At 59.0% G+C, this 51,380-nt stretch carries 43 protein-coding genes and 3 pseudogenes; 30 read left to right on the top strand and 16 right to left on the bottom strand.

Annotation, left to right across the window (positions count from 1 at the left end; genetic code table 11):
* The 8 genes from EXR36_03040 to EXR36_03075 form a co-directional block, all read left to right on the top strand.
* Window positions 1–1,125 (top strand): PAS domain-containing protein (locus tag EXR36_03040; protein MSQ58632.1); only part of this gene is annotated, 1,125 nt, incomplete at its 5' end.
* Complete coding sequence (locus tag EXR36_03045) at window positions 1,122–2,507, top strand: sigma-54-dependent Fis family transcriptional regulator (protein MSQ58633.1); 1,386 nt, start codon at window positions 1,122–1,124, stop codon at window positions 2,505–2,507. The genes EXR36_03040 and EXR36_03045, both read left to right, overlap by 4 nt.
* A gap of 24 nt (window positions 2,508–2,531) precedes the next feature.
* Window positions 2,532–3,104 (top strand): 1,6-anhydro-N-acetylmuramyl-L-alanine amidase AmpD, encoded by a 573-nt coding sequence (gene ampD / locus EXR36_03050; GenBank protein MSQ58634.1) that lies wholly within the window; start codon window positions 2,532–2,534, stop codon window positions 3,102–3,104.
* Window positions 3,105–3,323: 219 nt separating this feature from the next.
* Window positions 3,324–6,194 carry a ribonucleoside-diphosphate reductase subunit alpha gene (locus tag EXR36_03055; GenBank protein ID MSQ58635.1) on the top strand — a complete coding sequence of 957 codons (2,871 nt, stop codon included), beginning with the start codon at window positions 3,324–3,326 and terminating at the stop codon, window positions 6,192–6,194.
* A gap of 213 nt (window positions 6,195–6,407) precedes the next feature.
* A complete protein-coding gene (locus EXR36_03060; GenBank protein MSQ58636.1) occupies window positions 6,408–7,550 on the top strand; it encodes a ribonucleotide-diphosphate reductase subunit beta in 1,143 nt (380 codons plus the stop codon).
* Between the two features lie 143 nt (window positions 7,551–7,693).
* Entirely contained in the window at window positions 7,694–8,134 is a 441-nt protein-coding gene (locus EXR36_03065) for a histone (protein ID MSQ58637.1), read from the top strand.
* Window positions 8,135–8,393: 259 nt separating this feature from the next.
* The gene (locus EXR36_03070) at window positions 8,394–8,615 is read left to right on the top strand and encodes a KTSC domain-containing protein (protein MSQ58638.1); all 222 of its coding nucleotides are present in this window, start codon (window positions 8,394–8,396) and stop codon (window positions 8,613–8,615) included.
* Window positions 8,616–8,740: 125 nt separating this feature from the next.
* On the top strand, window positions 8,741–11,284 hold the full coding sequence (locus tag EXR36_03075) for a hypothetical protein (protein MSQ58639.1): 2,544 nt from the start codon (window positions 8,741–8,743) through the stop codon (window positions 11,282–11,284).
* Between the two features lie 187 nt (window positions 11,285–11,471).
* Here the strand turns inward: EXR36_03075 and EXR36_03080 are convergent, their stop codons facing one another.
* A complete protein-coding gene (locus EXR36_03080; GenBank protein ID MSQ58640.1) occupies window positions 11,472–12,074 on the bottom strand; it encodes a DUF2946 family protein in 603 nt (200 codons plus the stop codon).
* Between the two features lie 66 nt (window positions 12,075–12,140).
* On the opposite strand from EXR36_03080, the gene EXR36_03085 reads away from it, so the two are divergent.
* From EXR36_03085 to EXR36_03095, 3 genes and pseudogenes are all read left to right on the top strand, one after another.
* Window positions 12,141–12,785 (top strand): glutathione S-transferase family protein, encoded by a 645-nt coding sequence (locus EXR36_03085; GenBank protein MSQ58641.1) that lies wholly within the window; start codon window positions 12,141–12,143, stop codon window positions 12,783–12,785.
* A 53-nt stretch (window positions 12,786–12,838) separates the two neighbouring features.
* The gene (locus EXR36_03090) at window positions 12,839–14,104 is read left to right on the top strand and encodes a four-carbon acid sugar kinase family protein (GenBank protein ID MSQ58642.1); all 1,266 of its coding nucleotides are present in this window, start codon (window positions 12,839–12,841) and stop codon (window positions 14,102–14,104) included.
* Window positions 14,101–14,733: pseudogene (locus EXR36_03095) on the top strand (aldolase). Before EXR36_03090 ends, EXR36_03095 begins: the two are co-directional and overlap by 4 nt.
* 11 nt (window positions 14,734–14,744) lie before the next feature.
* On the opposite strand, the gene EXR36_03100 reads toward EXR36_03095, so the two are convergent.
* The 4 genes from EXR36_03100 to trxA form a co-directional block, all read right to left on the bottom strand.
* Window positions 14,745–15,029 carry a hypothetical protein gene (locus EXR36_03100; GenBank protein MSQ58643.1) on the bottom strand — a complete coding sequence of 95 codons (285 nt, stop codon included), beginning with the start codon at window positions 15,027–15,029 and terminating at the stop codon, window positions 14,745–14,747.
* A 198-nt stretch (window positions 15,030–15,227) separates the two neighbouring features.
* Window positions 15,228–15,614, bottom strand: a complete 387-nt coding sequence (locus EXR36_03105; protein MSQ58644.1) for a GFA family protein — start codon at window positions 15,612–15,614, stop codon at window positions 15,228–15,230.
* Between the two features lie 10 nt (window positions 15,615–15,624).
* Window positions 15,625–16,884 carry a transcription termination factor Rho gene (locus EXR36_03110; GenBank protein MSQ58645.1) on the bottom strand — a complete coding sequence of 420 codons (1,260 nt, stop codon included), beginning with the start codon at window positions 16,882–16,884 and terminating at the stop codon, window positions 15,625–15,627.
* Window positions 16,885–17,081: 197 nt separating this feature from the next.
* Window positions 17,082–17,408: a thioredoxin TrxA gene (trxA, locus tag EXR36_03115; protein MSQ58646.1), complete on the bottom strand. Its 327-nt coding sequence runs from the start codon at window positions 17,406–17,408 to the stop codon at window positions 17,082–17,084.
* 296 nt (window positions 17,409–17,704) lie between these two features.
* Here trxA and EXR36_03120 point away from each other — a divergent pair, with 296 nt between their 5' ends.
* The 3 genes from EXR36_03120 to EXR36_03130 all read left to right on the top strand — a co-directional run bounded on the left by EXR36_03120 (window position 17,705) and on the right by EXR36_03130 (window position 24,148).
* Window positions 17,705–18,028: a ferredoxin family protein gene (locus EXR36_03120; GenBank protein ID MSQ58647.1), complete on the top strand. Its 324-nt coding sequence runs from the start codon at window positions 17,705–17,707 to the stop codon at window positions 18,026–18,028.
* A 68-nt stretch (window positions 18,029–18,096) separates the two neighbouring features.
* Window positions 18,097–20,769, top strand: a complete 2,673-nt coding sequence (locus EXR36_03125; GenBank protein ID MSQ58648.1) for a hypothetical protein — start codon at window positions 18,097–18,099, stop codon at window positions 20,767–20,769.
* On the top strand, window positions 20,648–24,148 hold the full coding sequence (locus EXR36_03130; GenBank protein MSQ58649.1) for a DNA helicase UvrD: 3,501 nt from the start codon (window positions 20,648–20,650) through the stop codon (window positions 24,146–24,148). The genes EXR36_03125 and EXR36_03130 overlap by 122 nt, the downstream gene beginning before the upstream one ends.
* Window positions 24,149–24,153: 5 nt before the next feature.
* On the opposite strand, the pseudogene EXR36_03135 reads toward EXR36_03130, so the two are convergent.
* The 7 genes and pseudogenes from EXR36_03135 to EXR36_03165 form a co-directional block, all read right to left on the bottom strand.
* Window positions 24,154–24,558 (bottom strand): annotated as a pseudogene (locus EXR36_03135) (hypothetical protein).
* A gap of 1,042 nt (window positions 24,559–25,600) precedes the next feature.
* Window positions 25,601–26,530: an SLC13 family permease gene (locus EXR36_03140; protein MSQ58650.1), complete on the bottom strand. Its 930-nt coding sequence runs from the start codon at window positions 26,528–26,530 to the stop codon at window positions 25,601–25,603.
* The gene (locus tag EXR36_03145) at window positions 26,512–26,892 is read right to left on the bottom strand and encodes a hypothetical protein (GenBank protein ID MSQ58651.1); all 381 of its coding nucleotides are present in this window, start codon (window positions 26,890–26,892) and stop codon (window positions 26,512–26,514) included. The genes EXR36_03140 and EXR36_03145 overlap by 19 nt, the downstream gene beginning before the upstream one ends.
* A 2-nt stretch (window positions 26,893–26,894) precedes the next feature.
* Window positions 26,895–27,860: a threonine dehydratase gene (locus EXR36_03150; protein MSQ58652.1), complete on the bottom strand. Its 966-nt coding sequence runs from the start codon at window positions 27,858–27,860 to the stop codon at window positions 26,895–26,897.
* Window positions 27,857–28,513, bottom strand: a complete 657-nt coding sequence (locus EXR36_03155) for an MBL fold metallo-hydrolase (protein ID MSQ58653.1) — start codon at window positions 28,511–28,513, stop codon at window positions 27,857–27,859. The genes EXR36_03150 and EXR36_03155 overlap by 4 nt, the downstream gene beginning before the upstream one ends.
* Window positions 28,514–28,515: 2 nt before the next feature.
* A complete protein-coding gene (locus tag EXR36_03160) occupies window positions 28,516–29,532 on the bottom strand; it encodes an AI-2E family transporter (GenBank protein MSQ58654.1) in 1,017 nt (338 codons plus the stop codon).
* 2 nt (window positions 29,533–29,534) lie between these two features.
* A complete protein-coding gene (locus tag EXR36_03165; GenBank protein MSQ58655.1) occupies window positions 29,535–30,737 on the bottom strand; it encodes a pyridoxal phosphate-dependent aminotransferase in 1,203 nt (400 codons plus the stop codon).
* A 106-nt stretch (window positions 30,738–30,843) separates the two neighbouring features.
* Between EXR36_03165 and EXR36_03170 the strand changes: the two genes are divergently transcribed.
* The 11 genes and pseudogenes from EXR36_03170 to EXR36_03220 all read left to right on the top strand — a co-directional run bounded on the left by EXR36_03170 (window position 30,844) and on the right by EXR36_03220 (window position 41,850).
* Window positions 30,844–32,286, top strand: a complete 1,443-nt coding sequence (locus tag EXR36_03170; GenBank protein MSQ58656.1) for an aldehyde dehydrogenase family protein — start codon at window positions 30,844–30,846, stop codon at window positions 32,284–32,286.
* A gap of 58 nt (window positions 32,287–32,344) precedes the next feature.
* On the top strand, window positions 32,345–32,986 hold the full coding sequence (locus tag EXR36_03175; GenBank protein MSQ58657.1) for a glycine zipper 2TM domain-containing protein: 642 nt from the start codon (window positions 32,345–32,347) through the stop codon (window positions 32,984–32,986).
* A gap of 27 nt (window positions 32,987–33,013) precedes the next feature.
* Window positions 33,014–34,099 (top strand): NADH:flavin oxidoreductase/NADH oxidase, encoded by a 1,086-nt coding sequence (locus EXR36_03180; protein ID MSQ58658.1) that lies wholly within the window; start codon window positions 33,014–33,016, stop codon window positions 34,097–34,099.
* A 7-nt stretch (window positions 34,100–34,106) separates the two neighbouring features.
* Window positions 34,107–35,516: a M20/M25/M40 family metallo-hydrolase gene (locus EXR36_03185; GenBank protein MSQ58659.1), complete on the top strand. Its 1,410-nt coding sequence runs from the start codon at window positions 34,107–34,109 to the stop codon at window positions 35,514–35,516.
* A gap of 83 nt (window positions 35,517–35,599) precedes the next feature.
* Complete coding sequence (locus EXR36_03190) at window positions 35,600–36,472, top strand: lipo-like protein (GenBank protein ID MSQ58660.1); 873 nt, start codon at window positions 35,600–35,602, stop codon at window positions 36,470–36,472.
* A pseudogene (locus EXR36_03195) lies at window positions 36,318–37,427 on the top strand (trypsin-like serine protease). Before EXR36_03190 ends, EXR36_03195 begins: the two are co-directional and overlap by 155 nt.
* A gap of 162 nt (window positions 37,428–37,589) precedes the next feature.
* Entirely contained in the window at window positions 37,590–38,012 is a 423-nt protein-coding gene (locus EXR36_03200) for a rubrerythrin (GenBank protein MSQ58661.1), read from the top strand.
* Window positions 38,013–38,100: 88 nt separating this feature from the next.
* Complete coding sequence (locus tag EXR36_03205) at window positions 38,101–39,429, top strand: Fe-S oxidoreductase (protein MSQ58662.1); 1,329 nt, start codon at window positions 38,101–38,103, stop codon at window positions 39,427–39,429.
* Between the two features lie 12 nt (window positions 39,430–39,441).
* Complete coding sequence (locus tag EXR36_03210) at window positions 39,442–40,029, top strand: DUF3501 family protein (GenBank protein ID MSQ58663.1); 588 nt, start codon at window positions 39,442–39,444, stop codon at window positions 40,027–40,029.
* A gap of 166 nt (window positions 40,030–40,195) precedes the next feature.
* Complete coding sequence (locus EXR36_03215) at window positions 40,196–41,314, top strand: methyltransferase domain-containing protein (protein ID MSQ58664.1); 1,119 nt, start codon at window positions 40,196–40,198, stop codon at window positions 41,312–41,314.
* Entirely contained in the window at window positions 41,311–41,850 is a 540-nt protein-coding gene (locus EXR36_03220; protein ID MSQ58665.1) for a hypothetical protein, read from the top strand. The genes EXR36_03215 and EXR36_03220 overlap by 4 nt, the downstream gene beginning before the upstream one ends.
* A 2-nt stretch (window positions 41,851–41,852) precedes the next feature.
* Here the strand turns inward: EXR36_03220 and EXR36_03225 are convergent, their stop codons facing one another.
* Window positions 41,853–42,272, bottom strand: a complete 420-nt coding sequence (locus EXR36_03225; GenBank protein ID MSQ58666.1) for a biopolymer transporter ExbD — start codon at window positions 42,270–42,272, stop codon at window positions 41,853–41,855.
* Window positions 42,273–42,881: a MotA/TolQ/ExbB proton channel family protein gene (locus tag EXR36_03230; GenBank protein ID MSQ58667.1), complete on the bottom strand. Its 609-nt coding sequence runs from the start codon at window positions 42,879–42,881 to the stop codon at window positions 42,273–42,275.
* A 474-nt stretch (window positions 42,882–43,355) separates the two neighbouring features.
* Here EXR36_03230 and EXR36_03235 point away from each other — a divergent pair, with 474 nt between their 5' ends.
* Both EXR36_03235 and EXR36_03240 read left to right on the top strand, forming a co-directional pair.
* Window positions 43,356–44,702, top strand: a complete 1,347-nt coding sequence (locus EXR36_03235; GenBank protein ID MSQ58668.1) for an exodeoxyribonuclease VII large subunit — start codon at window positions 43,356–43,358, stop codon at window positions 44,700–44,702.
* Between the two features lie 79 nt (window positions 44,703–44,781).
* On the top strand, window positions 44,782–45,270 hold the full coding sequence (locus EXR36_03240) for a heme-binding protein (protein MSQ58669.1): 489 nt from the start codon (window positions 44,782–44,784) through the stop codon (window positions 45,268–45,270).
* Between the two features lie 33 nt (window positions 45,271–45,303).
* On the opposite strand, the gene miaA is transcribed toward EXR36_03240, so the two are convergent.
* Both miaA and mutL read right to left on the bottom strand, forming a co-directional pair.
* Window positions 45,304–46,245, bottom strand: a complete 942-nt coding sequence (gene miaA / locus EXR36_03245) for a tRNA (adenosine(37)-N6)-dimethylallyltransferase MiaA (protein MSQ58670.1) — start codon at window positions 46,243–46,245, stop codon at window positions 45,304–45,306.
* A gap of 20 nt (window positions 46,246–46,265) precedes the next feature.
* Window positions 46,266–48,026, bottom strand: coding sequence for a DNA mismatch repair endonuclease MutL (mutL, locus tag EXR36_03250; GenBank protein MSQ58671.1), 1,761 nt, complete (start codon window positions 48,024–48,026; stop codon window positions 46,266–46,268).
* A 169-nt stretch (window positions 48,027–48,195) separates the two neighbouring features.
* Between mutL and EXR36_03255 the strand changes: the two genes are divergently transcribed.
* The 3 genes from EXR36_03255 to EXR36_03265 are packed head-to-tail and all read left to right on the top strand — an operon-like array spanning window position 48,196 to window position 51,082.
* A complete protein-coding gene (locus tag EXR36_03255) occupies window positions 48,196–49,326 on the top strand; it encodes a Re/Si-specific NAD(P)(+) transhydrogenase subunit alpha (GenBank protein ID MSQ58672.1) in 1,131 nt (376 codons plus the stop codon).
* Between the two features lie 32 nt (window positions 49,327–49,358).
* Complete coding sequence (locus EXR36_03260) at window positions 49,359–49,664, top strand: NAD(P) transhydrogenase subunit alpha (GenBank protein ID MSQ58673.1); 306 nt, start codon at window positions 49,359–49,361, stop codon at window positions 49,662–49,664.
* Between the two features lie 38 nt (window positions 49,665–49,702).
* Complete coding sequence (locus EXR36_03265) at window positions 49,703–51,082, top strand: NAD(P)(+) transhydrogenase (Re/Si-specific) subunit beta (GenBank protein ID MSQ58674.1); 1,380 nt, start codon at window positions 49,703–49,705, stop codon at window positions 51,080–51,082.
* Window positions 51,083–51,380: the final 298 nt, after the last annotated feature.

Raw genomic sequence — 51,380 nt, forward strand, 5'->3', positions numbered from 1 at the left:
ATTCAATCCGCCTTGCTGAGCATTGGCTACTTCGCCACTGCCTGGCTGGCTCACACGCTGGCGTGCTACACGGTGGCGAGCGAACGGCTTGCCGCCCAGCGTGAGGTGGACTTGGCGAACTTGGCGCAGGTCAATCAGTTGGTGATACAGGACATGCAAGACGGTGTTCTCGTGGTCGATGAGCAAGGTGTGGTGCGCCAGATAAACCGCCGGGCCATCGAGATCTTGGGGCCCGTGCCCCCAGGCGGGCGGGAACTGCGGTTGGATCAATACGCGCTCACATTGTCCGAGCGTTTGGGAAAATGGCGGGAAGACCCGGACGGCAATGCGGAGCCCCTAAGAACAGTCATCGCCCATAAGCTGACTGGCGCGCGCTTCGTGCCCGTAGCCCGGGACCGAAAAGTGGGAGTGGTGATTTTTCTGGAAGACTTGACTCGTGTCCAGGCCCAGGCCCAGCAGATGAAGCTCGCGGCCATGGGTAGGCTCACGGCCAACATCGCCCACGAAATCCGCAATCCGCTTTCGGCCATCAACCACGCCACGGAGTTGTTGTTGGAGGAGCCCGATATTCCGGAGACTCAGGCACGCCTCCTCCAGATCGTGCACGAGAACGCCCAGCGCCTCGACCGCATGGTGCAAGATGTTCTTAAGCTTAGCCGCCGCGACCGCGCCCACCGCGAGACTTTTCTGCTGAGCGAGTTTCTGGGCACCTTCGTCGGACAGTTCTGCCAAATAGAGAAGATCGACCCCGGGATCATCTCCTTGGTGGTGGAGAAGGATTTGTCCATCGTGTTCGACCGCAGCCACTTGAACCAGGTGATGTGGAATCTTTGCCGCAACGCGCTGCGCTATTGCCAGCGTAAACCGCGTAGCATAGCCATCCGAACGCGGGCGGGAACGGGCGCCGGGACAGTAGAATTATCGGTGAGAGATGACGGGCCGGGCGTGCCGGAAGCGATTCGGCCCCATCTCTTCGAACCCTTCTTCACCACGGCCGCGAGCGGTACCGGGCTCGGCCTGTACATCGCCCGCGAGATCTGCGAGGGTAACGGGGCTTCGCTGGACTTCGTGGATTTGCCCGCCGGGGCCCAGTTCATTGTCATCTTCAAGGGAATCAAGAGTTGAAACGAAAAGAGCAGAACGGACCCGCCGCGCGCCTGCCTGGACAGGAGCGCTGTGTATTGGTGGTCGATGACGAAGTCGATATTCTCGAATTGATCGAACTGACGCTGCTACGCATGGGCCTGGACGTGGAGCGGGCCATGAGCGTCAAGGAGGCCACTACCAAGCTGCAGCAGCGGCACTTCGATTTGTGCCTCACGGACATGCGGCTGCCCGACGGAAGCGGCGTCGAGATCGTGGAATTCGTGACCAAGAACAACATGGATTTGCCAGCGGCCATCATCACGGCCCACGGCAATACCGAGAACGCCGTGGCGGCCCTCAAGGCGGGTGCCTTCGACTACTTGGCCAAGCCCGTGGGCTTGGACCAGTTGCGCACCTTGGTGAAATCGGCCTTGAATTTACCCAAATCCGAGGCCAAGGGCGCCGACGGTAATCTGGGCGAGCGCTCCTTGCTGGGGAGCTCTCCGGCCATCATTCAAGTACAGCAATTGATCGAAAAGCTGGCGCGAAGCGAGGCGCCAGTACACATTAGCGGCGAGTCTGGGAGCGGGAAGGAATTGGCGGCGCGCCTCATCCACCAGAAGAGCGCCAGGAGGGAGAAACCCTTCGTGCCGGTGAACTGCGGCGCAATTCCAGAGAATCTCATGGAGAGCGAATTCTTCGGTTACAAGAAGGGCGCCTTCACGGGAGCGGATTCCGAGCGGGATGGTTTTTTCCAGGCGGCCAATGGCGGCACGCTGTTTCTCGACGAGGTAGCCGATCTACCCTTGCCCATGCAAGTGAAGTTACTGCGCGCCATTCAAGAGAAAAAGGCGCGCAAAGTCGGATCGACCCAGGAAGACTCCGTGGACGTTCGCATCATCAGCGCTACCCATCAAAATTTGTCCCAGTGCGTGGAAGCTGGAAAGTTCCGCCATGATTTGTATTACCGGCTCAACGTCATCGAGCTTCGCATGCCGGCCCTGCGAGATATGCGCGAGGATGTACCGGACATCGCGGCGGCCATTCTGGACCGGCTGGCGGTACAAGCCCGCGTGTCCAAGCCTTTGCTCGAACACGATGCGGTCGAGGCACTTGCCCAGTACGATTTTCCCGGCAATGTGCGAGAACTGGAAAATGTGCTGGAACGCGCCATCGCCTTGTGTGACGGATTGAAGGTCACGAAGGAAGACCTGCAGTTGACTCCGCCAGAAGTGACCGAGGTGCCACGAGACTCCACCGACGGCAAATGGCCTCTTCAAGAATATCTGGACCGCGTGGAGCGCGAGGCAATTCTCGAAGCATTGGAGAAGACGCGCTTCAACCGCACGGCGGCGGCCAAATTACTGGGGATCACCTTTCGCGCCATGCGCTATCGCATGGAGCGCTTGGGGATCAATTAAGTAAGCCCGCATCACGCCGGCTCGATGTCCGAACCGAACGCATCCAGCGGCGGCGCTTTTTCGAACGACGGCGTCTGGTCTGGCGCGCTTTTCATTCCGTCTCCTAATTGCGACGACCGGCCAGCAGGCGAGCCGGTGACCTTGCTGGTGGTCCACAACATTAGCCTGCCTCCAGGTGAGTTCGGCGGCAGTGGCGTGGTGGATCTCTTCCTCAACCGCCTGGAGCCCCAATCGCATCCCTACTTTGCCCAAATTACCGGGCTGCAAGTGTCTTCTCATTTTTTCATTAGGCGAACGGGCGAAGTCATCCAGTTCGTCGCCGCCAACCGGCGCGCCTGGCATGCGGGCCAATCCCGCTGGCGCGGCCGCGAACGTTGCAACGACTTCTCCATCGGCGTGGAGTTGGAGGGCACCGATCACGAAGCATTCGCCGATGCGCAGTACGAAGCGCTTGCAAGGCTCACCCGCGCGCTGCGCGAGCGTTATCCCATCGCGGATGCCGCTGGACATTGCGACATTTCTCCCGGCCGAAAAACCGATCCCGGTCCCCACTTCGACTGGCACCGCTATCGTCATTCCATTGGCGGGTTTGTTTAGCCGCTAGGCGCGCGGGAGTTTCCCGGTTTTGTATTTTTTTCGCACCGTGACATCCGCGCGAAGCTTGACAGTGGCATACGGAACACTAGAATTGGTGTCCGTGCGCGGATTGGAACACAATATCTAGTGGTTTCTCGGTTCGCTGGCTAAAGCTCATTCAAGCTTTGCAAGACAAAATGCGTCGTCCGGATGCGACGGCGAAAAACAGGAGGCAGTTCAATGCAGGTTGTATCGGAGGCAGCGGGATCTTTCGCGGTTCCCCAGGATCTGGCTATCGCGCCCGCCGCGGTGGCGGACCCTCGGTACGGGCAATACAGGGTCATTCGCCGAAATGGCTCGGTGGTCGGATTCGAGCCTGTCAAAATTTCCGTGGCCATGACGAAAGCATTCTTGGCCGTCAACGGAGGCCAAGGCGCGGCTTCCGCGCGAGCGCGAGAAATGGTGGCCAGCTTGGCGGAAATGGCGGTGAGCGCCCTGATGCGGCGCCAGCCACAGGGCGGTACGTTTCATATCGAGGACATTCAAGACCAGGTTGAATTGGCGCTCATGCGATCCGGAGAGCACGATGTGGCGCGTGCCTACGTGCTGTATCGCGAGGAGCGCTCCCGCGTGCGCGCGAAGCAGAAGGAAGCTCAGCGCGCGGTTCACGGAGATCACGTTATCCGCGTCAAGGATGGCACGCAGATCAAGCCGCTCGATTTCAACCAGTTGCACCGTATCGTGAGCGATGCTTGCGACGGACTGGGCCAATCCACCAGCGTCGAAGCGATCATGCAGGGAATTCTCAAGGACATCTATGACGGGGTGTCCATGGACGAAGTGCGCAAGTGCGCCGTTTTATCCGCGCGGGCCCTGATCGAAAAGGATCCCGCCTATAGTTATGTCACGGCGCGGCTCCTCCTGCACACGATCCGCCATGAGGTGCTTGGAGGCGAGTACGTGCAGAGCGACATGCATATGCAATACGCCCAGTATTTCCCAAATTTCATCAAACGCGGGATTAGCGCCGGGTTGCTGGATCCGCGGTTGGGGCGCTTCGATCTCAGGGCGCTCGGAATCGCGATCCAAGCCAACCGCGACTTGAAATTCGGCTACCTAGGCTTGCAGACACTCTATGACCGCTACTTTCTGCACGTCAACGAGCAGCGCATCGAGTTACCCCAGGCGTTCTTCATGCGGGTTGCCATGGGTTTGGCGATCAACGAGCGGGACAAGGAAGCGCGCGCGATCGAGTTCTACAACGTGCTGTCCTCTTTTCTCTTCATGAGTTCTACCCCGACCCTCTTCAATTCGGGGACGGTGCGTGCGCAGCTTTCAAGTTGCTACCTCACCACGGTAGCCGACGACCTCGAAGGGATCTACGACGCCATCAAGGAAAACGCGCTGCTATCCAAGTATGCCGGCGGCCTGGGAAATGACTGGACGCCGGTGCGCGCCCTGGGGTCCTATATCAAGGGAACAAACGGAAAGTCGCAAGGTGTCGTTCCTTTCCTCAAGGTCGTGAACGACACGGCCTTGGCGGTGAACCAGGGGGGTAAGCGCAAAGGGGCGGTGTGCTCCTATCTGGAGACGTGGCACCTCGATATCGAGGAGTTTCTGGAATTGCGCAAGAACACTGGGGACGATCGCAGGCGTACGCACGACATGAATACGGCCAACTGGATTCCAGACCTATTCATGAAGCGGGTGATGGACAATGGCGAATGGACTCTGTTTTCGCCCTCGGAAACCGCGGACTTGCACGAGAAATTCGGCAAGGCCTTTGAGGGTGCCTATACCGGCTACGAAGAAAAAGCCGCGCGAGGCGAGATAAAGCTGTTCAAGAAAGTGGCTGCTACACAACTATGGCGGAAGATGCTGACCATGCTTTTCGAGACGGGCCATCCTTGGGTCACTTTCAAGGATCCGTGCAATATCCGCTCGCCGCAGCAACATGTGGGGGTAGTGCATAGCTCCAATCTTTGCACGGAGATCACGCTAAACACCAGCGGCAGCGAAATCGCGGTGTGTAACCTGGGGTCCGTCAATCTGGTGGCGCATCTCAAGGACGGAGAGCTGGACCTGGATAAGGTAAGGCAGACCGTCAGCAGCGCCATGCGAATGCTCGATAACGTTATCGACATCAACTATTACGCCGTGGAAAAGGCGCGCAATTCGAACTTGAAGCACCGTCCGGTGGGCTTGGGCATCATGGGCTTTCAGGATTGTTTACATGAACTGCGCTTGAGCTACGCCTCCAAGAAGGCGGTGGAGTTCGCCGACAAATCCATGGAGGCCGTGTCCTACTTCGCCTATTGGGCCTCGACGGAACTGGCCGCCGAGCGTGGGCCGTATTCCACCTTCGATGGTTCGCTGTGGAGCCGGGGTATTCTTCCTCCCGATACGGTGAAGCTCTTGGCGGATGAGCGTGGCGGATTTGTCGAGATGGATGCCTCGGCCACCATGGATTGGAACGCACTGCGCGGACGCATCAAGGAGTTTGGCATGCGTAACTCGAACTGCGTCGCGATCGCCCCAACGGCCACCATTGCAAACATCATCGGAGTGTCGGCGAGCATTGAACCCACGTACCAGAATCTCTACGTGAAGTCGAATCTCTCGGGAGAGTTCACGGTTGCTAACGAATACCTCGTGGCGGATTTGAAGAAGCTCAATCTGTGGGACGAGGTCATGGTAGCGGACCTCAAGTATTTCGACGGGAGCCTCGCGCGCATCGACCGGATACCCGCGGATACGCGCTGGCTCTACGCGACGGCGTTCGAAGTTGACGCGACATGGTTGGTGGAAGCCGCCGCACGGCGTCAGAAATGGATCGACCAGGCGCAATCGCTCAACATTTACATGGCGGGCGCATCCGGGAAAAAACTCGACGACATCTACAAGCTTGCGTGGTTGCGCGGTTTGAAAACGACGTACTACCTGCGCACCTTGGGAGCTTCATCGGCGGAAAAATCGACGGTGCAGGCGGGGCATCTCAATGCCGTTCCAGTGGGTGGCGCAGTGAGAGCCGCCGCGGTTCTAGCCCCTGCGCAAGGCGATGACATGAAGTTTTGCGCCATCGATGACCCGGATTGCGAAGCTTGCCAGTGATGCGGAATTCTAGGATGGCGGTGTGGATTGTCGGGGCAGTGAATCGCGCTGGAAAGTGCGCGAAGGCCATTATGCGCGCATCATCATGCACGCATGACGGCGCGTTGAAGCGCGCGATAAAAACGAATTTTCATGGCGGGGCACAGAGCTTGCTAAATATTGCGCCCGTGTGCCGCCCAGCGAGCGAAGCGAACAAGAAAGGGAGCGCACGAGATGCTGCAGTTTGAAGAGACAAGGGGCGTGGCGGGATTGGCGGTGGGGCACGTCAACGCTTTCGTATCGGTTGAACCGAACATAGGGACCGGGCCGTTGGTAAAGACGCCGGTGCCACAAGACTTCCGCCGTATTAGGCTGGAAGACAAGCGAATCATCAACGGCAAGACCGACGTCAACCAGTTGGTGCCGTTCAAGTACAAATGGGCATGGGAGAAGTATTTGGCAGCATGCGCGAATCACTGGATGCCGCAAGAAGTCGCGATGAACCGCGACATCGCGCTTTGGAAGAACCCAAACGGGCTGACCGACGATGAGCGGCTCATCGTCAAGCGCAATCTCGGGTTTTTCGTGACCGCCGATTCCCTGGCCGCCAACAATATCGTCTTGGGTACCTACCGCCACATCAGCGCGCCGGAATGCCGCCAGTATTTGCTACGCCAGGCCTTCGAGGAGGCGATTCATACCCACGCGTACCAGTACATCGTCGAGAGCCTAGGGCTGGATGAAGGCGAGGTTTTCAATGCCTATCACGAAGTGTCCAGCATTCGCGAAAAGGACGAGTTTCTTATCCCTTTCATAGACACGCTTACCGATCCGTTGTTCAAGACGGGAACCCCGGAGGCCGATCAAAAGCTGCTGCGAAGCCTGATAGTGTTTGCGTGCGTCATGGAAGGACTGTTTTTCTATGTGGGGTTCACCCAGATCTTGGCTTTAGGGCGGCAGAACAAAATGACGGGGGCTGCCGAGCAATACCAATACATTCTTCGCGACGAGTCCATGCATTGCAATTTTGGCATCGACCTCGTCAATCAAATCAAGATGGAAAACCCTCACCTGTGGACGGCGGAGTTTCGCGAGGAGATCCGCGAGATCATGCAAAAAGGGGTGGAACTGGAGTATCGCTATGCCGAGGACACCATGCCGCGTGGAGTTCTTGGCTTGAACGCCCCGATGTTCAAGGAATATCTGCGCTATGTCGCCAACCGCCGGTGCACACAAATCGGCTTGGATCAAATTTATCCGGGGGCGATGAATCCCTTCCCCTGGATGTCAGAAATGACCGATCTGAAGAAGGAACGCAACTTCTTCGAAACCCGGGTTATAGAGTATCAGACCGGCGGGGCCCTGAGTTGGGATTAGCCAAGCACCCTTGGCAACTCGTCGTGAGCCGCGGGGAGGCGGCGCAAAGAACTGCTAGGAGAGGCCGGGTTCGGCTTCTTCAGGCGGTCGCACTGTGAAGTGCGTTAGTTGTATCCATCGTAACTTTGATTAGGAGGTTGTAAATGGCTATTAAGAAAGCAGCAGCTAAGAAGCCGGCCGCCAAGAAGAAGGCTCCGGCTCGCAAACCCGCAGCGAAGAAAGCCGCGGCCAAGAAGCCCTCGGCGAAGAAGAAGGCGCCGGCTAGGAAAGCGGCGGCGAAGAAGCCCGCGGCGAAGAAGAAAGCGCCGGCGAAGAAGAAGGCGGCAAAGCGGACAGCGGCTAAGAAGAAGCCGGCAGCTAGGAAAGTCGCGAAGAAGAAGCCAGCGGCTAAGAAAGCGGCAAGGAAGCCGGCAGCTAAGAAAAAGGCAGCGAAGAAGCCAGCCGCCAAGAAAGCGGCGAAGAAGCCTGCTGCCAAGAGGGCGGCTAAAAAGCTCGCAGCAAAGTCGGAATCGGCATCTGCGCCAAAACCCGCTCCCGCGCCGGCAGCTTGGCCGTTCCCGGTTTCAGGCAACAGGCCGAACTAAGCTCCAGGATGCCTGCGGGCAGCCTGCATCCGTGACGGATACCAGCACCTGATCCGCGGGCTTTGTTTTTTCTGGGCAAGCGTTAGGCATCGCGCCTAACGAAATGTCTAGAGAGTTGCACCATCTCAGTGAGCACGCCGTAGATGCTCATTGGGGCGTATTACCCTTCGTTCGATGGGGGGTTGTGTCACGGGCGACGCAGACCCTAGGCACAACGAGTTTCATTGGCCAGGCGAGGCTCTCCGTGTAACCGGCATGGATGAACGCGATGGAACGCAAGAAGGTCACGTCAGCCGGCATTCGCTCCATTGGTTATGACCCCAGGGAGCAATGCCTAGAGATCGAATTCAGCGACGGCAGGATTCTTCAGTACCGGCGCGTTAGCTCGGAGATTCACCGGCGGCTCATCGCGGCTCCGTCCATTCTGAGTTATTTTAGCGATCACATCGAGGACGAATTCTCCAAGACGCAGGTGCGATAGCCCATCCCCCGGGATTGGCGGGCCGCAGGCTGTTCCGTCGTAAGAGCCTTCAGATTATCCGCTGCGGGCCGTTGGTGGCTTGATGCCGAGGAAGATGCCCTGGTACGACGGCTCCCTCTAAACCTGTGTCGAAAATCCTTCTAATCGATCCTAATCCCGCGACCCGGTCCGTGTTGCGAGCACACCTCGCCGATGCCGGACATCATGTCGAGGGCGTGGGTGGCCTGCTAGCCGCGCGCGGCGCGCCGGCCAAATTCCAACCTGACGGACTGGTCGTCGACGTTTGCCATCCCCGTGCAGAGGAATTGTTGCATGGGCTGGAACAACTCCCCGCTACCGAGGGAATTCCCATCGCGATCGTTGCGTTGCCCGAAGACTTCGATTCTCTCCGGCGCATCGCCCCCGGTAAAAATTACCGCATCCTGGACAAGTCCAGCGACGAATTCGTCCTGGTCGCGCAGATCACAGCGGACTTGGATGGCGCAAGCGCTTCAGTTGCTTGGGAGCACACAAAGGACGATGCCGGCGAGGCGAAAGAGAACGGCGGGGAAAACGACGAAGACGAAATGGATGGCGAAGAGGACGACGAAGGGGACGACGAAGGGCCAGGATCGGTACAAGATGTTTACAGGGAATTAGGTGTCGGCGGGCAACTCAGCCAGCGCGTCCTGCTCTTCTGCGATATCCACAGGATGACGGACGTTGTGGCGTCCCTGCCTCGTCCAGAGCAGGCGGAGCTTCATAATGCATTGAAGACCAAGCTCGACCAGTGTGTGAGGAGTCATGACGGAAGCCCCATCATGGCGAACATGAATGGATTTTCGGCGTTATTCGAGGGCGCGCAAACAGAGGTGTCCCGTTGTTTTAACGCGGCCATTGAAATGATCTACATCGCCCAGCAATTTAGCATCTGGCTCAAGCACCGGCACCCTGGACGCGGAATGCGCGATTTCGCGGTGAGTATCGCCATGGACTTGGGCGATTTCGATGACGAGGGGAACGGCGGCGGGGAGATCGATCGCGACCTTAAAGAAGCGATTACCTTGGTAGCGAAGTTCGCGGCCGTCGGCGCAAGAAAAGGATGGGGTATTACGGCGACTTCCAGTGCCATGCGGATAGCCGAGAAAGTTTGTAGCGGCGGGCAGCGCAGCGCGGTTCGGCTGGGCACGCACGGTACGGCCGAGCTACATGAGGTGGCCGCCGTGGCCATGGAAAGCAAGGCCGGCGAGCGCGTGGCGCGCTCGATGGAAACCAATAGCGCCGTGCTAAGGCGAGAGGCATCGTTATCCTCTGGGCCAACCGCAAGCGGCAATACCGGGCTCGATAAGCCATCCAGTACACCATCCAAGGCTCCGGTCCAGCAGGCCTTGGAAGTTACTTCTAACCGGACCGAATCGAAGCCACCCTCGCCGGCGGAATCCGAGGGCGTGCCTGACCCGGCAACCGGGCTCTACGTTCCGGGATACCGCTTTGAGCATCCCCTTGGAAAAGGCGGGATGGCGGAAGTATTTCTTGCTACCCATATTCAGTCTGGAACCGAGCGCGTGCTCAAGATGCTGCCCATCAACGATGGCGAGGAAGAGCAGCTCCAGCGCTTCATACAAGAATACGCCTTGATCAGCCAGATTCGCGACCCCAACGTGGCGCGTATCCATGAGCAGAGTTTCACCCAATCGCACGCCTATATCGCCATGGAGTATCTCCCTGGAAGCGAACTGGGCGCCATCATGAAACATGGCTTGGACGCAGAGCAGGCGCTGGAGTGCGCCCTAGCCGTTGCACAGGCGCTGGTGGCGGCGCATGCGAAGGGGATCGCGCACCGCGATCTAAAGCCCGCGAACCTCATGTTACGGGCGGACGGAACGCTAGTCCTGGCTGATTTTGGCATCGCAAAAGGGCAGTCGGATCTTCTCAACCGCACCGCAAGCGGACATATCGTGGGAAGTCCCTATTATCTAAGCCCCAAACAGGCGGAATCCAAACCCACGGATGCGCGTTCGGATTTGTATAGCCTTGGGGTCATGCTTTTTGAGATGCTTACGGGCAAGAAACCCTACCGCGCCGGGAATTTGAGCGACCTCATTCGCCAGCATGTGGTGGCGCCGATTCCGCGCTTGCCAGAAACTCTCGCCCAATTTCAACCCCTGATTGACCGCTTATTGGCCAAGAAGCCCAGTGATCGCCTTGCTTCCGCCGAGCTATTGGTCGCCGAATTGAAGGCGCTGCGCAAAGCGCTAGGCCAGCCCCCTGTGAAGGCGGCCGCAACGACTCTAAACCATGTGGCTGCGCCACGAAGCGCCCCCTCGCGCTCGAAGCCCAAGGATGCCTATAGCGTCGCGGTGATTGGATTTGATGAAACCGAGAAGATTGTTCTAAGCAGCACGCTTAACCTATCGGTGCGCCGCAAGCAGAGGTTCGTTGAATTTGACGCCAATACCAATCCAGATGGCCGCCCCGACCTCTATCTTGTTGACGCGCGCGACATGCTCTACCTGCAAACCATGCTTGCTTCCAACTTGGACCGAGCGGTTCCCACCGTGCTCATCGGAAACTCGGATTTCGGCACGCGCTGGCCAGTGCTGAAACGCCCCATTCAGTGGATGAAGATCTTCGAAGCATTCGACCGGGCGCTTACGCAGCATGGGCATACGATTCCCGCGCCTACCTAGTGTAGTGCTTCACTCTTAACGGCACAAAAGATAGCGAGAATCGGCCCCATACTTCGTTGCAAATCCTCGCGAGGTGTGCAACCTCGCTGCGGTTTTCGCCTCGTCTGGGACCGATTTCGCCACTTTTGCCCCAATCCCAGGCCTTCTGATTCTTCAACTTAGGCGCCATTAAGAGCGAAGCACTACACTAGCAATCCGGATCGCCGGGCGCTGGAGATGGATCCGCGACGAAGCGAAATTTCGCGGGGGCATCCTCGGATCTGAGCGAGGCGACCGGGATTAGACCAGGGCCGTATTGCAGGGTGAGCCCTGGGGCGGTACCTAGTTGGGCCCTATTGAGGGCATCGCTCAATTTCTCGTCATCCAGGCAAGCACCCCGTGTAGTTCGAATCCACGGCAGCACCTCCCCCAGGTCTTGGCCGCTTACCAATCCGGCCGTGCCATCGAAACCCACCACTAGGTTGCCCTGCTCGTCGATCCAAACGTGATTGGGGGCAAGGATTTCTCCCCCCGTATGAGTGAATAGCCGAAGCCCGTCCGGACCCGCGGCGGCTCGTGCTATGTAGGGTAGGTAAGCGATTCGAACGTACACGCGCTGCGGCCCATTCTGGAAATACCAGCGTCCCTCGTGGTCGCACGTGTAGTTGCGAGAAATGAACTCGTTGAAACCCGCGTGGTTGATGGGGGCGCCCTTGATGCACCATCGTCCGCGCCGGTCCAATTCCAGCCATCCATGAACGGATGGAACGTTGGGCCACTTGGCCATGCTCCTTATTACTGTTTCATCCATGACGCGGCTCGCGCATCCTTGGCTGTATTATGTGCACCGCTGATCATAACTCACGAGTAGAACGCTGTGGCACTCACTTTCTATTACGGCTCCGGTTCGCCGTTCGCGTGGCGGGTGTGGCTCGCCTTGGAACACAAGAAAATTCCCTACGAGATGAAGACCATTTCATTCTCCTCGGGCGACCTTACCCAGCCAGAATTCCTGGCCATCAATCCGCGGCATAAAGTTCCGGCCATCGTCGATGAAGGATTCGCGTTGTATGAATCCACGGCGATCGTGGAGTATCTGGAGGAGAAGTATTCCTCGGGCGACAGGCTTTTCCCGGAGGATACGAAGCAACGAGCGCTGGCCCGGCGCTTGGTTCAAGAGGCGGATCTCTATCTCAATTCTTCCATGCGCCTTCTAATCGAGCAAATTTTCTTCGCGCCCGAGGAGAAGTGGGACGCGGCCAAGATCGAACGCGGTGCGCAGGCCTTCTCCGAGGAGCTTGCAATGTGGGAAAAAGCTGGCATTGGCCGCTTCATGGTGGGCTCGTCATTGAGCGCCGCCGATTTCGCCGTCTATCCCGTGGTGGCTCTAGCGCTTCGCCTGGAAAAGAAAAAGCGCGATCTAGGCATCCGGCAAATGATCGGGCCGAAGGTCGCGACGTGGATGGAGAACATGACCCAGCAACCCATTATTCGTACTACATGGCCACCACATTGGAAGTGATAGCACGTCATGAACACCCAAATTGGCCGGTCTCGGGGAGAATTGAGGCGTAAATGACGGTATTGCTAGGCTGTATCGCAGACGATTTTACCGGCGCCTCGGATTTGGCCAACACATTGGTGAAGGCCGGCATGCGCACCATTCAGTTATTGGGCGTGCCAAGCCCGTCGTTGCAAGTGCCGCGGGCCGATGCGCTCATCGTCGCGCTGAAGTCACGCAGCAATCCTTCCGCGGAGGCGGTGCAAATGTCTCTGGCCGCGCTGCGTTGTTTGCAAGAGCGCGGAACCCAGCAGTTTTACTTCAAGTACTGCTCGACCTTCGATTCCACTGACCAAGGCAATATCGGTCCCGTGGCCGACGCGCTGCTCGATGCGCTGGGCGAATCGTTCACCGTCTTCAATACCTCGTTTCCCACCAACAAGCGCACCGTTTACAAGGGCTATCTGTTTGTGGGAGATGAGTTGCTTTCCGAATCCGGCATGCGGCACCATCCTCTCACGCCCATGACCGACCCATCCCTGGTGCGTGTGCTGCAAAGGCAGACGTCGCACAAAGTGGGTCTGGTGGCCCATGCGACGATTACCCGCGGGGCGGCAAGCGTGCGCGAAGCGTTTGCGCAACTTCGCGACGCAGGAATTCGGCATGCGATTCTGGATTCTCTCTCCGACGAGAATTTGATGGTATTGGGAGAGGCTTGTGGCAACCTCAAATTGGTTACAGGCAGCTCGGGAATGGCCATGGGGTTGCCCGCCAATTTCATCAAACAAGGCCTGTTGCAACCTGGGCAACCTTCAGTGTTGCCCAAGGTTACAGGGCCCACGGCGGTCCTTGCGGGTAGTTGTTCCGTGGCTACGCAAGCGCAGGTTGCTCACATGCGGCAGCAGCATGAGACTTTCAAAATCGACCCCTTGCATCTTGCCGCGGGTGAGGACGTTGTTGGAGCGGCGCTAAAGTGGGAGGGCTCCTTATTGTCGGAGAAACCCATCCTGTTCTATTCCACGGCTGCACCGGAGGTGGTGAAAAACGTTCAGAAGCGAGTGGGCCGTGACCAGGCGGGAGGACTCGTCGAGCACGCCATGGGTAGCATCGCGAAGGGACTGGTTCAGAGGGGAGTGCATCGCCTGGTCGTGGCGGGAGGGGAGACTTCGGGAGCCGTCGCCAGCGCATTGGGTGTGCAAGGGCTCTACATCGGTCCGGAAATCGATCCCGGAGTGCCCTGGACTTTCAGTATCGGCCAGCCCTCGCTGGAGCTGGCGCTCAAGTCCGGTAATTTCGGCGGGCAAGATTTCTTTACCAAGGCTTTTCGCGCGCAGCCATGAGCGAGGCCAAGGTACGTGAACAAATCGCCGAATTCGGAAAGAGCCTCTTCGATCGCGGACTCAGTGCCGGGTCTTCCGGAAATATCAGTGTGCGCCTTGACGACGGTTGGTTGGTTACTCCGACCAACTCCTGCCTGGGCCGGCTCGATCCGGCGCGTATTTCGAAAATAGACGGTGCGGGCAAACTTCTATCGGGAGACAAGCCGTCCAAGGAGGGATTTTTACACCTTGCGATGTACGGAGAACGGCCTCGCTAGAACGCCGTGGTGCACTTGCATTCGACGCATGCGGTCACGGTTTCAATTTTGGCGCGGGACCATGCCGAGGATCCTATTCCGCCCATCACGGCCTACTACGTGATGAAGATAGGCAAGCTAATACTGCTACCCTACTATCCGCCAGGTGATGTTTCCCTGGCCAACGCGGTGAAACAGGTGGCGTCAAGACATCATGCCGTGCTGCTTGCCAATCACGGCCCTGTCGTCGCGGGAAACGATTTGGAATCGGCGGTCTACGCGACCGAAGAGCTGGAAGAGACCGCGAAGCTGTATCTGTTGCTTCGACGCGAGAAGCTGATGTTGCTCACGGCGGAGCAAGTGGAGGATCTGGGTAGGCGATTCCCGAACTAGCTGGCTTTTATTTACATGTCGGACCAGCGGCGGGTTTCGCTGGTCTCCTCGCCCGCGCGCGGTACGCGGACATATTCGGTCCAACCCAGGCAATATTCCTGGTCCGTACCGTTAAGGGTGCTTTCGTACTCCACCAGTTCGCGTATCAGAGCCTCCACGCGATACTCGCCGCGATTGGCGACGAGGCCAAGCACCGTCGTGCTTTTTAACAGTGACTTCACGGACTGATAATCGCGTGCACTGACAATGGGCCGTGCGTGTTTCGTGGTGGACTGGAAGTAGATACGGCTGCCCATATGGCTCCCTTTTCGGATAGGTGTTGCGATCTGTATCACCAGATAGCAATTTCTTGACCGCGCATTCTAAGGGAGGGGTGTTTCCGGGATGTTACGAGGGGGAAAAGGTGGCCGCCATGGACACGGCTGGGTTACGCCGCCGTGCTCTCGCATTGGCCGCTGACGGACTCCCGTCAGCGGCGTAAAGGGTGTTCGAGATTACGCCGCGGACCCGTCAAGTAAGCCGCCGATGCTGGCTTCCCAATGAGCCCCATCGAAAGGCGTGACCTTCATCCCCGTGACGGAACCCGGATCGAGACAGCGGGCGTTGACGCTAAACCCTTCGGGATGGGAGCGCGGGACATAGAACGATTTGATGCCGCAATAACGGCAGAACAGGTGTTTGGCAACGCCGGTATTGAAGGTATAGGTAGTGAGAGCGTCTTCGCCTTGGGCCAACCTAAATGCTGATTTGTCCACGATCAGATGCAGGTACCCTGTCTTGTTACAGATAGAGCAATTGCATTCGGTTACGTCAATCCGCGCGGGCGCCTCGACCTCGAACCTCACTCGCCCGCAATGGCATCCGCCGCGATGAGCCGCCATTCAAGAAACGCTATCCGCGCTTCATGGAATCGAAGAATTCCGCGTTGCTCTTGGTGGCCTTGATTTTGTCGACGAGGAATTCCATGGCTTCCAAGTCATCCATCGGATAGAGGAGCCTTCTCAATATCCAAATTTTTTGCAGGATGTCGGCTCTGAGCAAGAGTTCTTCGCGCCGGGTGCCGGAGCGATTGACGTTGATCGCGGGGTAAAGACGCTTCTCCGCCATGCGCCTGTCCAGATGGATCTCCATGTTGCCGGTGCCCTTGAATTCTTCGTAAATCACGTCATCCATGCGCGACCCCGTATCGATCAAGGCAGTGGCGATGATGGTGAGCGAGCCGCCTTCCTCGATGTTGCGCGCGGCCCCGAAAAAACGTTTGGGGCGCTGCAAGGCATTGGCGTCCACGCCGCCGGTCAAGACTTTTCCGGAGGCTGGCACCACGGTGTTGTAAGCGCGCGCCAGCCGCGTGATGGAATCTAGTAATACCACTACATCCTTCTTGTGCTCGACCAGGCGCTTGGCCTTCTCCATGACCATCTCGGCTACTTGCACGTGGCGGGTCGCGGGTTCGTCGAAGGTGGAGGACACGACTTCGCCTCGCACCGAGCGCTGCATTTCCGTGACCTCCTCGGGGCGCTCGTCTATGAGCAATACGATGAGCACGACGTCCGGGTGATTGGATGTGATGGCGTGGGCGATATGCTGCAACATGACCGTCTTTCCCGCCTTGGGAGGGGAAACCAGCAAGCCGCGCTGGCCCCGGCCTACTGGCGCGATGATGTCGATGATTCGGCCAGTGAGATTTTCCTCCGCGCGAATGTCTCGCTCGAGATGGAAGACCGAAGTGGGGTGCAGCGGGGTGAGGTTCTCGAAGAGGATCTTGTTCTTGGTGTTCTCCGGGGGTTCCGCGTTGACTCGGTCCACCTTGACCAGAGCGAAGTAGCGCTCCCCGTCTTTTGGAGTCCTGATCTCGCCCTCGATGGAGTCGCCCGTATGCAGGTTAAAGCGGCGGATCTGGCTGGGGCTGACGTAGATATCGTCCGGGCCGGCGAGATAGGAAATGTCCGGCGAGCGTAAGAATCCGAAGCCATCGGGCAGCACTTCCAAGGTTCCTTCCCCGTAGATGCTTTCTCCCTTCTTGGCTTGATTCCTGAGCAGCGCGAAGATGAGATCCTGCTTGCGGAGCCGGTTGGCGTTTTCGATCTCATTGGTCTGTGCCATCCCGATGAGATCGCTGACATGAAGATGTTTCAGTTCTGATAGGTGCATAGGGTAATAACTCTCGGGAGAGAAGGAGGTGCGGCGCTAGGAACTAGAAGGAAGAGGCGAAAGAAGTGGGGAAAAGCGCGGAAAATAAGGAGATTGCTTAGGGAGATTGCCAGGGGATGAGGGTGTCATCTCGGTTTCGGGGGCGCCCCGAGAGGGGGGCGGAGGCAGCCAGAAACAGGGGAGAAAGACTATAGGATTTATATATTGCTGTCAATAAAGGCGGTTAGTTGGGATTTGGAGAGCGCTCCGACCTTGGTGGCTTCGAGGCTGCCATTCTTGAAAATCATCAGCGTCGGGATTCCACGGATTTGGTACTTCGGAGGGGTTTGCTGGTTCTCATCGACATTAAGCTTGGCGACCTTTAGCCGTCCCGCGTATTCTTTTGCGACTTCGTCGAGTATTGGGGCGATCATTTTGCAAGGTCCGCACCACTCAGCCCAATAATCCACTAGGACGGGGACGGCCGACTGAAGCACCTCGGGCTCGAAGGAATCGTCAGTCAAATAGCGTATGTGCTCACTCATTAGGTAAACCTCTTAACGGAAGAATTCTGGGAATCGCGCCCGGAACCGGATCGGGCGGGCTGGGGAGACACGAGCGCATATCCTAAACCATAATCGGCCCGGGCGGGAGGGGGACTAAGACTCGGGACTGAGACTAGGGCTGTCATGGGCTACGCCGGCAAGGTTCGCCACCGGCGCGCCTCGCTCGGTTCGTGTACTTGTGCCGCCGCGGGCCGGAAAACACCCTCTGTTATCATCCTTATCCATAAGGCACGATGCTGCCCCACCCTCCCGCGACTCATCAAGGAAGAATCCGGATGACCTACGTTGTCACCGAGAGCTGTATCAAGTGCAAGTACACAGATTGCGTGGATGTATGTCCAGTAGATTGTTTTCGCGAAGGACCCAACATGCTCGTTATCGATCCGGACGAGTGCATCGACTGCACCTTGTGCGTGGCGGAATGTCCAGTGGAGGCAATTTTCGCCGAAGACGATGTGCCCGTGGACCAGCGGGAGTTCATCGCGCTCAATGCCGAACTCGCCAAGGATTGGAAGACCATCGTCGAGAAAAAGGACGGACCTCCCGATGCGGATGAATGGGCCAAGACCAAGAACAAGCGATCTTTGCTTGAGCGATGAGGGCTCCACGAAATCACTGTTAGGGCTGCCCGGCAGTTCGCTTTCGATGGCGCGCATTTGACGGCGAAATGACCGCCAATCTCCACGAGAATCTCTCCCGCGGCGGCACGGTTGTAACACCCAACCAGCGCCTATCCAGGCATATCAAGGACGGCTTTGACCAGGCGCAGCTAGACACAGGCAAGAAAGCCTGGCTCGCGCCCGATGTGCTGCCATGGAGTGCGTGGCTCGAGCGCGGCTACGCGATGGACGATCGCCGGCGCTCCAGTGCCATGCTCATGGCACCGATACAGGAATTGGCGCTGTGGGAGCAGATCGTGGGCCAATCCCGTCACAGACATGCGTTGCTCGACACGGGTGTCATGGCGCGCTTGGCGCGCGAAGCATGGACGTTGCAAAACGCGTGGCGCGCGGACTTCTCGGAGCGTACACACGCGCTCTCGGACGATGTACTCGCCTATCGCGACTGGGCCCTGGAGTTCGAGGCCCAATGCCGTGATCGCAACTGGGTTTCGCGCGCGAGGATCGCGGACCTCTTGGCCTTCCAGGCTCACGCAGGGCAGATGCCAGACCGCAAGCCGCTCGTGCTATATGCGTTCGACGCATTGACGGCCCAGGAACGAGATCTCATGGAGCGGTATCGCGCGTGTGGAGTGCCGGTAGAAATATCGGCCCCCGCCACCGCCACCGCTCAATGCCAGCGCCGGATCTATCCAACACCGGACGATGAATTGACCGGTGTCGCATGCAGGATTCGCGCTCTCCTGGAGAGGCAACCCGGCGCCCGCATCGGCGTGGTGATACCGGATTTATCCGCGCAAAGGGCGCACATGATGCGAGTCTTCGATGATGTTCTGGATCCTGGCCGTATTCTTCAATCCAATCCCACTTCCGCGCGCGCCTACAACGTTTCCCTTGGAGTACCCTTGGGCCAGTACGCCCCCGTGCGTGCAGCCCTGAGTATTCTTCGCATGGCGGCCAAGGATCTTTCGTTGCAAGAAACTGGTGCGCTATTAGTGGGACCTTTCGTGGCCGGCGCGGCGCGTGAACTCGCGGACCGTGCCTTGCTCGATGCGCAGTTGCGCCAGCGGGGGAACCTCCTCATCACCTTGGAACGGCTGTGCGAATTCGTTGCCGAGATGAACCAGCGCTCCGGCGGGAAGTGCGAGATCCTCGATCACAAGTTGTCGCAACTGCTCTGCGCCGCGGTGCCCATGCGGCGCAAGCGCCAATTGCCTTCGGCGTGGATCGATGGATTTCTCTCCTTGCTTTCCGTGCTTGGATGGCCTGGGGAGCGCGCGCTTAACAGCGAGGAATACCAAGTCGTTGGAAAATTCCGCGAGATCGCGCAGAGCTTGTCTTGGCTCGACGCAGTGGAAGGGGTGCAAAGTTTTGGCGGCACACTTTCCTGGCTATCTCGCACGCTGGCTGATACCCCATTTCAAGCCGAGTCGAAGCATGCGCGCGTGCAAGTATTAGGCGTTTTGGAGTCGGCGGGTATCGCCTTCGAGCATCTGTTCGTCGTGGGATTGCACGACGAGGCTTGGCCTTTTCCGGCGCGGCCCAACCCGCTGTTGCCGGTCTCCGTGCAACGCAGCCAGGATATGCCACACGCGAGCGCTTCGTGGGAGGCAGGTTTTGCCCAACGCATGATGAGCCTGTGGCGGAACACGGCGCGAAACCTTACCTATAGCTGCGCCATTCAACACGACGATCTAATGCGCCACCCCAGCCGCCTGCTCGTGAACATGGACGAGGCTCAAGACGACCCACAATCAACATGGGTGAGCTATGCGCGATCCATGCAGGAATCGGTGATGTTGGAGGACATCGGGGGCGAATCCGCCCCTTCCTTGCCTTCCGGTTACGAAGCCGTGGGAGGTGCCGCGGTTTTGCACAACCAAGCGGCCTGTCCCTTCCGCGGTTTTGCCATTCACCGGCTGGGGGCCCGCCCATTGGAAGCAGGAAGATTGGGACTGGACGCGCGTGAGCGCGGTGCACTCTTGCACCGGGTGCTCGCGTCGTTCTACTCCGAAGTGACGTCGCAGAGCGCATTGCTCGCCTTGAGCGAGGAAGCGCTAGAGAAGACTCTCGTCCGTTGTGTGGACCGCGGCCTTATGCTGGCTAAGCAGCACAATCCTGGCGCGGTTTCGCCGGCTTTCGGTGCCATCGAGCGGCGGCGCTTGGCGGCGCTCCTGGCGAAGTTCTTCGAGATGGAGAAAAAGCGTGCTCCCTTTGAGGTTGCGGCGTGCGAAGAAGCACGTGTGGCCGAGGTGAGCGGATTGCGGCTGAAGGTTCGCATCGACCGCATCGACAGACTCCCCGGTGGCCGTAGTGTGATCCTCGACTATAAGACAGGCAGGGCATCCACTTCGGGTTGGTGGGATGAACGCGTGGATGAACCTCAACTTCCCCTCTATGCGATCACGGACTCTGGAGAGGTCGCCGCGGTGAGCTTCGCGCAATTGCGCGCGGATCAGGTGGCGTTCAAGGGTGTCGCGCGGGATGAGGGCTTATTGCCGGGGGTTTCCGTATTAGGAGATGGCGAGAGTTGGCCGGCGTTTCTCGGCAAATGGCGAAAGTCATTGGAACATTTGGCGCGCGAGTTTCTGGCTGGGCATGCCGCGGTGGATCCAAAAAAATATCCAGGCACCTGCCAGTACTGCCATTTGGGTCCGCTTTGCCGGGTCAAGGAAGTGCTCAGTGCAGTGGCTCCCGATGAGGAGGTTCCCGATGAATAGTGCCGCGCATCCTCCCGACGCGGCACAGCGTGCGCAAGCCTTGGATACTAAGTGCTCGTTCATCGTGCAGGCCCCGGCGGGTTCGGGGAAAACCGAGCTTCTTGTGCAACGCTTCCTCGCGCTCCTCGCCACGCTGGAGGCCCCGGAAGAAGCGATCGCGATCACCTTCACACGGAAGGCGGCGGCGGAAATGCGCCAGCGCGTTTTGGAGGCGCTTGATCTCGCGGATCACGATCAAGCTCCTCGCGAGCCGCACCGCTACCAAGCGTGGATGCTGGCGCGTGCCGTGCGGGAGCAAGACCGCCGCCTTGATTGGGGGTTGATGGAAGCGCCTGCTCGCTTGCGTATCCAAACGTTCGATTCGTTGTGTGCAAGCTTATGCCGCCAGATGCCATTGGTGGGCGGATTTGGGGCGCAGTACAAGGCCATCGAGGACGCGGGCCCGATGTACATCGAGGCCGCGCAGCGCACGCTAGTCATGCTCCACGAGGATACGCAATGGGCCGCCTGTATTGGCCAAGTCCTCGCCCATCTCGATAATGATTTCGCGGCGGCGCAAAGCTTGCTCGTCGAAATGCTCCGCAAGCGCGATCAGTGGTTGCGGCATGTGACGAGCCAGGAGTGCCTGGAAAGGCAGACCTTGGAGGAAAGTCTTGCCCACATGATCGAGGATGATCTCGCGTGGTTGCTGGCGCTTTTTCCAATGCAGTTCGAGCAAGAGTTGGTGGCGCTTGCGCGGTATGCCGCGGGCAATCTCGAGGCCCAAGGCAGGGCATCTCCTATCCGGGCGCTGCTTGATCTTCCATCGCTTCCCGGTACGCGCGTGCAAGATCTTCCTGGCTGGCTGGCAATAGCCGAGTTGCTCTTGACGCAAGCTGGGTCACTGCGTGCCACGGTGGATGCGAGGATAGGTTTCCCGGCTGCAAAGGCCGCGGCGGCTAAACGGTTGTGCGATGAATACAAGGCGCGGTACCAGTCTTTCCGCGCGGTGCTCGCAGTTCATGATGAGTTCTTGGAAGCCTTGCATGCCACCCGGGAACTCCCGCCTGCCCAATACACCGGCGCGCAATGGGCCGCCCTAGAAGCCCTCATGGAGGTGCTGCCGCTCGCGGCAGCTCAGCTTACCTTGGTTTTTCAAGAGCAGGCGAGGGTGGATTTCGCCGCCATTTCCCAAGCGGCCATTCGAGCCATGGGGGCCAGTGATGCTCCCACCGATCTTGCTCTGTCACTCGATTACCGTATCCGCCACTTGTTAGTGGATGAATTTCAGGATACCTCACAGAGCCAGTACCAATTGCTGGAATGCCTTACCGCGGGCTGGCAGCCGGGCGACGGGCGCACGTTGTTTGCCGTGGGAGACCCCATGCAGTCCATCTACCGCTTTCGGGAAGCCGAAGTGGGGCTCTATCTGCGTGCCCGCGCGTCGGGGATCGGGTCAGTTAGATTAGAGCCTCTCACGCTGTCGGCTAATTTCCGTTCAGACGCGAGCTTGGTGGACTGGAGCAACGAGTGTTTTTCGAAACTGCTGCCTAAATCGGAAAATACGCCGAGCGGAGCGGTACCCTTTAGCCCTTCTACCGCGATGCGCACTGGCCTACCGGCGCCTGGGGTAAGCGTGCATGCGTTGATAGGCGGCGCCCGGCAACAGGAAGCGGCACGCGTACGCGGCATCATCGAAGATGAGCGCCAGCGTGGGAGCGAGGGACGCATCGCGATCCTTGTTAGCAGCAGGACCCATCTTACAAGTATTCTTCCCGCGCTTCGCCACGCCGGGTTCGCGGTGCAGGCGGTGGAAATCGAATCCTTGGCGGACCGCCCGGTGGTGATGGATTTGTCCGCGCTCGCGCGCGCCCTTGCGCATCCCGCCGATCGTATCGCGTGGTTGGCGGTCTTGAGGGCACCTTGGTGCGGCCTCGGTCTGGCGGATCTGGAAGTTCTGGCGAGTGCCGGCGGCCGCCCGCACGATAGACCGATTCTGGAGACCCTGCGAAGCATGCCGGTGCTGGAATCCATGAGTGTTGACGGACGCATGCGGGCCGCGGACCTAGCCTCGAAGTTATCGCGGTTCATGGAAGACCGGCAACGGCAGCCAGTGCGCCGCTGGGTTGAAGGAGCATGGACCGCGCTCGGCGGACCGGCGTCCTATGACGATGCTAATGCCTTGGCGGATGCGCAAGTGTTTTTCGAGCTTCTCGATGCGTTGGAAGAGGAGGGCGGCCTTGATGCTGGCCGGCTCTCCGGAGAAGTAAAGCGGCTGTTCGCGAGCGCGAACACGGCCGGGGAAAACCCCGTGCAAGTGATGACGATCCACAAGGCAAAGGGGCTGGAGTTCGATACAGTCATCATTCCTGGTCTTGGATACAAGCGTGCCGCGGATGCACAACAATTGTTGCGTTGGATGGAATGGCCAAGACCTCGCGGCGGTTCCGGCCTCTTGTTAGCTCCCATTGGAATCAACCGATCGTCCGATGATCCCATCTATCGCGCCCTATCTCGCATGGAGCGAGTTCGTGCAAGACACGAAGAAGTGCGGCTACTCTACGTGGCGGCGACGCGCGCGAAATCCAGCTTGCATTTGATCGGACACTTGAATATTGGGAGCCAGGGCCAAGTGCGCGCTGCCCCCAATAATGGCTCCTTGCTGGAGCATCTATGGCCGGTTATCGGCCATCACTTCGGCACTTTGCCCCTACCCCCGCCGGTTGTTCCTTCGGTAGGCCGCGCACCACGGCCGCTACGGCGCCGGCTGTCCAACCGGGAGCTTCCGTTTCCCGCCGCCGGTATTCGTGGATTGGACATGTCTCAGATTGCAGTATCCACGGCGGAGGTGGAATTTTCTTGGGCGTCGGAGGCCGCCAGGACGGTGGGTGTGGTGGTACACCGGGTGTTACAGCGGATTGCCGCGGAAGGCGCGGAGCATTGGACATCCACTAGAACCGGCGGCAACTCATTTGAACGCGATCTGCGAGAGTTGGGACTGCCCGACTTGGAAATTCCCGCGGCGACTGCGCGAATTCGGCGGGCGGTCATTCAGGTCATGGAGGATCCCCGGGGCCGGTGGATCCTCTCATCTCATCAAGAGGCGGGCTCCGAGGTGCGCCTGACGGGATTGCTAGATGGGCAACTTATCACGGCGGCCCTTGATCGTACCTTCATCGATGACCATGGTGTGCGATGGATCATCGATTTCAAGACTGGAACCCACGAGGGAGCGGGCCTAGCGCAGTTTCTGGATAGGGAGCAGGCTCGTTACATCGGCCAGCTCGAGCGCTACGCCGCCCTAATGCGCCAACTCGGCGAGCAGCGCCCCATAAGGCTGGGGCTGTATTTCCCTATCATGCGCCAATGGAGGCAATGGGAGCCAACGTCACACAATTAGCGGGGTCATGGAATCTGAATATTTCCGCCACCGGGCATTCCCGTGGGTGGAAACCCTGAAGCTCCTGCCTGCGGGATAACGATGGACGAGGCCGATTGCCTTCTTAACTCCTGGATGTCCCGCATGGTTCGCTCGACTGCGTCCTTGGCGGCTGCGGCGTAGTTAGACACGGCCTCTTGCAAGGAGTCCGCATAGATTTCAAAGCTAAGCGGTAGCGCGCCCATGGAGGTATACATCTGGGCTTCGCCCACGTATAGGGTGGTGCGCACGCCATCCGCGGCGCCGTCCGCTTTGACCGGATACATCACCCGAATCATGCCTACCTTCCTGTCGGTAAAGACCTCCTATTTGTAGAGGGAGTTAGGATCCATTTTCGCATCGGCCGTACGGTCGTCGTGGCGCTCAGCCATGGGGATTACCTCCAGTTTCAAGGGGTTGGGCAGATGAAAGAGTAACAGACATTGCCCTATTCATAGATTGAACGCCCATTGCGCCCATCCCCTGGGTTTGTCGAAATCTTGACCTTCCCATAACCGGCGGGCGACGGTATCCAGACACCAATATCTTCAAACCTCGCCGCCGCCTATCTTCGCCGCCGTGATTCAGGGCGTTCCATTGAAGTCATGCGCTATCTAGGGTGGCGTTGGGGCGAGATCCTTTCGACGGATGCGGCGCCATGAATCCGGAATGTCAATTTAATGTTCGTGTTCATCATGATCCGGCATCAGGCTGAATTAACTAAAAAAAGCTAGTGAAGACCAACGGGGATGGACTGTTGGCCGGATCCCAAGCATTGAGCATGGTCAAGCTTCCTGAGTTTCAAGGAGAGCTCGTTGCATTCTTTCGTTTTGACACTTGAGGGTTTGATGTAGGGAAATACCAGTTACGCACTGCATGGCATGGATCGCGCTGAATGCCCCCCACAACAAACGAGGATGGATAAGCATGGTCGATCTATTCGGGAGGCAAGTTCGGGTCGCTTCTTTTCTTCATGCATGCGTGGAGGGAAGCGTGTTCTTCCTTCTCATGCTGCTGGCGACTAGCATGAGTGAGCAATCCTTGTCGTCCTTAGCATTGAATCCCATGGTCCCCGCGGCGTTATTCGCGGGCATGCTTGTGGCCGTCAATGGCGTGCTTGGGGTTTACCAAATCGGTAGGCAGGCAGTCAACGGCGAGTCCGCGTTGAGATCCCTAACGGCGCTCATTATCGGTTGTGGCGGGGCCTACGCAGTCTTTCGGCTGTTGCCCGACGGTGAGCTGTACCAAACGGCCATCGGATGGACGACGATCATTGGCGTCGTCGCAGTAGTTACTTTTCGTAAGCCCATCTTGGATACGATCTCCCGGGCAGTCACGGGGTGGTTCTCCCATAGAGTGCTAGTGCTCGGTACAGGCGCGGGAGCCTTGGAGGTCGATAAGACCCTGAGCGCAATGAGCGGAAGTGGAATCAAGCTAATTGGCTTCTATCCTGTTAGCGCATCCGAGCCTGTTTTGGTTTCCGGAAATCGCGTGCTTAATACTCAAGTGGGGGTCGAAGAGCTTGTTCGAACCTATCGTGTGGACCAAGTCATCGTGGCGGTAAAGGAACAACGCGGTGGCGTTTTGCCCTTGCGCCAATTGCTCGATTGCCGTCTTCATGGCGTGAAAGTCACCGATTTGGCGGGGTTCGTGGAAGCCGTTCGAGGTGCGGTGCCCATCGAGTCTCTTAAGGCGAGTTGGCTGATATACGGCGAAGGTTTTCGACTTCCCGTCCCGGATGGTGGAGCCCACGATAGGGCAACTGTTGGACACGACCGCTTCCACCATGACGCGGTCAAGCCTGGGCACGTCCAGATTGAACAGCCGCGAGGCGGCCGGTGCAAGGCCGCGCATCTTCTGAAGGTCCACAACGGAATCCACCACGCCCACGAACACAAGGTGATCATGAGCTTGAAGCCTTTGCCCGGCGCCAACAGCCGCGATGACCTCGCCCGCGCGGTCGATCTCCATGAGATACATGCCATGCAAGTGGCGTAGCCCCGCCTCCTCGATGGTTTGGCCAACCATGGGGCTGCCGGGTTCGACCACCATTTCCACCGTGTACTCGCGCGGGTCATCGCCCAGGGAAAACGCCTTCTTGCGTTCCGGTAGCAGCCACCTCCCAGCCACCATCAGATAGACAATGCCGGCGATGGCCACGGGTAATCCTAAAGGTGTGATATCGAGGAGGCGAAAGGAGGGATTACCGCTTTGTATCCAGAGGCCGTTCACGACAAGGTTGGTGCTCGTACCGATAATCGTGATGACCCCCCCAAGAACCGCCGCGAAGCTCAGGGGAATGAAAAGCTTGCTGGGGCTGAGCGCGGTTTGCTTACACCAGTCGTTCACGACCGGAATGAACATGGCGACGATGGGGTGTTATTGAGAAACGCGGACAGGCTGGCAACGGGAAACATCAGCCGCGATTGTGCTTGCATCACATTTTTTGGCCGTCCCAGGAGGGGGGCGGAGATCAGACTCAAAGCACCTGCGTGGACCAAGCCACAGGCAACGATGAAGAGCGCGCCCACAGTCACCAGCGCCTCGTTGCCATAGGCGCTAAAGGCCTCTTTCGCGCTTGGAAGTCTCGGCGAATTCGTGAAGCCTTGGATTAGACACACGAGCGATACGGCGCCTACCACCACCACGTCCGTGGCGTAATTGCGGATGAGTGCGACCAGCACCAGTCCGACCACGGCGAGCGTGAACCAAGCTTCCCATGGCATCCTTACTCCGAAAGAACTGGACCCATCAAAAGGCGGTCTACGTTTCCGCCCGATAGAACGCATCCCACCTGCTTACGTTTGAGCCGCGGCCGGTCTTTGTACACCGCGGCTAAAGGGGCGGCCCCCGCGCCCTCGGCGACGTTGTGGGTGCTTGAAAAGCACAAGCGCATGGCCTCTTTTATTTCGTGGTCGGTCACTTCCACGATGCGCGATACATGACGTTGAATGATATCGAGGGCGTCCGGTTCGGGCACCCTGCACGCGAGGCCATCCGCGATTTGCGTGCTCACCGGGGCCTCGACGAGAGACTTCGCCTGGAAGGAGCGTGCATAGGCGGGTGCGTGCGCGGATACGACCCCCACGATGTCAACTTTACGGCCGAGGGCTTCGCGGGCCGCCACGGCGCCGCAAATTCCAGAGCCCAATCCTATGGGCACGTAAAGCACATCCAGGCTGGGGACTGCCTGCATTAGCTCCAACGAATAGCTAGCCACGCCGCGTACAAGAAGCGGATGGAAGGATGGGACCATGTGCAAATTTTGTTGCGCCGCCAGCGCTTGGGCATGTTCCTTCGCGGCCTGAAAATCCTCTCCATGCTCGGCCAAATGCACTCCGAGCGCACGCATGGCTTGGTTTTTCTCGATGCTATTGCCGCGTGGGACCACCACGGTGGCGGGAATGCCGTGTTTTCGCGCCGCGAATCCGATGGATTGGCCGTGATTGCCCCGCGTGGCGCTCACCACACCTAGAGGGGGATGACGCGATAAGTCATCGAAGTAAGCCAGGCCGCCTCGAATTTTAAAGGCGCCTATGGGCGTATGGTTTTCATGCTTCAGCCAAATATCGAGTCCAAGTGCCTGGCTCAGGACGGGCCAGTTGTATTGTGGAGTGGGCGGCATGACCGCGTACACGATCTGGGCGGCCGCTTCGAGTTGGGCCAAGCTGGGAAGATATTCCGAGAGATTCACTGGGCCACGGCGTGGTCGCCGACGAAAGGATTGCTCGTGCGCTCCTCACCGAAGGTGGACATGGGGCCGTGCCCAGGAACGAAAGCGATGTCGTCGCCCAACGGAAAGAGTTTTTCGCGAATGGAGCGGATCAGCGTGGAATGATCGCCTCTGGGAAAGTCCGTGCGGCCGATGGAGCCCTGAAATAACACGTCACCTACGATGGCGAGCCGCTCCTTACGCGAAAAAAAAACGATATGGCCAGGGGTGTGACCGGGGCAGAACTTTACCTCCAGCGTCACTTCTCCGAAGCTCACCGTATCCCATTCCTCAAGCCAGCGGTCGGGGGTAAAGGCTTCGATCCGAGGGAAACCGAACATGCGGCCTTGCTCGGGCAACTGGTCGATCCAGAAGCGCTCTTCTTTTTGCGGCCCTTCCACGGGCACTCCGAGGCGCTTGCGCAGTTCCGCCGTTCCTCCGCAATGATCGATGTGCCCGTGCGTCAAGAAGATCTTCTCTGGTTCCATGCCGAGTTTTTTTGCCGCTGCGAGGATTCGGTCGAGATCGCCGCCCGGATCGATTATCGCGCCCTTGCCCGTCGCCTCGCAGCGCAGGAGAGAGCAATTTTGTTGGAGGGGGGTAACCGGGACGATGGAGAGTTTGAAGGAAGGCATCACTAGACATGCCCCCGGCTTGTAAGTTCATCCTTGATATAGGCGTAGTAAATGGGCGCGGCCACCACTCCGGGAATGCCAAAGGCCGCCTCCATGGTGAGCATGGCCATCAATATTTCCCAGGCGCGCGCACGAATTTGTGTACCGACGATCTTCGCGTTCACAAAATACTCGAGCTTATGAATGACCACCAGGAACGCGAGCGAGCCGAACGCGATGTTTACCGAGTGCCCTAGGCTGATCACCACGATCACGGTGTTGGAGATCAGGTTACCGACGACAGGTAGCAGTCCCACCAGGAAGGTCACGGCGATCATGGTCTTGGTGAGCGGCAAGTGCACTCCGAAGAGCGGGAGAAGCACCGTCAGATAAATTGCCGTGAGCGTCGTATTGAGCGCCGAGATTCGGATCTGCGCGAATACGATCCGGCGAAAGGCATCGCCTAGCCGATCCACGCGTTCCGTGAGCGCGCGGGCAAGGGGTTTTTGCACATCCCCGGGACGTACCTCGTGCAAGGCCACCATGGCACCGATGATCATTCCGATCAAGATGTGAATGAACGCGCGGCCGGCCACCGTGCCGATTTGTTGCAAGTCCTGGGTGTGCTCGCGTAACCAATGCACGGAAATAGTGCGTAGCTCATCGACATTGGCGGGCAGTCCCTGGGCCGCCCATTCAGGAAGCCGCAAGCGCGCGCCATCGAGAATACCGATCATTTGTTTGAGCAACGCTTCCGGACTCCCTGCCTCGCGCCGTAGCATGGTCAAGAGGCCGACGATGACGATCGTAATGATCAACACCACTATGCTCGACAGCACCGCCACCGCGATAATCTTGCTGGTATCGTGGCTCAAGCGCCATAAACGCAACCGGGGTGCCAGCATATGCACGAGTTCGTAGACCAACAGGCCCGCCAGCAGGGCCGGAAGCAGATGAAACACCAAGGCGGTCACCAGCAACGTACCCGTGACGATCCAGGCCGCGGCGTCGTGCTTCGTTGGAGGTGAACTAGAGGCCATGATTACCGGTGCGAGGGCATTGCATTCAGCGCTTTCTCGAAGCGCGCCATCCCTTGCTCCAGGCGCTGAGCGGAGGAGGCGAAACACCAGCGCAAGTAACCTTCACCCTCCGGTCCGAAGGCGGCGCCAGGAGCCAATCCAAGCCCGAACTCGCGCACCATGCGTTTGCAGAAATCCATGCTGTTGGACATGTCCTTCACCCGAAAAAAAGCGTACATGGCCCCTGGCGGCACGGCGGCCTCGACCCCGGGCATGGCCCGTAACCGGTGGAGGAGCGTATCGCGCGCGAACCGAAAGCGCTCGAGGGTGCGGGCCACCACCGGTTCACCGTGGCGGATGGCGGCGATTCCCGCGCGCTGTACGAAGCCAGGTGCGCAGCAGGTGTTGTATTCGATCAACTTGCTCAAGGATACCATTAACGGTTTGGGGGCCACGATCCATCCCAGGCGCCATCCCGTCATCAACCAGGATTTGGAGAAGGTGTTCGCGCATACGATCCGGTCGTCTGGCTCGCGTACATCCATGAACGATGGCGCGGCGCGCTCCGAAGGAGTATCCGAATAGTACAAGCGCTCGTAGGCGTCGTCCGCGAGGACCCAAATTCCATACTTGCGGCAATGGCTGGCGATGACATCGCGTTCGCTTGGAGCAAGAGTCCAGCCCGTGGGGTTGTTCGGCGAATTGATGTACAGGGCGCGCGTGTTAGGTGTGAGCGAATCGGTCAGAAGGCCCAGATCCAGCCGCCAACCTTCGCTGTTGAAATGCAGCGGGACGGTGACTACCTGCGCCCCCATGATCTTAGGTATCTCGGCAAGATTAGGCCATAGGGGGGTCACGATGACCACACGGTCACCTGGCCCCACCAGGGCTTGCGTCGCGAGCATCAAGGCGGACATGCCCGAATTGGTGGCTGCCACCTCTTCGGGAGAAACCGGCGTGCGGAGTTCCGTTACGTAGGCAGCAATGGTCTCGCGCAGATCGGGGATGCCGAGGTTCTGGGTGTAGAAGGTCTCGCCCGCATTCAGGGCATCGATGCCGGCCTGGCGTATGAAGTCCGGGGTGATCTCGTCAGGCTCGCCGAACCAGAACGCAATGACATCCTCGCGGCCCATGCCCTCATCGGCGACCTCGCGAATTTTGGAGGCGCGAAGGCTTTCGACGGTTGGGCGTGCTAAGAGGGAGTAAGGCGGGCTGGTGGTTTTCAAAGGGGCATTTAATTTTACGGCTTAGGCGATTCTCGCACGTCGCGCGACGGTGAAACTCGCGCTCCAAGCTGCTAGCATCTCGGCCTGATTTTTTAGGAGACCGGCTATGCCTACTCAACAGCATTCCAATTACATAAATGGCCAATGGGTCGCGGGCGCGGTCTGGACCAAGAATACCAATCCCTCCGACTTGGCCGATGTTATTGGCGAGTATTCGCAAGCCGATGCCGCGCAGACCGAACAGGCGGTGGCTGCGGCCCGTGCCGCGGCGCCGGCCTGGGGGCAATTCAATATTCAGGCGCGTGCCGACATGCTAGAGAAAATCGGCAATGAAATTTTGGCGCGCAAGGACGAACTCGGGACTTTATTGTCCAGGGAGGAAGGCAAAACCTTGCCCGAAGGTATCGGAGAGACGGTACGGGCGGCCAATATTTTTAAGTTCTTCGCCGGTGAGGCGCTTCGCCGCAATGGCGAACTCGTGACCTCGGTGCGCTCGGGCGTGGACGTGGAAATCACCCGCGAGCCCATGGGCGTGGTGGGCATCATAGCGCCATGGAATTTCCCCATCGCCATTCCGGCTTGGAAGATCGCTCCAGCGCTTGCCCATGGCAATAGCGTCGTATTCAAACCGGCCGATCTGGTGCCTGGTTGTTCCTGGGCCTTGGCCGAGATCATCTCTCGGGCGGGATTGCCGGCCGGTGCCTTCAATCTGGTGATGGGGCGGGGCAGCATCGTGGGCGAGGCCATGGTAAACGATCCGCGCGTGGATGCCATCAGCTTTACAGGTTCCGTGGAAACCGGCCGCAAGCTAGCGGCCAAGGCTGTCTCCCAAATGAAGAAAATTCAACTGGAAATGGGCGGCAAGAATCCCCTCGTGGTGCTCGATGACGCGGACCTCGATACCGCCGTCGAGTGTGCCGTGAATGGAGCTTTCTATTCCACGGGGCAGCGCTGTACCGCGTCCTCCCGTTTAGTGGTCACCCAAGGCATCCACGATAAATTCGTCGATGCGCTCATCGGCCGCCTGAAGAATTTGAAAGTCGGTCACGCCCTCAAGCAAGGTACCCAGATCGGCCCCGTGGTGGACAAGAGCCAGCTCAACCAGGATCTCTTCTACGTCGAGGAAGGCAAGAAGGAGGGCGCCAAGCTCGCCTTCGGCGGCAACTTGCTCAAGCGCGACACCGAAGGGTTCTATCTGGAACCCGCACTGTTCACCGAGACCTCCAGCAACATGAAGATCAATCGCGAGGAAGTGTTCGGTCCCGTGGCGAGCGTCATCGCCGCCAAGGACTACGATGAGGCCCTGGCACTCGCTAACGATACGGCCTTTGGATTGTCTTCCGGTATCTGCACCACGTCCCTCAAGCATGCTTCCCACTTCCGCCGCAATGCCCAGGCTGGGATGGTGATGGTCAACTTGCCCACTGCTGGGGTGGATTACCACGTGCCCTTTGGCGGCCGTAAAGGCTCAAGCTACGGCCCCAGGGAGCAAGGCCGCTATGCCGCCGAGTTCTACACGACTGTCAAGACCTCATACGTGTTGGCCTAAACGGCATTGCCGTGTTGGCAATGCGCCCGAAATTCCTAACTGAGTATTGGAGACTTTGATGCATCGAGAGATAGTGCCTCTCAAGTGGTTGTACATATCATTTCTATTGTGCGTACTGGGAGTGGATTTCGCGTTTGCCGATCCCCCCGAATGGACGCCTGCCCATGGCTGGCGCAAAAAACATGAGCGCGAGCATGACGATGAGCGCCACGAGCGTAAGCACAAGCGCAAGCGCGAGCGCGAGGAACGGCGCGTGGGGTACGAAGGTAAGCGCTGGCCCAGCGATTATGGGATCTTGCGCAGCCAGTGCGACCGCGAGACGGTCGGTGCCGTGCTCGGCGGCGTGATCGGAGGGGTGGTCGGTTCAAGGGTCGGCCGGGAAGAAGAACGTGCCATTGCGACCGTCATTGGCGCCGTGGTGGGTGCCGTCATCGGCGCGCAGGTCGGCCGTAGCATGGACGAAAGAGACCGTGCATGCGTGGGGCATGCCTTGGAGTTGGCCGATTCCGGCCGCGCCGTGCATTGGGTCAACGAGGAAACTGGTGTGGCCTACTTGCTATCTCCAATTGACGACTACGAACAAGGGGGCAGGACTTGCCGCGAGTTCACGCTGGAAGTGACCGCCGGGAACAAGCGCGACATGTCGCGGCAGAAGGCCTGCCGGGGCGGTGACGGTGTTTGGGCGATGCAATCGCGGTAATGGGTTTTCACTCCGAAGAAGAATCCCGTGACTAGCCAACTTTTTTCGCCCCTGCAATTAAGAGGGCTTACCTTGCCAAACCGCATCGTCGTATCGCCGATGTGCCAGTACATGTCGGAGGACGGCAGCGCGAACGACTGGCACTTGATGCACCTGGGGCAATTCGCCATGGGTGCGGCAGGATTGCTCATCACCGAAGCCACCCACGTATCCGCCGCGGGGCGCATCAGCCATCGCTGTCTCGGACTTTTTAGCGATGACAACGAGGCTACGCTCAAACGCGTGATGGATTTTTGCCGCAAGTACGGCGTCGCGCACTTAGGTGTTCAATTAGCCCATGCGGGACGCAAGGGTTCAGTGCATCCTCCGGCGAAAGGCAGCAAGCCGCTCACGACGGAGGAAAACGCCTGGACCACGCTGGCACCGTCGGCCATTCCTTTCGGCCCCGGGTGGCATACGCCCAAGGCACTCACGCGTTCGGATCTGAGTGAAGTCAAGCAACAGTTCGCGGACGCCGCGCGGAGGGCTGCGCGTATCGGCTTCGATTTGCTCGAACTGCATGCGGGGCACGGTTATTTGCTGCACGAATTCTTGTCGCCCCTCTCCAACCAACGCGCCGACGAGTACGGGGGCAGCACCGCCAATCGCATGCGTTTCCCGTTGGAGGTGTTTCAGGCCGTGCGCGCGAATTGGCCCGCGGACAAGCCTTGCGGTGTGCGCCTTTCCGCGACCGATTGGGTGGACGGTGGCTGGACGCTGGAGGAATCCGTGATGCTTGCTCGCGAATTGAAAGCCAAGGGCTGCGATTTTCTCGACGTGACTTCAGGGCAATTGGATCCACGGCAGCAGATTCCCCTGGCCGCTGGCTATAACGTTTTTCTCGCGGAGCGCATCAAGCGCGAAACGGGTATAGCGGTCATGGCGGTGGGCATGATCACATCGGCGAAACAGGCCGAGGACATCGTCGCGGGCAACCGAGCCGATATGGTGGCCATTGCGCGCGGCATGATGGATGACCCGCGTTGGGCATGGCATGCGGCGCGCGAGTTGGGTGCGCAGACCGCCTACGCACCCAATTACCAGCGCTGCCACCCTTCGGTCTGGAAACCGTAGGACCACGATGGACTCGCAACAAGCGCAGCGTTGGATTGCCGCCCAATGGGACGAGAGCATCGTTCCTTGCTTGACGGAGTACATCCGCATTCCTTGCAAGTCGCCGCATTTTGACGCGGACTGGCAAGCGCATGGCCACCTCGGACGGGCTGTCTCCCTGGCCAAACAATGGGCCGAGCAGCAGGCGATTCCGGGGCTGGTGATCGAGGTGATTCAATTGCCCGGCAGGACACCATTGCTGTGGTTCGAATTACCAGGCGATGTGAACCGCACGGTCTTGCTCTACGGCCATCTCGACAAGCAGCCGGAGATGACCGGATGGCGCGAGGGATTGGACCCATGGACTCCTGTCATGGAAGATGGGAAGCTGCACGGACGCGGTGGGGCCGATGACGGATACGCCGTATTCGCGTCCCTGACAGCGCTTCGCGCGCTGCATATGCAAGGCATTGCCCACGGGCGTTGCGTGGGCATGATCGAGTGTTGCGAAGAAAGCGGTAGCTACGATTTGCCCTTTTATCTCGATGCCTTGCGAGCCCGCATCGGCAGCGTGGATTTGGTCGTCGGTTTGGATTCTGGTTGCGGAAATTACGACCAACTCTGGGTGACCACCTCGCTACGCGGCTTGGCGGCCGGCACGTTGAGCGCCGAGGTTCTAAGAGAAGGCGTGCATTCAGGTGACGCCAGCGGCATCGTGGCCTCATCCTTTCGTATCGCGCGCCATCTTTTGGACCGGATCGACGATGCGCGCACAGGGGAAGTTTTACCCAGGGAATTTCATTGCGAGATCCCCGCCGAGAGGATTGCGCAGGCAAAATTGGCGGGCGAAGTGCTCGGCGATGAGATAGTGCGGAAATTTCCCTTCGTCCCTGGGATGAGGCCCATGACCGAGGATCCGCAGCGAGCCGTGCTGGCACGTACCTGGGAACCCTATCTTTGCGTGGTGGGCGCCGGCGGAATGCCCGCCATTAAGGACGCTGGTAACGTGCTGCGCCCCGCCACATCCCTCAAGCTGTCCTTGCGCCTACCTCCAACTTTGGATGGGGCGCAGGCCACGCGGGACATGAAGCGCATCCTCGAAGCCAGTCCGCCCTACGGCGCCCGCGTTAGTTTCGAGCCCGATCAGGGGGCTACCGGTTGGAATGCACCTCCGGCCGCGCCTTGGCTCTTGAGTGCGCTCAATGAGGCCTCGCGGACCTTCTATACAAAACCCTCCGTGATGATGGGCGAGGGAGGGACCATACCTTTCATGGCGATGCTCGGTAAGGAGTTTCCGCGGGCGCAGTTCCTTATCACCGGAGTTTTGGGGCCGCGTTCCAACGCCCATGGACCCAATGAGTTCTTGCACGTTCCCTACGCCAAGAAGCTTACGGCCTGCGTTGCCCATATCATAGCCGCCCATCGCGCTTGCGATTAGCGCGCGCAGCACACCTCGGCATGCTCAATGCTCGCCTTGAAAACTATTGCGGGTGTATAGGTAGGTAAAGCGATACTAAGAACATGAGCTGGATACTGCGATCCATGGGACGGCTGCTGGGAAAATACCTCAGCCAACCTGTCAAACAATATAAACCGCTGGCGACGTCGTCGCCCGCGTTGTTAGCCGCTGCGTTGCGCCCAGGCGACGTGCTTCTCGTGGAAGGCAACACCCGCGTTAGCGCGGCCATCAAGTATCTTTCCCAGTCGACCTGGTCGCACGCCGCCATATGTATCGGTGATGTTCTGGTATCTCCCGAGAACGAATCCGATCCACCCATTTTGGTGGAGGCGGACATGCTTGATGGCGTGTGCGCCGTTCCGCTGAGCAAGTACGCCAGTTTTCACACCCGCATATGCCGCCCAGTGGAACTGACGGAGCACGACACAAAGCGCGTCGTGGACTATGTTCTATCTCGTATCGGTCATACCTACGATATGAAGAACATGTTCGACCTTGCCCGCTATTTGTTTCCCGCTCCGCCTTTGCCGCGAAAATGGCGCCGGCGCGCTCTTGCCATGGGTAGCGGCGAGCCAAGCAAGGCCATATGCTCGTCTTTGATCGCGCAGGCCTTCCAGGCCGTGCGTTATCCTATCCTTCCTGACATCAAGCGCCGCAAGACCGATCCGCATGCCGCGGATCACAACAGGGAGATTCTGTACATTCGGCATTACAGTCTTTATATGCCGCGAGATTTCGACATCTCGCCTTATTTTCAGGTCGTAAAACCGACTATCGAGAATGGATTCAACTACAAAGGGCTTACATGGGAAGACACGCCGGGGGCGGAACCTCATAAACCTGCTGGCGAGCCCCCGCAACTGGTGCCTGCCTTCGCTCGTGAAGGGGCCCAAAAGGAATCCTCCGGCTCCGTGGGACTCGAACCCCAAATCTGAGGGGATACTCGGGGCGCGCAGCCCGGGAAGCGCGCTTTCATTGAAGCTTGCCAGGTCTTTTATCTTCCTGCTCTGCCTCGGGGGTTCCGCGCAAGCGGCCATAAGCCACACCGGCGCCGATGGCAAGGCGCCCACCTTGGCACCATTACTCCAAGAAGTTACTCCTGCCGTGGTCAACATCGCGGTGAGTTCCGGCTCTCCCGAAGAAGATAACCCGCTGCTGTAAGATCCCTTCTTTCGCCGCTTCTTTGGGTTGCAGGAGCGGCCGGAACCTCGCATGAGCGCGGGTTCCGGTGTGATCATCGATGCCGCCAAGGGCTATGTGCTCACCAATCATCACGTTATCAAGGGCGCGCGCGAAGTGATGGTGACATTAAAGGACAGGCGGCAGTTTCAAGCGAAGCTCGTTGGGAGCGACGCCGGAACCGACATCGCGCTGTTGAAAATCGAGGGGCAGAACATTGTAGCGTTGCGCTTTGGGGACTCCGATGCCCTGAACGTGGGGGACTACGTGCTCGCCATCGGCAATCCCTTCGGCCTAGGACAAACGGTCACCTCGGAAATCGTCAGCGCCTTGGGCCGTACCGGCTTGAATATCGAAGGCTACGAGGACTTTATTCAGACCGATGCTGCCATCAACTCTGGCAATTCAGGCGGCGCTCTGATCAACCTTAGGGGCGAGCTGATTGGTGTCAATACCGCCATCATCGGCCCGGCCGGAGGCAACGTGGGGATCGGATTCGCCGTGCCGTCCGCCATGGTGAAAGCCGTGATGAACCAGTTGATCCGCTACGGCGAAGTCCGGCGCGGGCGTTTCGGCGTGACGGCCCAGGACGTGACGCCGGAACTGGCAACCGCCATGAACATAAAAACCCTTGAAGGGGCCGTGATGGTGGAGGTCGCCAAGGAGTCCCCGGCGGAGAAGGCGGGGCTCAGGCGTGCGGACACCATTTGACACTGTGACCGAGGCAACCCTATACTCGTTTGATGGTTTAGATCAAGTCTAAGATTGGCTCTAGCATAGAGCCCGGATTGATCGACCGATCGAGCAGCTGATCGTCCCGGAGAGCCCAGGCCCCGGCCGAGTTACTGTGACAACACAACCCAGGAGAAACCCATGAAATCCCTCAAAGGAACCAAGACCGAAGGCAATTTGAAGGCGGCCTTCGCCGGCGAATCCCAAGCTAACCGCCGTTACCTATACTTCGCGAACAAGGCCGACGTGGAAGGCCAAAACGACGTGGCGGCGGTGTTCCGTTCCACCGCCGAGGGCGAGACAGGTCACGCCTTTGGCCATCTGGAGTATTTGGAGTCCGTGGGCGACCCCGCCACCGGGCTTGCCATTGGCCCCACACGTGACAACCTCAAAGCCTCCATCGCGGGCGAAACCCACGAGTACACCGACATGTACCCCGGAATGGCCAAGGCTGCACGCGACGAAGGATTTGAAGAGGTGGCCGACTGGTTCCAGACCTTGGCGAAGGCCGAGCGCTCCCACGCGAACCGCTTCCAAAAGGCCTTGGATACGCTGGCCGATTAATTCATCGCAGTCCCAAGGGGCGAGATGTGCGGGGCCACCCCCCAAACTCTTGCCCTTTTTCATTGAATTCACTCCCGCACCGAACCCCATGACTACCCGTGAAGGCAGCCTCGAAGCGCCCACCCGCCATGCCATCGAATGGAAGAGCGCGGATTACTACGACGAGGGAAAACTCAACCACGAACTCGAACGCGTGTTCGACATATGCCATGGATGCCGGCGCTGCGTGAGCCTTTGCAACGCCTTTCCTACCCTGTTCGATTTGGTGGACGAGAGCAAGAGCGGCGAGCCGGACAGCGTGGACAAGAAAGATTTCGCGAAGGTGGTGGACCAGTGCTACCTGTGCGACATGTGCTACATGACCAAGTGTCCATACGTGCCTCCGCATCCTTGGAATCTCGATTTCCCGCATTCGATGCTGCGTGCGAAGGCGGTGAAATTCAAGAAGGTAGGGGCGAGTTTTCGAGACAAGTTGCTATCGGACACGGATGCGCTAGGAAAGCTCGCCACGATTCCCGTGGTCGTGCAATCCGTAAACGCCGCCAATAAGAGCGCGCCCGTACGCAAGCTGATGCAAGGCGCACTGGGCATTCACAAGGACCGCGTGCTTCCCGAATACGCGGCGTCGAAGTTTCGCGGCACTGCCCGGCCCCGGGACGATTTTCCGGTGAAGCCGGGAGCGAACACGCCAGGGAAGGTGGCGGTCTATTCGACTTGTTACGTGAACTATAACGAACCCGGCATAGGGCAGGATTTATTGCGCGTGCTCGAACACAACGAGATTCCCAGCATTCTGGTGGAAAAGGAAGCGTGTTGCGGGATGCCCAAACTCGAATTGGGCGATTTGGACGCGGTGGAAAAGTTGAAGCGCTCCAACATCCCCGTACTGGCGCGGCTGGCGCGCGAGGGCTACGCGATTGTCGCGCCCATCCCCTCATGTTCTCTGATGTTCAAGCAGGAAATCCCCTTGCTGTTCCCGGACGATCAGGACGCGAAACTGGTGTCCGATGCCATGTTCGATCCATTCGAATACTTAGCACTTCGTCATCGCGATGGCCTGTTGAAGACGGATTTCAAGAATACGCTGGGCAAAGTGTCCTACCATGTTCCTTGCCATTTGCGTGTACAGAACATGGGGTTGCGCACCCAAGAGGTGCTTAAGCTCGTACCGGGTACGCAACTCAATACCGTGGAAAGGTGCTCGGGTCATGATGGCACTTGGGGCGTCAAGCGCGAATTTTTCGAGCAATCCATGAAGATTGGCCGGCCCGTGTTCCGGCAGATGGCCGCCACCGAGCCCCAATACATAAGCTCCGATTGTCCCATCGCCGGGCGCCATATCCAGCAGGGGATGGGCGAATCCGGCGCGCGCAGGGAACATCCCCTTTCCTTGCTTCGTATCGCTTACGGACTTTGAAGATTGACGCCAATGCCTAGTATTTCCCGAGATAGTCTACTCACCCTGGAGTCGTACGCGAGGACCCGGAAGGAATTTCGCGCCAAGGTTCTAAACCACAAGAAGCTTCGTACCGTGCATCTGGGCGAGCACGTGACTTTGGTATTCGAGGACGAACTGACCGTTCGCTACCAGATTCAAGAGATGCTGCGCGTGGAGAAGATATTCGAGGAGGAAGGCATCCAGAGTGAACTCGGTGCTTATAACCCGCTCATCCCGGATGGCGGCAATTGGAAAGCCACCATGATGATCGAGTATCCCGATCCCGATGAGCGCCAGCGCCAATTACAGCGGTTAAAAGGCATCGAGGACCGGGTATGGGTTGAGGCTCGGGGCGCGGGGCGGATCTACGCCATCGCCGACGAAGACATGGAAAGAGCGAACGACACCAAGACCTCGGCCGTGCATTTTCTACGGTTCGAACTGGATCCAGCCACGAAGAACTCCTTGCGCGCGGGGGGGGCGCTGTCCATGGGCCTGGACCATGCGAACTACCGGTGCATCCTGAACCCGGTCCCGCCAGGTATCCAAGATTCCCTGCTTGAGGATATCGAGTTTTGAGGAAAGGGATGGCGTAAAGCGCTCGAATCGCTAGAATAGTACTCCCAGGGTACAGCGGCTACGTGGCGTGTTTCTCCTTCCATCAGAGGACCGGCTTGTCGGGCTCGTAGAGTCTCGCATCAGGGCACTTCCCGTGCCCATCAATTTGCGCCTATGGAGCGGGCGCATGGTGAATGCCGCAACGGCGGCGCCTATCACGGTGACCGTCCGCTCCCCTAAGGCATTGCTCAGTCTTTCCAATCCCAGTTTGGGCCGGTTGGCCAAAGCCTACGTCGAAGGGCAAATCGACCTGGACGGGGATTTTCGCGATGTGTTAAGTATCGGCGAGGCTTTCATTTCCCAGGGCCGCCAAATTTACCGCGGGAAAGCGCGTTCCTGGAAATGGTGGCGGCACACGCATAAGAAAGACCGCGAAAATATTCAACGCCACTACGATGTCGGCAACGATTTTTATGCCCTGTGGCTGGACGCGAACCTGGTCTATTCCTGCGCCTACTTCAAGGATCCCGATGACTCCCTGGACCGCGCGCAGGAGCAAAAGCTCGATCATATTTGCCGCAAACTCCTGCTTAGGCCCGGCGAGCGTTTCCTCGATATTGGTTGCGGTTGGGGAGGGCTGATCCTTTGGGCCGCCAGTCATTACGGCGTGAAGGCCCTCGGCATCACCTTGAGCCAGGGCCAGTTCGATCATGTGCGTGAGCGAATAAACTCCATGGGCTTGGCGGATCAATGCGAAGTACGCCTGCTCGATTACCGCGATGTCCCCGAGGACCGTCCCTATGACAAGATCGCGAGCGTGGGAATGTTTGAACATGTGGGACTGCGTAATCTCCCCGGTTACTTTGGGAAGATCAACCGCCTGCTCAAGCCCGGCGGGTTGGTGATGAATCATGGCATCACGACCAATTCCCTGGATGATGCCGAACTCGGTAGCGGAATTGGCGAATTCGTGGACCGCTACGTGTTCCACGGCGGGGAGCTTCCGCACCTGGGTACGGTGGTGCGGGAGATGTCTGGCCATGGCCTGGAGCTATGGGATGCGGAGAGCCTGCGACCGCACTATGCCAAGACCCTTTGGCATTGGGTAGACCGGTTGCATGCCCAGCGGGATAAAGCTCGCGGATTGGTGGGCGAGAAAACTTTGCGCGTTTGGTTGATTTACATGGCGGGTTCCGCGCACGCGTTCGCACGTGGCTGGATATCCATCTACCAATTGCTTGGCGTGAAACCGGCGGACAACGGCACGGTGATTTGCCCGCTGACCAGATCGCACTTGTACCAGTGAGGCCCCCGCTTTTTTTTAACGCCACGCACTATTTATTATGCGCGCTGCTGTGTTGCGCGTTGCCAGCGCGCGCCGGCGTTCTATCGGCGCTTAAGACCGAGCCAGAGGAAAAGTGGGTGGAGGATATGGTGAACGAGTTACCACCCTACCCCACGCCCTCGTCGTTATTGCCGTTTGTCGTTCAGAGGTCATCCAAATATAGCTACCGGTCGGACCAGCGTTCGCTTTCCATTGGGAAGGACGGTGTCGTCCGGTTTGTCCTTGCGATAGAAGGAAGCGGGGCGGGACCGCAAGTTAGCTATGCCGGCATTCATTGCCAGACCAAGCAGTGGAAAACCTACGCCATCGGAACCGGCGCGAATGCCTGGCGGCGCTTGAGTAAGCCAGCTTGGGAAGCCATCGAAAAGAAGTCCCTGGAGAATTACCGCGAAGAAATGTATGAAACTTACTTCTGCTCGGGAGGCGCCCCGCGGGGAGATGAGAAAGTCCTTCTAAGTAATTTGCGCCAGCCCCCGAGCAAGAAAGTGTACCGCTGACCTTAACGCGGCTGTTTTTGCGTCGTGAACGTAATCTTTCCAAAGCCGGTCAGGCGGGCGGCCTCCATCACGTTAATGACTGACTGATGGGTGGTCGTTGCATCGGCATTGATGATGATCGTCGGATCGGGGTTGCCCTTCGCCGCGCGTTTGAGTTCCGCTCCAATGACCGAGGGGTCCGTCGCCGTGAGTGCTACCCGCTCGATCACGTATTTGCCTTGGGCCGTGATGGCAACGGTGATCTGCTTGGGCCGGTCGGCAGGCGCATTAGCGTCCGCCGTGGGCAAGGTGATCTGCAATTCGGCATAACGGGAATAGGTGGTCGTCACCACGAGGAAGATGACGATGACCAATAGCACGTCGATCATCGGTACCAAATTCATCTCGGGTTCTTCGCGGTGGGCACCGCGCCGGAAATTCATCTATTGCTCGCGCTGGCCGTGCACGATCTCGACCAGCTTTAGCGCTTGCATTTCCATCTCCACGACGAGCCCATCGACGTGGGCGCGGTAATGACGGTAGAAGATCATGCTGGGAATCGCCACGATGAGGCCGAAGGCCGTGTTGTACAAGGCCACGGAAATACCGTGCGCCAACTGGGTTGGATTATTTCCGACCGCGGTTTGAGAAGCAAAAATCTCTATCATTCCGACAACTGTTCCGAATAATCCCATGATCGGCGCCAGGGAGGCGATGGTGCCGATGGTGGTCAGAAAACGCTCCAATTCATGCATGGCGATTCTTCCCGCTTCCTCGATGGATTCCTTCATGACTTCGCGCGAGCTTTTCGCATTGCGCAGTCCCACCGCGAAGATGCGCGCCAGTAACGACCCTTGCGCCAAACGATCGAGCAAGTCCTGCGTGATTCCCTTGGACTTCACTTCCTGGACAGTCTTCGGCAGCAGCGTGCGAGGCACGACACGATCGCGGCGCAGGGCCCAACCCCGTTCGACGATGATGCCCAAGGCGACGATGGAAGCAAATATCAAGGGCCAGATGGGCCAGCCGGCGGCTTCTACAATCGCGATCACTAGACGTACTCCTCAATATCGGCAAGGGGGGCGGATTGTAACTTCCATCCTGGCCTGGGCAAGCAATATGCCAACGGAATTATAACGGCCGCCGCGAAAATATCTTGACTTTCCAGGCATCCACATCCGCTGTGGACAACTATGTGGGCAGTTTGTATAGAAAGCTACTAAGTGGATTGCACGTAAGCGGTTTTTCCATCTTGATTAAATTTTATGCAAAGCGAATATGAAGCGAATTCATGGCTTTGCCTGCCATAACTCAGAGTGGCGCCGGTCTCCGGCAACACCAGCGCGAAACCTGCGCCAGTTGTGGATTTCCAACGAGGCCACGGCCGCATCGAGCAGGCAAAAGGCACTCTGGGGGGTGTAGCCCGCGAGCCTTTATGTGCGCGCATGCCAGCTTGTGCGAGTCGAAGGCGTGCGGCGCTCAAATCGAACTTTTTGGCGCTCGCGCGTCGTTGGTAAGATACAGCCATGAGCACGGACACGGAATCCATCCCTTCTCTTTTTAGCGAGCCCATCAGCGTGAGCGCCCTCAATGCGATGGCGCGAGGGTTGTTGGAAGCGCACCTGCCCATGCTGTGGATATCTGGAGAGATCTCGAATTTCACGCGCGCCAGTTCCGGGCATTGCTACTTCGTGCTCAAGGATGCCGGTGCCCAAGTACGCTGCACGCTGTTTCGGCACCGCTCGCAGTATCTGGACATGGCCATCAAGAATGGCGATCACGCCGATGTACGGGCGCTGCCGACACTCTATGAGGCCCGCGGAGAGTTCCAGCTAAATGTGGAATACATTCGGCCTCGCGGCGTGGGCCGGCTCTTCGAGACTTTCGAGCGGCTTAAGGCGAAGCTGGCGGCGCAGGGGCTGTTCGCGCCCGAACACAAGAAGCCTCTGCCAGCGTTTGCGCGCAAAATTGGAGTGGTCACGTCGCCAGCCGGCGCGGCCCTGCGCGATGTGCTGACAACCTTGCGCCGGCGCATGCCCGGCGCGGGCATCATCATCTACCCGACTTTGGTGCAAGGGGAGGGCGCGGCTAGAAATATCGCCGCGGCAATCCAGAGCGCCGCCGCGCGCGCGGAGTGCGATGTGCTTATTGTGTGCAGGGGCGGGGGCAGCATCGAAGATCTTTGGGCTTTCAACGAGGAGATCGTGGCGCACGCAATCTTTCAGTGCCCGATTCCAGTGATCGCTGGAATTGGGCACGAAACGGACTTCACCATCGCGGACTTCGTTGCCGATATGCGCGCACCCACGCCCACGGCGGCAGCCGAGCTGGCGAGCCCGGACCGCCTGGATTGGCTGCGCCGGTTGGACGGATTGCGTCTCGCCCTGCGCCGGGGATTTACCCGGCGGGCCGAGGACGCCGCGCAGCGCGCCGATTTTCTTGGGCGGCGCCTAGTACACCCGGAGGAAAAGTTGCGGGGCCAGGCGCGCACCGTTGGCCTTCTGCAAGACCGTTTGGCGTTGGCCTTAGAGCGGAATATGGAGCGTGCCCGCTGGCGTGTTTCGGCGGACGTGCGTCGCTGGCATGGGGCACGGCCGCAATTCAAGGAGATGTTATTCCGGATCGAGCGCGGTGCCGCGCGCATCCGCGCCCAGGGGGAAAGCCGACTTCTCGCGTTACGCGCCACCACGACGCTTCTGGGCCGCCAATTGGAGAGCCTTGGCCCTCAGCGCGTGTTGGAGCGCGGGTACAGCATTGTGTGGGATCCAAGCGGTGTCCCGGTGCTGTCCTCCGCTCAGGTCAGCGCGGGTACGGCGCTCTCGATACAGTTTGCCCAGGGTAGAGCAACGGCCATGGTGTCGGAGAAGGAATAGGCACCTATACTTGCGCATGCCGCGACAAAGCATCTCGCGCGAGCACCTTAGCAGCCCCACCGACTACCTAGGAGGAGATATGCGTTTCGCGAACAAACTGAAGTGGGTCTTGGCATCCCTGTGTTTTGCCGCATCCGTTCAAGCCCAATCCATCAGCTCGGACTTGGGCGACAAGAAATCCCTGAGCTTGGCCGCCGCGAAGAAAATCGCCGCGGCCGCCGAGGCCGAGGCGCTCAAGAACAAATGGAACGTGGTGATTGCCGTGGTGGACGATGGCGGTCATCTCGTTTACTTGCAGCGCATGGATGGTACGCAGACCGGAAGCATCGAGGTGGCCATCAAGAAGGCTCGGACCGCGCAGGCTTTCAAGCGGGCCACCAAGGTATTCGAGGACGCCGTGGCGGGAGGGCGGACGGTGATCCTGGCGCTTGACGGCGCCCTGCCGATCGAGGGCGGACTGCCACTTAGCGCAAGCGGCCAGGTAATCGGGGGCATCGGCGTCAGTGGTGTCACGGCGCCGCAAGACGGTATGGTCGCCAAGGCAGGCGCGGACTTGCTGGCTCAGTAAATCAAGTGAGCGCGTTGGCGGGTTTGATACCCGTCAACGCAGAAATGCTTCGACGTGACGCAACGCCTGCTGAGTCAGTTCTGAGTGAAACGGGTCCAGCGCAATCGCATCGGGAATCGAACGTAACCAAGTCATTTGCCGCTTGGCGAGTTGCCGGGTGGCGGCGGTGCCTTTTTCGCGAAAGTTTTCCACCGGCGTATTCCCTTCCAAGTGTTCCCACGCTTGCCGGTAACCCACGCAGCGCATGGAGTTGTGGTTCTCGTGCAGCGCAAAGCGTTGCCGTAGTGCCCTTACTTCTTCGGCGAGTCCCTGGGCCAGCATGATGTCAAAGCGGCGCGCAATGCGCTCGTGCAGGCGGGCTCGATCCTGGGGCATCAACGCCAGGGTTAAAAGCCGGTGGCTGTCAAACTCCGGCCGCCCTCCCGAGGTCAAGGCGGATAGAGGGTGCCCAGTGAGTTGGAAAATTTCCAGCGCGCGCTGAATTCTCTGAGCGTCATTCGCGTTGATACGAGCCGCCGCCGCCGGGTCCACCACGGCTAATTGCGCGTGCAGCGCGGGCCAGCCTTGCGTGCGTGCGCTCTCGCCTAGTAGTTGCCGAATCTCCGGGTTGGCGGTGGGGAGATCGTTGAGCCCTTGCCGTAGGGCGTGAAAGTAGAGCATGGTGCCACCGGCGAGAAGCGGAATGTTCCCGCGCCTGGTAATGGCTTGCATCAATCCCAAGGCGTCCGCGCGGAATTGCCCTGCGGAATAAGTTTCCGTGGGATCTCGTATGTCTATGAGATGGTGTGGAACGCGTGCCTGCATCCATGGTTCCGGTTTGGCCGTGCCTATGTCCATGAAACAGTAAATTTGAGCGGAGTCCACGCTCACGATTTCCACGGCGAACCGCTCGGCGATCCGCATCGCCAAATCGGTTTTGCCGCTGGCCGTGGGACCCATTAGAAGAATCGCGGCGGGAAGCCGTTCCGGGCCCATGAAATGAAGGCCAACCGCCCCTAGCGGCCGCGAAGAAACAGACGGTCCAGCTCCGTCATGGAAATTTGCGTCCAAGTCGGGCGGCCGTGATTGCATTGCCCGGAGCGCTCCGTTTTCTCCATTTCGCGCAGCAATGCGTTGATCTCCTGCAAGGTCAGCGCGCGATTGGCGCGCACGGCACCGTGACAGGCCATGGTGGCTAGCAATTGGTCGCGCTGGGCATGCAGCACTTGGGTGGCGCCAAACTCCGCGATGTCCCTTAATACGGCGCGCGCGAGTTCCACGGGGTCCGCCGCTCTCAGCAATGCGGGAACGGAGCGCACCGCGAGGCTGTTGGGCCCCAGCACCGCGGTTTCGAATCCCAGATCCAGGAGCAAATCCGCATGCTCCTCCACCACGCCGTGCTCGGCCGGGGTGGACAAGAATGTCACGGGTATTAGTAGCCGTTGTGTAGGCATCGCACGCTGGTCCAACGCGGTCTTCAGCTTTTCATAGACGATGCGCTCGTGGGCCGCGTGCATGTCCACGATCACCACCCCTTGGGAATTTTGCGCCAGCACATAGACCCCGCGCAGTTGGCCGATGGCGAATCCTAGGGGCGCCTCGCTGCCGGCTTCCAATACGGCGCTCTTGGACTCCTCGAAAAGTTTCTCGTAAAAGCCGCTGGCATTCGTGGCGGCGCCTAATCCCAAGGATGGTTGCGCCGCGGGCATGGCGCTGATTCTGTCGAAATACGCTGGCGGGATGGGCTCGGACATGTTCTGCACCGTTACTGGTGCGGCAGTCCCGGCTTTGGTTTGCGCCAAGGTTCTGGCTAGGACGCGCGTGACGAACTGGTGAATGGCCTGCGAATCGCGAAAACGCACCTCGCTTTTACTGGGATGCACGTTCACATCCACCTTGTGGGGGTCGGTGTTCAGAAATAAAACGTAGGAGGGGTGGCGCTCGTGATGCAGCACGTCGCGGTAGGCTTCCTTCACGGCATGGGCGATGACGCGGTCTCGCACGAAGCGCCCGTTGACGAAGAGGTATTGGTGATCGCGATCCCCGCGGCTGGCGGCCGGTGAGCCGATGGCGCCTTCCAAGCGAAATCCTGTTACCTCCTCCTCGACGGGCAGGCACGCGCGGCAGAATTCCGCGCCGAGAATAGCTTCAATTCGCTCTTGCAAGGAGTGCGCTGGTAGGCGGCGCTGCGGACGCCCGTTATGCTGGAGGCGAAATTCGACGCGGGGGTGGGAGAGCGCGATGCGCTTGAACGCTTCATCGCAATGGGCGTATTCCGTGGCTTCGCTGCGCAGAAATTTTCGGCGTGCCGGGGTGTTGTGATAGAGGTCGCGGGCTTCCACGCGAGTCCCGGCGGTGAGGGACACCGGCACCAAATCGCCGAGGATGCCGTTGGAGGCATCCACTTGCCAGCCGTGATCCGCATGCGCTCGCCGGGAACTCAAAGTCATGTCGGAGATGGCGGCGATGCTGGCAAGCGCTTCGCCGCGAAAACCCAGACTGCCCACCTGTTCAAGATCCTCCAAGGTGGCGATCTTGCTCGTGGCGTGGCGTGCCAATGCCAGGGGCAAGTCTTCGCGCTCAATGCCTTGGCCGTCGTCGGACACGCGAATCAAGCGCACGCCGCCCGCCGCCAGCTCCACGCCGATGGAGGCCGCGGCCGCATCGATACTGTTTTCGAGAAGCTCCTTCAATGCCGAGGCGGGCCGCTCCACGACCTCGCCCGCGGCGATTTGATTGATGAGCAGATCCGGTAGCGGGCGAATGGGTGGGTGCATGGGCATCGCGAAAAATTATAGCTGCTGTCTGCCCGAGAAAATTTATTTTCGCGCCAGCGCACCGGTGCCGGCCTGCTAAGCACGCGGATTCTCAACTATAATCCGCCGCCTTTTGCCTCCGTCGCGCAGGTGCGGCGAAGGCGTGCCGAGTAGTCAGGGAGAGATAAAGATGCAGATCGGAATCCCGGCCGAGATACGCGCCGGCGAAACGCGTGTGGCCGCGACCCCGGAGACGGTGAAGAAACTCGCCGCCACCGGGAAACACAAGCTCGTTATTCAGGCAGGTGCCGGCGAGCGCGCCTCGTACACCGATTCCGAGTACACCGCCGCAGGCGCCACCTTGGCGGGCAGCGCCGCGGAGGTGTATTCGCAATCCGCCATCGTGCTCAAGGTGCGAGCGCCGCAGACCGCGGAATTGGAGCAATTCAAACGCGGAACCATCCTGGCCGGCTTGCTTAATCCCTTTGATGCGCAAGGTGTGCAGGCCATGGCACAAGCCGGATTGGCGGCATTTGCCATGGAATGGCTTCCGCGTATCACGCGGGCGCAGGCCATGGACGTATTGTCGTCGCAAGCCAATATCGCTGGCTACAAGGCGGTGATGATCGCGGCCAACGAGTACCAGCGCTTCATGCCCATGCTCATGACCGCGGCCGGAACGGTGAAGGCAGCCCGTGTGATGGTCCTGGGAGCGGGTGTGGCTGGATTACAGGCCATCGCCACGGCAAAACGCCTGGGGGCGGTAATCGAAGCTTCCGATGTGCGCCCAGCCGTGAAGGAACAAGTGGAAAGCCTCGGCGCCAAATTCTTGAATGTGCCTTTCGTCACGGACGAGGAGCGCGAAATTGCGCAAGGAGTGGGTGGCTACGCCCGCCCCATGCCGGCCGATTGGATGCGCCGCCAAGGCGAGTTGGTGCATGAACGCGCCAAGCAGGCGGACATCATCGTTACGACGGCCTTGATTCCGGGCCGTCCCGCTCCGGTCCTGCTGAAAGAAGACACCGTCAAGGCGATGAAGCCTGGCTCGGTCATCGTCGATATGGCGGTGGAGCAAGGCGGCAATTGCCCGCTCACGGAGCGCGACCGGATCGTCATGAAGCATGGCGTGAAACTCGTGGGCATCACGAACTTGCCGGCGTTGGTGGCGGCCGATGCGAGCGCCTTGTACGCTCGCAATCTCCTCAATTTCATCAACCTCCTTGTGGATCCCAAGGGCGAACTCAATATGGACCGGCAAGATGAAATCATCGCGGGTAGCTTGATTTGCATCGATGGCGAAACCGTCAAGCGTGCCCCTTGAAACGTACCTATTGGCTTGTTAAAGGAAAACCGATGCTCGATCCCACCATCGTCAATCTCACGGTGTTCGTGCTGGCCATATTCGTGGGTTACCACGTTGTCTGGAACGTCACACCGGCATTGCATACGCCTCTCATGTCGGTCACCAATGCCATATCCGGCATCATCATTGTAGGCGCCATGTTGGCGGCGGGCCCGAAAGACACTGACTTCGCCGCCATCCTGGGCTTCGTGGCGGTGGTGCTCGCTTCCATCAATGTATTCGGCGGATTCCTGGTGACGCAACGCATGCTGGAGATGTTCAAGAAGAAAGAACCCGCGGGCACCAAGAAAGGCTAGCGATCAACCCCCTGTCCAACTAGAACCGATTCTTATCCATGAGCGCAAACAGCGCCGCTCTTTTCTACCTCGTTGCCTCCGTATTGTTTATCCTGGCGCTGAAGGGTTTGTCGGGACCACAGACCGCACGGCGCGGCAACGCCTTTGGCATGACCGGAATGTTGCTGGCGGTGGTGACGACCTTCATCATCACGCAAAACCTCACACTCATCGTGCTGGGTATCGCCGTGGGCGGCACTATCGGCACCGTGGTCGCGAGACGCGTGCAGATGACGCAGATGCCCGAGTTGGTCGCCGCCATGCACTCCCTGGTGGGGCTTGCGGCGGTACTCATCGCTATCGCGGCGGTGCATAACCCCGCCGCTTTCGGACTGGCTGTCCCCTTGCCCATGGGCAACCGCCTGGAGTTGTTCATCGGGACTTTCGTGGGCGCGATCACCTTTTCCGGGTCCGTGGTGGCCTTCGGGAAACTCTCGGGGAAAATCTCCGGCGCGCCCATCACCTACAAGGGCCAGCACCTATTCAATTTGCTGCTGGCCCTGGTGATGATCGGTGCCGGTGTGGCATTCTTCCTGGGGGCGAGGGAGGCTCAGTGGACGCCCTTCATCGTGATGACCGTGATCGCCTTCGTGTTGGGCGTGCTCATCATCATTCCCATCGGCGGCGCGGATATGCCGGTGGTGATCTCCATGCTGAACTCCTATTCCGGCTGGGCGGCGGCCGGAATAGGATTCTCGCTTAACAACACCATGCTGATCATTTCGGGTTCGTTGGTGGGATCCTCGGGCGCCATTCTTTCCTACGTGATGTGCAAGGCCATGAACCGCTCGTTTTTCAGCGTCATACTGGGCGGCTTCGGTGCGGCGGAAAGTGCCGGCGCTCAGGGTGCCGGCCAAAAGAATGTGCGTTCCGGTAGCTCCGAGGACGCGGCCTTTCTGCTCTCCAATGCCGAATCGGTCATGATCGTCCCCGGTTACGGACTGGCGGTGGCGCGGGCGCAGCACGCGGTGAAGGAAATGGCGCAGAAACTCACCGAGAAGGGCGTTCAAGTGCGCTACGCCATCCATCCCGTGGCGGGGCGTATGCCGGGTCACATGAACGTGCTTCTAGCGGAAGCCGAGGTTCCCTACGATCAAGTGCATGAGATGGAAGACATCAACAGCGAGTTCGGTACCACCGACGTGGTGTTGGTGCTGGGTGCCAATGACGTCGTCAATCCCCTGGCGCACGAAAAGGGCAGTCCCATCTATGGCATGCCCATATTGGAAGCGCATAAGGCCAGGACCGTCCTGGTCAACAAACGAAGCATGGCGGCGGGTTACGCAGGCTTGGATAATCCTTTGTTCTACCTGGACAAAACCATGATGGTCTTCGGTGACGCCAAGAAAGTCGTGGAGGATATCGTCAAGGCTATTTAGTCCGGTCGCGCGCCATTCCACCGGAATGGCGTGTTTTTCGCACTCTCGCGAGCGGCGCCGGGCGTGAGTGGCCTCTTTCTGAACGCGCCGCGTACCCGTGTCTTGATCCGTAGCGCCCCTCCGTGGCGCGTTCCGTCTCCCGCCTTAAGGGCACCTCTAATAATCACTTTTCTACGACGGATCTCTTACCGCGTTAGCGAAATGAGTTTCATTCTCGGCCAGGTGACCTTCAGTCGGGTTATTTCTCGCCTTTCAAGGCGTTTTGCGAGCCTCTTCACTGGCTTTGTATCAAACTTAC

This window comes from Betaproteobacteria bacterium (assembly GCA_009693245.1).
Classification (GTDB): Bacteria; Pseudomonadota; Gammaproteobacteria; order Burkholderiales; family SHXO01; genus SHXO01.

Bases quoted from the DNA above. Each gene is read 5' to 3' on its own strand.
- ampD (MSQ58634.1), top strand. From the start codon at position 2,532: ATGTCCGAACCGAACGCATCCAGCGGCGGCGCTTTTTCGAACGACGGC.
- EXR36_03055 (MSQ58635.1), top strand. From the start codon at position 3,324: ATGCAGGTTGTATCGGAGGCAGCGGGATCTTTCGCGGTTCCCCAGGAT.
- EXR36_03060 (MSQ58636.1), top strand. From the start codon at position 6,408: ATGCTGCAGTTTGAAGAGACAAGGGGCGTGGCGGGATTGGCGGTGGGG.
- EXR36_03065 (MSQ58637.1), top strand. From the start codon at position 7,694: ATGGCTATTAAGAAAGCAGCAGCTAAGAAGCCGGCCGCCAAGAAGAAG.
- EXR36_03070 (MSQ58638.1), top strand. From the start codon at position 8,394: ATGAACGCGATGGAACGCAAGAAGGTCACGTCAGCCGGCATTCGCTCC.
- EXR36_03080 (MSQ58640.1), bottom strand. From the start codon at position 12,074: ATGGATGAAACAGTAATAAGGAGCATGGCCAAGTGGCCCAACGTTCCA.
- EXR36_03090 (MSQ58642.1), top strand. From the start codon at position 12,839: ATGACGGTATTGCTAGGCTGTATCGCAGACGATTTTACCGGCGCCTCG.
- EXR36_03100 (MSQ58643.1), bottom strand. From the start codon at position 15,029: ATGGGCAGCCGTATCTACTTCCAGTCCACCACGAAACACGCACGGCCC.
- EXR36_03105 (MSQ58644.1), bottom strand. From the start codon at position 15,614: ATGGCGGCTCATCGCGGCGGATGCCATTGCGGGCGAGTGAGGTTCGAG.
- EXR36_03110 (MSQ58645.1), bottom strand. From the start codon at position 16,884: ATGCACCTATCAGAACTGAAACATCTTCATGTCAGCGATCTCATCGGG.
- trxA (MSQ58646.1), bottom strand. From the start codon at position 17,408: ATGAGTGAGCACATACGCTATTTGACTGACGATTCCTTCGAGCCCGAG.
- EXR36_03120 (MSQ58647.1), top strand. From the start codon at position 17,705: ATGACCTACGTTGTCACCGAGAGCTGTATCAAGTGCAAGTACACAGAT.
- EXR36_03125 (MSQ58648.1), top strand. From the start codon at position 18,097: ATGACCGCCAATCTCCACGAGAATCTCTCCCGCGGCGGCACGGTTGTA.
- EXR36_03130 (MSQ58649.1), top strand. From the start codon at position 20,648: ATGCCGCGGTGGATCCAAAAAAATATCCAGGCACCTGCCAGTACTGCC.
- EXR36_03140 (MSQ58650.1), bottom strand. From the start codon at position 26,530: ATGTTCATTCCGGTCGTGAACGACTGGTGTAAGCAAACCGCGCTCAGC.
- EXR36_03145 (MSQ58651.1), bottom strand. From the start codon at position 26,892: ATGCCATGGGAAGCTTGGTTCACGCTCGCCGTGGTCGGACTGGTGCTG.
- EXR36_03155 (MSQ58653.1), bottom strand. From the start codon at position 28,513: ATGCCTTCCTTCAAACTCTCCATCGTCCCGGTTACCCCCCTCCAACAA.
- EXR36_03160 (MSQ58654.1), bottom strand. From the start codon at position 29,532: ATGGCCTCTAGTTCACCTCCAACGAAGCACGACGCCGCGGCCTGGATC.
- EXR36_03170 (MSQ58656.1), top strand. From the start codon at position 30,844: ATGCCTACTCAACAGCATTCCAATTACATAAATGGCCAATGGGTCGCG.
- EXR36_03175 (MSQ58657.1), top strand. From the start codon at position 32,345: ATGCATCGAGAGATAGTGCCTCTCAAGTGGTTGTACATATCATTTCTA.
- EXR36_03185 (MSQ58659.1), top strand. From the start codon at position 34,107: ATGGACTCGCAACAAGCGCAGCGTTGGATTGCCGCCCAATGGGACGAG.
- EXR36_03190 (MSQ58660.1), top strand. From the start codon at position 35,600: ATGAGCTGGATACTGCGATCCATGGGACGGCTGCTGGGAAAATACCTC.
- EXR36_03200 (MSQ58661.1), top strand. From the start codon at position 37,590: ATGAAATCCCTCAAAGGAACCAAGACCGAAGGCAATTTGAAGGCGGCC.
- EXR36_03205 (MSQ58662.1), top strand. From the start codon at position 38,101: ATGACTACCCGTGAAGGCAGCCTCGAAGCGCCCACCCGCCATGCCATC.
- EXR36_03210 (MSQ58663.1), top strand. From the start codon at position 39,442: ATGCCTAGTATTTCCCGAGATAGTCTACTCACCCTGGAGTCGTACGCG.
- EXR36_03215 (MSQ58664.1), top strand. From the start codon at position 40,196: ATGGTGAATGCCGCAACGGCGGCGCCTATCACGGTGACCGTCCGCTCC.
- EXR36_03225 (MSQ58666.1), bottom strand. From the start codon at position 42,272: ATGAATTTCCGGCGCGGTGCCCACCGCGAAGAACCCGAGATGAATTTG.
- EXR36_03235 (MSQ58668.1), top strand. From the start codon at position 43,356: ATGAGCACGGACACGGAATCCATCCCTTCTCTTTTTAGCGAGCCCATC.
- EXR36_03240 (MSQ58669.1), top strand. From the start codon at position 44,782: ATGCGTTTCGCGAACAAACTGAAGTGGGTCTTGGCATCCCTGTGTTTT.
- miaA (MSQ58670.1), bottom strand. From the start codon at position 46,245: ATGGGCCCGGAACGGCTTCCCGCCGCGATTCTTCTAATGGGTCCCACG.
- mutL (MSQ58671.1), bottom strand. From the start codon at position 48,026: ATGCACCCACCCATTCGCCCGCTACCGGATCTGCTCATCAATCAAATC.
- EXR36_03255 (MSQ58672.1), top strand. From the start codon at position 48,196: ATGCAGATCGGAATCCCGGCCGAGATACGCGCCGGCGAAACGCGTGTG.
- EXR36_03260 (MSQ58673.1), top strand. From the start codon at position 49,359: ATGCTCGATCCCACCATCGTCAATCTCACGGTGTTCGTGCTGGCCATA.
- EXR36_03265 (MSQ58674.1), top strand. From the start codon at position 49,703: ATGAGCGCAAACAGCGCCGCTCTTTTCTACCTCGTTGCCTCCGTATTG.